Source organism: Pseudophaeobacter sp. 1A09344, assembly GCF_041008745.1.
Classification (GTDB): domain Bacteria; phylum Pseudomonadota; class Alphaproteobacteria; order Rhodobacterales; family Rhodobacteraceae; genus Phycobacter; species Phycobacter gallaeciensis_A.
The window spans coordinates 110,892-166,110 of sequence record NZ_JAXGFS010000010.1; the positions used below are offsets into that span (position 1 = coordinate 110,892).

The window sequence follows — 55,219 nt, forward strand, 5'->3', positions numbered from 1 at the left end:
TGATCAGGGCGGCTGCGTATCGGTCGCTGTCGGTCTCGGCCAGCGACCAGGCTTGTTTGGCTGTTTTTCGTGCGGTGGGATAGTCGCCCAGATCCCGCGCTGCCCGCGATTTGATGAGGAGCGCGGTGCGGTCCTCTGGGTCGCGTGAGATCAGCGCCTCGGCCAGGGCCATGGCCTGTTTCGGATTGCTGACTTTCAGGAGCTGCGTCGCCGCAGCGCGCATTTGATCCGGGGTCAGCACCGTTTCACCCGAAGGCGCAGCCGTGGTCACGGCCCCGAAAGAGGCCGGAACCGTCGCGCAGAGCAGGACCAGTGCAGCCCTGCCCAGACCTTGGCTGAGCGGCTGAACGCGAGGCATCACAGGCTCAGTTATTGTAGACGATGAAGCCACCCGTCTCGCGGACGGAATTTGCAGCTGGGTCAAGCGAGTTTTCCAGCACTACGACGCCGACGATTTCCTCGGCATTGTCGCCCGAGACCACCGCGTAGTAATTGCCGGTTTCATAGGTTTGGGCCGTGCCGTTGGCATCGACATAGGTGCTTTGCAGGGTGCCTATGATTTCGCCGTTGTCATCCAGATTGTTCGGGCCGACATCGAAGACGGCAACCGGAATACTGGACAGGGTCAGGTTATTGTCGACGTTGATCCGGTTGATCACGTCATTGGTGATGTCATTGCCGGCAGTGTCGTAGATGGTCCGGTTGGTCAGGCTGCCCCTCACCGCATCGCCGCGCCCGCCGGTCGCCGGGTTGAAGTCGTCAAAGTCGATAGCGATCTGCACGTCGGCGGTGGTGTACTCCAATCCCGCGGCGCCGTTGTAGTCCCGTAGGCCGGCCAGGGAACCGTTGTACTGGGCCTGTCCGCTGCTGGGCAGGGTGACGGAGTTATCGCGCTGATAGACGAAGCCGCCAAAGCCATAACCGGCATAGGCGCCTGTGCGGACAATGGCGAATTTGCTGTTGCCGGAGGTGCTGACGCCGTAGATCGCCCGGTGGGTGAACTGGTTGATTGGCTCGTTGTCGGTGATGTCGCTGTACTGGGCGTCGGCTTCGTAGACTGCAAAGGGACCAAGGCTGCTGACGGCGGTGCCGCGGGCATAGGTGCCGTCCCCGTCAAAGGCGAGGTTGTCCACCGAGAACGTATCGTTGTTGCTGTCATAGCTGATTTCGGTGGCGTAGCCATTGCCGATATAGGCGTCTTCGGTGCTGGTACCTTCGCGGCGGAAGATGGAGGTGTCGGGGGTCGGGGAGGATGTCCCCGGCGGGCGGCCGTCCCCGTCGATACCGGTATCCGTTCCGGTGTCGGTGCCTGTGTCGCCGCCGTTATCAGTCGTGTCTTCGGTGAACGGATTCCCGTTGCCGCACGCCGATAGCGCAAGCGCCGCAATAAATGCGCCAGTAATCTTATTCATGATGTGCCTGCCTCTGCTCGAACTTCTGGGCGGTTTTTTTCTCACAATTTGCCGCAGCTCCCAAAAAGTCAACGGATTTGCGGGCTGGGGAAAACTTTGTCGGCGGGGCTGGCCTGAATGCCATAGTTCGTCTTTGGGGTGTTGGCAGCAGGCGCTGGGGCGCAAGGCCTTGGCGCGAGCCGGTGCAACGGGTATGACCAAAGGCGAAACAGCCCGGCAACCGGGCGCGGCCGGGGAGGGGACGACCTTTGCAGCAATATCACGACGCCTTGCGCCACATTCTGGAGAATGGCACCCGCAGCAGTGACCGCACCGGGACCGGGACGCTGTCCTGTTTCGGCATGCAGGCGCGCTACTCTTTGGCCGATGGGTTCCCGCTGGTCACCACCAAGAAGCTACACCTGCGCTCGATCATTCACGAGTTGCTGTGGTTCCTCTCCGGGGATACCAACATCGGCTACCTGAAGGAGAACGGGGTGTCGATCTGGGATGAATGGGCGGATGAGAATGGCGATCTGGGACCGGTCTACGGCTATCAGTGGCGCCGGTTCCCGCGTCTGGATCTGGTGCCCGGAACCACGGGGGACGAAGCCCTCTATCGCGCGTGCAGTGTCGATCAGATCGCGGATCTGGTGAAGATGATCGAAACCTCGCCCGACAGCCGCCGCCTGATCGTGTCGGCCTGGAACCCGGGCGATGTGCCGGATATGGCGCTGCCGCCATGCCATACCCTGTGGCAGGTGCGGATCCTGGGCGGTAAGCTGCATCTGCAACTCTATCAGCGCTCGGCGGACATGTTCCTGGGGGTGCCGTTCAATATCGCCTCCTACGCGCTGTTGCAGGCGATGCTGGCGCATGTGACGGGCTATGAGGTGGGCGATTTCATTCACACCATGGGGGATGCGCATATCTATGCAAACCATATGGATCAGGTGCAGGAGCAGCTGTCGCGGACGCCGAAACCCCTGCCGCAGCTGCGGATCAAACGGGACGTGAAATCGATTTTCGACTTCCGCTACGAGGACTTTGAATTCCTGAACTACGATCCCGATCCGGCCATCAAGGCGCCGGTCGCGGTTTAACGGGGGCAGCAGAGATGATTACACTGATCGCGGCCCGCGCCCGAGATGGCGCCATTGGCAAGGACAACACGATACCCTGGCACGCGCCCGAGGATCTGAAGGCGTTTCAGCGTGAAACACTGGGCGGTGCCATCGTGATGGGGCGCCGGACCTGGGACAGCCTGCCGTTCAAGCCGCTGAAAAACCGCCTGAATATCGTGGTGTCATCAGATCCCGCCGCAGCGGATACCGTCTGCGCCTCGATCGGGGAGGCCATCGATATGGCCTATGCACAGGGATACCGGCGCGTCTATGGTATCGGCGGCGCCGGGATCTATGCTGCGATGATGGGGCTGGCTGATCGCCTGCTGATCACCGAAGTCGATGTTGCCGTCGAAGGCGCTGATACGTTCTTCCCCGATTTCAGCGAGGCGGATTGGAACCCCATCGGAACCACCGCCTTACGGGCGGCAGATCCGGCCTGCGCTTTGGTGGAGTACCTCAGACGATAAGATGGCCCGGTGAGGTGTCGCGTGGATCGGCGTGCCTGTGCGCGCCGCCTCACCCCCCGTCAGAGTTCGGTGATTTCGCCGGCCATCTGTCGGCCATCGCGACCTTCAGTCAACTCGTAACCGACTTTCATATTGTCAGAGAGTCCCTTTAATCCGGAACGTTCGACCTGAGAGATGTGAACAAAGACATCCTTGCCGCCTGTGTCGGGTTCGATAAATCCGTAACCCTTTGTGTTATTGAACCATTTCACGGTGCCACTTGGCATGTTCCGTGTCTCCTTCTACCTTATACGCGCCCCGGATATTGCCAAGGCGTTCACAATTGCCTTTCTTCGGCGCCGGACAATGCTGCGTGAGGAGCTATACGGCGTCCGAAAAATGTCTAGGTAAGTCCGACTGTTACATGCGTGAACAAAAAATCAAGACCAGACCTCAAAATCTTCCGTAAATTACGGGAAACGATCCAAAGCGAAAGAGAATGATACGATGCAGCTTTTTGGACTGAAGAACTGTGATACTTGCCGTAAGGCACTGAAACTCTTGCCAGAGGCTACACTGGTGGATGTCAGGGCCGATGGCGTGCCGGATGATGTTCTGGAGCGCGCCTATGCTGAATTTGAAGGCAAACTGGTCAATACGCGCTCAACCACATGGCGGGGGCTCAGCGACGCTGAACGGGAAACCCCGGCGCTTGATCTGCTGCGCGCGCATCCGGCGCTGATGAAACGGCCCCTGATCGAAGATGACGGCAAGCTGTACCTTGGCTGGGACAAGAGCGTTCAGCAGGCGCTTCTGCCCGAATAAGGTAACGAAAAACGCCATCCCCGTTTTTGGCGGGGATGGCGGGAATGACGCGTGACGATTTCGGTTGAGATCAGGCCGGATCGGTCGCAGCGAATTTGCGGCGCAGCACTGCATCAAGCGACAGGGCGCCGGCACCTTTGATCACCAGTACGCTGAGCAGGAATACCCACAGCAGACGTTGATCCAGGATGATGCCGTCCGGGAAGCGGTCGAACCAGGCGCCAAGTGTCTTCGGATCGGTGCCGTTGTGACCGTAGATATCGGTCAGGGACTGCACCACGACAAAGCCAATCATGCCAAGCGCGGCAAGACGGGTGAACAGGCCGAGGATCAGCAGCAGCGGCAGGATGAATTCAGCCCAGGTGCCTGCCATGACAACCAGCCAGTGGAATGCGCCGAGCTGCGACACGTCATAGCCGACGGCTTCGAATTGCTTCGGGAAGATCTGCGCATAGGCGCCCATAGATGGGCTGAACAGGCCCAAAATGCCATCACCCAGCTTGGTGACGCCGGAGACCCAAAAGTACATCAGAAGGGTTGCAGCAAAGACGAAACGGGTGAGGGCAGGCAACAGCCAGCTTCCCGCGGTTTCGATGAGGCCGAAGACCGCGTTGTGGAGCGAAACAACAGAACGCATTGGTTTTCCTTTATGTCATGAGATCATAAGATCGGTCAGCCCGCCGCCCTCTAAGAGCAGGGTCAGCGGTTGGGAGAGGTCAAAATCAGGGCTCGCTTGCAGGGCCGCCTCATAGGCTGCCCCGATGCTTTGACCCTGGATCAGGGCGTCGATCCAATCAGCGCCGCCGGGGTGCAGCGGCTGGGCGATGGGATCGAATTCGGGCCGGGTAATCAGCACGTCCTGCGCCTCGGCCCGGGGTTTGGGGGCGCCGGGCTGCGTGGCGAAACGCCAGATGTCATACAGCGGCCAGTCGGAGCGCAGCAGTTCCACCGCCGGGGCAATTCCCACCTTCAGTGACATCAGCACATCAGGGGACATCCCGGCCAGCGCATCCCGTGCGGCGGGCGTTGTGTCGGCTGCGTGGTAGGAGCGGCGCAGCGCAAGTTCGAGACGGGCCACATCGGGCAAGTAGCCCAGATGGTTCAGCTGCTGCATCCCGGCCAGAAAATCAGGGAAATCGCCGCCGAAATGCATCATCAGGGGCGAGGCGGGCGGGTGCTTGCGAAAGTAAAGCCCGGCCAGCCCGTCCATGTTCTCCTTGCCCAAAAGGCCCGAAATCGCCGGGAACCCTTCGTGCAGGGCTTCTGTCAGAGAGGCTGCCACATTGTTGCGGTAGACCGAAAACCGGCGACCCGCCGGACGGCCAACACCATCTGACAGCCCATCCGGAATCGGGGCATCTGGCGCCAACAAGGCGCTGACAAAACCTGTTTGCGACAGTTTCATCTCGCCACCTGTGTCGGGGCAACTTTCGACAGGGCCTGATCCGCGCGCATTGCTTCGTTCCGCAGAATGGGCCAGTCCGGCACATCTGTATCCCATTCGATCAGAACAGGTTTGGGACCGGATTTGGCCAAGGTGTAGTCGAGCAGAGACCAGACAGGGTCCACAACTTCGCGCCCGTGGCTGTCGATCAGCAGTGGAGCGCCGTGATCGTCTTCATCCTCGTCGTGCCCGCCCAGATGGATTTCGCCAACCTTATCGAGCGCGAAGGCGTCGATATATCCGGTGGGCGAGAACCCGAGATTGGTCGCCGAGACAAAGACGTTGTTGACGTCCAGCAGCAGACCGCAGCCAGTACGGCGGCTGATTTCGGCCAGAAATTCCGGCTCGGACCAGTCGCTTTCGTCAAAGGCGAGATAGCTGGAGGGATTTTCCAGCAGCATGCTGCGGCCGATGGTGGTTTGCAGCTGGTCGATGTGATCACAGATCCGCTCCAGCGTCTCTGTGGTATAGGGCAGAGGGAGCAGATCGTTCAGGAAATGGCTGTCATGGGTGGACCACGCCAGATGCTCAGAGAAGCTCGCCGGGTTCAGCCAGTTCACCAGCTTTTTCAACCGCGCAAGGTGGTCACGATCCAGCGGCGCTTCACCACCAATCGACAGGCCCACGCCGTGCACGGAAATGGCAAACCGTTCGGCCAGATGACGCAGCTGCGCGATAGGGCGTCCGCCGTCGCCCATGTAATTCTCGGCATGGATTTCCAGCCAGCGCACTGGTCCAGGGCCGTGTTCATCCGTCACAGACCGGATCAAGGCGTCAAAATGCTGCGGCTTGTACCCCACGCCGGGGGTCGTCGGCAGTTGGTTGGGAAGTACGGCGTCCAGCATGGCGTGTCCTGCTCGTCTGGTCGTGGCTTGGGGCGGGGCGAAAATGTGAAGGGCGGGCAGGCGCGCGCCCTTCACGAAATCAATTATTATGCGGGCAGGTCGCGTTCCAGCGGCTCAAGCGAGCCTTTGCGCGCGGTGCCGTCTGCCATTTCCGGCAGTTCGATTTCGGCGCAGGTGCCTGCGTCGACCAGGGTCCAGGCGTTGCCCTGATAGTCAACGACCGAGCTGCCCGCGCAGGTGGTGCCGGGGCCGGCGGCGCAATCGTTCTGGCCGGCCAGGGAGATGCCGTAGCACTTTTCCTTGCTCTGCGCAGCGGCAGGCATGGTGGTTGCAGCGGTCAGGGCAGCGGCAACCGCGCTGGCGACGGCGAGGGATTTTGCGTGGTTCGACATATGAAGTCCTCCTCAACGGGTTTTGCGGTATATCGAGTATACCCTTGGGGTACGTGAAAACCCTAACCCAGGTCCGGAGGTCTTTAAATTCACGAGGCTGTGTGTCACGCGGGCGTCAGGAAGTGTGACAGTCTGATAGTGTTTAACCATCTGATTGGGAACGTTAATCAACTATAAAATGAAAACCGGCCCCCGATTGGGAGCCGGTTTTTGATAGCGGTAGCCGCAATTGTTACAGCAGATCCGGCGGCGTGGCCTCAAGGCCCAACGATTTTGTTACATCGGCGAGGGTTTCGACCTTGGTCTGTTTTTCACCGAGGCGCCGCACGGAAACGGTGCGCTCTTCGACCTCGCGGTGGCCGACCGCCAGAATCACCGGCACCTTGCCCAGCGAGTGTTCGCGGACCTTGTAGTTGATCTTCTCGTTGCGGATGTCCGCCTCGGCGCGCACGCCTGCGGCTTTTAGCGTTTCCACGACTTCTGCAACGTAATCATCGGCTTCCGAGGTGATGGAAGCGACAACCACCTGACGCGGCGCCAGCCAGAACGGCAGCTTGCCCGCGTGTTCCTCGATCAGGATGCCGATGAAACGTTCGAAGGAGCCGAGCGTTGCGCGGTGCAGCATGAAGGGACGATGCTTGGCGCCGTCCTGACCCACATAGGTCGCTTCGAGGCGTTCAGGCAGGTTGGGGTCCACCTGAAGCGTACCGCACTGCCAGTTCCGGCCGATGGCATCGGTCAGGGTGAATTCCAACTTGGGACCATAAAAGGCGCCTTCGCCTTCGAGGATTTCGAAATCATAGCCGGCCGCCTTGCAGGCATCGCCAAGCGCCTTTTCCACGAAGTCCCAGCTTTCGTCGCTGCCGATGCGTTTCTCGGGGCGGGTCGACAGTTTGATGGTCCAGTCGTGGAAGCCAAGGTCGGCGTAGATCTTCGACAGGAAGTCGATGAAACGCGCAGTTTCGCTTTCGATCTGATCCTCAGTGCAGAAGATGTGGCCGTCGTCCTGTGTAAAGCCGCGCACCCGCATGATGCCGTGCAGCGCCCCAGAGGGTTCATAGCGCGCACAGGAGCCGAACTCGGCCATGCGCAGCGGCAGATCGCGATAGGATTTCAGACCCTGATTGAATACCTGCACGTGGCAGGGGCAGTTCATCGGCTTCAGCGCGTTTACCGCCTTTTCCCGGGCATGGTCTTCGTCCACTTCGACAATGAACATGTTTTCCTGGTACTTGTCCCAGTGGCCCGAGGCTTCCCACAGTTTGCGGTCGACGACCTGGGGCGTGTTCACCTCGACATAGCCGCCGCGTTCCTGCTGACGGCGCATGTAGTCCTGCAAGGTGGTGTAGACCTTCCAGCCATTGGGGTGCCAGAACACCTGACCGGGGGCCTCTTCCTGCATGTGGAACAGGTCCATTTCACGGCCCAGCTTGCGGTGGTCACGCTTGGCTGCTTCCTCAAGCATGGTGAGGTAGGCTTTCAGCTTTTCCTTGCCGGTGAAGGCAACGCCATAGATCCGCTGCAGCATGGCGCGGTCGCTGTCTCCGCGCCAGTAGGCGCCCGCGATGGACATCAACTTGAAGGCATCGCCCGGCACCTGTCCGGTGTGCTGAAGGTGCGGACCCCGGCACAGATCCTGCCAGTGGCCGTGCCAGTACATGCGCAGCGGCTCGTCGCCGGGAATGGCATCGATCAGCTCGACCTTGTAAGGCTCGTTGTTGGCTTCATAGAATTTCACCGCACGTTCGCGGTCCCAGACCTCGGTGGTCACGGGTTCGCGCTTGTTGATGATTTCCTTCATCTTCTTTTCGATGGCGCCAAGGTCTTCGGGGGTGAAGGGTTCGGCGCGGTCGAAGTCATAGTACCAGCCGTTTTCGATCACCGGGCCGATGGTGACCTTGGTCTCGGGCCAGATTTCCTGCACCGCGCGCGCCATGATATGCGCCAGATCGTGACGGATCAGTTCATTCGCCTGCTCTTCGTCCTTCATGGTGTGCAGGGCAATGGAGGCGTCGGCCTCGATGGGCCATTGCAGATCCCAATGCTTGCCATCGACAGTGGCCGAAATTGCTTTCTTGGCCAGCGAGGTCGAAATATCGGCAGCCACTTCGGCAGGGGTTACGCCTGCGTCAAAGGATCGTGAATTGCCATCGGGAAGGGTGAGAGAGATCTGGGCCATATCGGCTGCTCCTCGTCGGTTTGGCGCCCACTGAACGCCCGGTTGCGGGTTATGGTGTCTGTGCCCCTTTTTGACTGAGGCGCTGGCGCTGTCAACCACTGCGGACTGTCATTGTGCCACCTCTGACAACGGCGAGGAGGTCAGAGCATATTGGTTTTCTTTCCATTCTTGCCTTTTGACGGGCGCGGGGCCACGATCCCCGTGTGTTTTGTCCGATTGCCCGATTAGAAAGAGCACCATGCATAGTTTTGAAGAGATATTGGACTTGGCGGCGGATCGCCATGGCGGCCCCGAGGCAATTGCGGCCATGCTGCCGACGATCCGCCCCAAGGCGGAGGTGGCAGAGATCCCGGATGCAATCTGGCTGCAGGCCATGGCGATGCGGATCTTTTCGACCGGCATGAACACAAAGATGATCGAGGCCAAAGAGGACGATATCGTTGCCGCCTTCGAGGGGTTCGAGGTGGGGCGCGTGGCACTGATGTCCGATGAATGGTTTGATGCGCTGTTGCAGGACAAGCGGATCATTCGCAACGCCCCGAAACTGCGCGCCATTCAGGAAAACGCGGTTTTCATTCAAGAGGTCTCGGCAGAGGCGGGTGGTTTTGGCCGCAAGATCGCCGACTGGCCGGATGACCGGTTTGGGGAACTGCTATTGTGGCTCAAATCCGAAGGGTCCCGGTTGGGCGGCACCACCGGCGGCTATGTCCTGCGGCAGATGGGGCGCGATGGCTATGTCTTTACCAAAGACGTGGTCGCCCGTCTTGTCGCTGAAGGGGGGATATCGGGCCCGCCGGGATCAAGAAAGGCCATGCTGGCGGCGCAGGAGGCATTCAATACATGGCAGGCGCAGTCGGGGCGGCCGCTGGCAGAGATTTCCCGCATTCTCGCGCTTAGCATATAAGCCCGCCCGCCGGTGGATGGCGGGTTTTGCATATGGCGCCACGACATGGCAGAGGAATGGCGAAAGACATGACAGAAGGACACGCGAGATGACGGCCAACTATCTGGAGACGCCCCAAGGGCGGCGCATCGCCTATCACAAGACCGAGGGTGCGGGGCCGGTGATCGTCTTCCTTGGCGGGCTAAAGTCCGACATGGAGGGCACCAAGGCCATCCATCTGGAGGCCTGGGCGCAGGCGCAGGGGCGCGCCTTTTTGCGGTTTGACTATTCCGGCCACGGGGAAAGCTCGGAAACCTTCGAGGATGGCTGCATTGGCGATTGGCACGAAGACACGCTGGCGGCTGTTGCGGCACTGACCGACGGGCCCATCGTGCCGGTCGGCTCTTCCATGGGCGGCTGGCAGGCGCTGCTTCTGGCGCGCGCCGTACCCGAACGCATCGCCGGGATGGTCACCATCGCTGCCGCGCCGGATTTCACCGAGGATGGATACTGGGCGAGTTTCACCGATGCGCAGAAGGCTGAGCTGGATGCGCAGGGTTATGTGGAGCTGCCCAGCGATTACATGGAACCCTACCGCATTTCCAAGCGGATGATCGAGGATGGGCGCACCCGTCTGGTCCTGCGCAGCCCGCTGGCGCTGCCTTTTCCGGTGCGCTGCCTGCAAGGCACCGCCGATACAGCTGTCTCCACCGAGACCGCGCTGCGGCTGCTCGATCATGCGGAATGCGCCGATATGCGGCTGACATTGGTCAAGGACGCAGACCACCGGTTTTCCGATGAGGCCTGCCTGAAGCTGATCGAGGCGGCGCTGGAAGAGGTGCTTGGCGCTTCATGATCCGGCGGGGGGCAAAATGGCTGCTCCGCGCCGGAGTGGCCCTGTCGGCCGCCGGGGCGGCGCTCTGGGCCTTTGGGCCTTATGAGCCGGTGGACCTTTTAGCCTCCTTCGAGCCGCGCCGCTTTGGTGAAGGGGTGGGGGTCTATTTCGAGACCGTCGAAAGCGCCTATTCCGATATCACGCCCGGCGCCGAAAAACGGGTGATCTGGGCCGGGCAGCCAGAAGAGCGTACACCGTTTTCGGTGGTTTACATCCATGGCTTCTCGGCCACCTCCGAGGAAATCCGCCCGGTGCCGGATCGCGTCGCGGCGGCGCTGGGTGCGAACCTTGTCTATACCCGGCTGGCGGGCCACGGGCGCCCCGGCGCCGCGATGGCCGAACCAACGGTCAACGATTGGATGCAGGATGTGGCCGAGGCCCTGGCGGCGGCGCGCGCGGTCGGCGATCGGGTGGTGGTGATCGCCACCTCAACAGGGGCGACGTTGATGACCGCCGCAGCGCTTGATCCGGCGCTCTCGCAGGATCTGGTGGGGCTCGCAATGATTTCCCCGAACTACGGCGTCAATCATCCGGCAGCGCCGCTGCTAACCTGGCCCGCTGCGCGCTATTGGCTGCCGTTGCTGGTGGGGAAAGAGCGCAATTTTCCGGCGCGCAGCCCGGAACATGGTCGGTTCTGGACCACCTCTTACCCATCCGTGGCGGCGATGCCGATGGCGGCGCTGGTGCGCGCGGTGATGGCGCTGCCAGTGGAGAAGGCGCAGGTTCCGGCGCTGTTCTGGTATTCCCTGCAGGACCGCGTGGTCCGTCCGGATTTGACCACTGAAGTGGCGGCGCGCTGGGGCGGGACGGTCGAGGTAAAGAACCACACGCCCGGTCCTGGTGATGATCCCTATGCGCATGTCATGGCCGGGGATATCATGTCGCCGGGCCAAACCGAGGCCGCCGTAGAGGATATCCTGTCCTGGCTGGTCGATCTGGAGGTGAAGTGATGGAACAGAGGATCAGCCTGATCACACTGGGGGTGCCGGATATGGAGGTGGCGACGTCTTTTTACGAGGCGCTGGGCTGGCAAAGGGCGCAGAGCCCGGATGGGGTCGTTGCCTTCGATCTGATTTCGCAGACGCTGGGCCTTTATCCGATTGAAAAACTGGCCGAGGATATCGGTCTGCCGGTAGAGGCGCTGGGCACTGGGGCGATGACGCTCAGCCACAACACCCGCAGCGCCGAAGAGGTGGACGTGCTGATGGAGGCCGCCAGAACTGCGGGGGCAGAGGTGCTGCGCCCCGCGGGCGAGGTGTATTGGGGCGGATACATCGGGTACTTCCGCGCGCCGGATGGCCATATCTGGGAAATCGCCCATAATCCGTTTTCGCCCCTGTCTGAAGATGGCGCCTTTCGCTGGAATGGATTTCCCGAGGCAGATTGATCTCTAATTGACCTCTAACTTCTTGCAATTTCAGAAAACTCTCTACAAAGTTGCAGTATGAGACCTGTGTGACCTTGCGGCAGACTGCAGGGCGCAGAACAGCGAGGCACCGCAGATGCAATACACCACCTCCCCGGATGCTTCGGCCGAGCTTGGATCAGAGCCTCTGGTGCTGCTGCCCGGGATGATGTGCGATGCGCGCCTCTTTGCACCGCAGATCGCGGCGCTTTCGGCCTATCTGCCGGTCACGGTGGCGCCACTGCTGGGCGGTGACCGGATTGAGGCGATTGCCGCGCACATCCTGAACATGCTGCCCGAACGGTTTGCCTTGGCCGGGCTGTCCATGGGCGGGATTATCGCGCTTGAGATCCTGCGCCGTGCGCCGGATCGGGTCAGCCGCCTGTGCCTGATGGACACGACGCCTCTGGCGGAAACTCCGGCGCAGGCCGCCGAACGGGAACCGATGATCGTGGCGGCCCGCACCGGACGGCTGGAAGAGATGCTTGCCAAGGCCCTGCCTGCGGATTGCCTAGCGCCCGGACCGGGGCGGCTGGAGGTTCTGAACACGGTGCGGCAGATGGGGATGCATCTGGGCAGCGATCTGTTCGTCGCGCAAAGCCGGGCCTTGCAGCGCCGCATGGATCAGCAGGGCGTGGCCCGGCGCTGTCATGTCCCGACGCTGATACTGTGCGGCGAATATGATCGCCTGACGCCCGTCAAACGGCATGAATTTCTGGCCGACCTGATCCCACATGCAGAGCTGGAGGTGATCTCTGGTGCAGGGCATCTGCCGGTGCTGGAGCAGCCCGAGGCGGTGAATCGGGCGCTGCTGCACTGGTTGTCGCGCGCGCCGGAGGCGACCCATCAGGCCTGATCCGGCGTTCCCGGCAGAGTATCGATGTGGGGTGAGGGCGGCTTCATCCCTGTGTCAGGGCGTCTCGGTCTGCCTTGCTCAGCACGATTGGCTCGCTCACTGGGCGGCCTGTTTCGATGTCAAAGAAAGGAGTCTCTTTCCACTTGCCGGACAGGCGCGCGGTGATCATGCGGCGGAACAGGGCATAGACCATAGTCCCGGCGCCCTTGGTGCGGGGCGGTCTGCCCGGCTGGGGTTCAAAGGCGCGGGTGCGGATCTTGCCGAATATCTCGGGTTGGTCGAACAGATTGGTACGCATCCCGGCGAAGGGCAGGCCGGGTTTCGCAAGCGTGTTGGCGAAGGGCATGCCGCAGCAGCCTGCGTACCAGCGAAACAACCCCTTGGGGCTGAGCCGCATCAGGCGCAGCTCCTCCGCGCCTTGGGTGATGTGGATGCCATCCGGCGACATCTGGAAGAGCGCCACCGGACCCGGGGCAGGATCCGGCCTGTGGTGATAGAGCTCGTTGGCGCGGCAGTCGGCGCAGAAACAGGCGATATGAGTGCCCGACTTCAGCGCCTCTGGCGTGATGTATCCCTGCATTGTCCCGCAAGAACAGGAGAAGACGTGGCCTGAATGGTCCTGCTCCGGCGCCATCAGATCAGACCGCTGCGATCTTGGGTTTGCTCCGTTTAGCCTTACCCTTGGGACGGCTGTTGGCATTCATGAATTCAATCACCAATGGCCGGATGTTGTTGCGCCAGCTGCGGCCCGCAAAGATCCCGTAGTGACCGGCGCCCGGTTCCACGTGGCTGGCCTTTTTCGAATCCGGCAGGCCGGTGCACAGGTCCAGCGCTGCGATACATTGGCCGGGGGCAGAGATGTCATCATTGGCGCCTTCGACGGTCTTGACCGCCACATCGGTGATCTTGCCGATATCGACCTTGTGACCATCGACGACGAATTCGTTCTTGGCGATCTCGCCTTTCTTGAACACGCGGTCCACGGTCGACAGGTAGAATTCCGCAGTCATGTCCATCACCGCCAGATATTCGTCATAGAACCGGTTATGGGCGTCGTGATCAGAGGCTTCGCCGCTGCTGACCCGCTGGATCTGATCCATGAAGGCCTTGGAGTGGCGGTCCATGTTCATCGACATAAAGGACGAGAGTTGCAACAGGCCCGGATAGACCTTGCGGCCGACGCCTGCGTATTTGAAACCGACCCGCTGGATCATGGTCTCCTCAAGCTGGCCCATGGTGACGCGGCGACCGAAATCCGTGACTTCGGTCGGCGTTGCATCCGGGTCCACCGGGCCACCGATCAGTGTCAGGGAGGAGGGCTGCGCTTCGGGGTCCTGCTCGGCCAGATAGGCGGTGGCGGCGAGGGTCAGCGGGGCGGGCTGGCAGACGGCGATGACATGGGTTTCAGGACCCATCTCGCGCATGAAATCCACCAGATAAAGGGTGTAATCCTCGATGTCGAACTTGCCAGCGGAGACCGGGATGTCCCGGGCGTTGTGCCAGTCGGTGACATAGACCTCGCAGTTTTCCACCAGGCTTTTGACGGTCGAGCGCAGCAGGGTTGCGTAGTGTCCGGACATCGGCGCCACCAGCAGCACCTTGCGCGGCTGCACTTCGCGGCCGACGACACGGAAATGGATCAGATCGCCAAAGGGGCGTTCCAGAACCGTGTCGATTTCGACGGTATGGTCCTTGCCGTCTTCGCAGGTGAAGGTGCCGATGCCCCAGTCGGGCCGGGCAACCATGCGCTGAAAGGTGCGCTCCGTGACCTCACCCCATGCGGCCAGCCAGTTGAGCGCCGGATTGGGGATCGCGGAAAACGCCGGATAGGATGCCATCGACAATGCGGTCGCCCCCAGCCACTGGTTCATGTTCCGGGTCGTTTCCATCAGGTCGTAGGACATCATGTAGCGCATGGGTGTCTCCTTTAGGTGTCCGCCCTGCAACCCATTATCATAAATCATGGGCGGATTAAGTGCAGAGATTAGAACTTGCTGTCACTTTCTCGTAGACTACCTGAGCAAGTATTCTGCATAGCAGAAAGATTAGGGGGGATTCCTTAAGATGACAACAAGTGACGTGCAGGGTGCCGGAACTTCTCCAGAACACATTGATCGACTTAAGGAAAATTTAGAAAAGGTAGAACATCTGTCGAAGCGGCTGGTCGAGGTGATGGCAAGCAAGAAGCCGCATCATCCCGGACTGGACGGTCCGAATCAGGAATTGTTCGCACGTGCAGCAACGTCTTACTGGGCTTCTATGCTGCAAAACCCGGCAAAGCTGCTGGAACATCAGATCGAATACTGGGGCAAATCGGTGCTGAATTTCGCCGAGGCCCAGCAGGCGCTGGCCGGGCAACAGGACGGGGAAGGCGACGATGCACCCTCGGACCGCCGCTTCACCAACCCGATGTGGGACAAGAACCCCTATTTCCGCTTTATCAAACAGCAGTACATGACCAATGCCGCCGCCATCCGCGAGGCTGTTGACGAGGCGGGCGATCTGGATCGGGTTGACCGGCAGCGGTTGTCCTATTTCGCGGACCAGATCATTCACATGATGGCGCCGACCAATTTCCTGCCCACCAATCCGGATGCGCTGGAGCGGGCTTTGGAGACCGAGGGCCAGTCGCTGATCAAGGGGTTGGAAAATCTGGTCGCGGATCTCGAAGCCAATGATGGCGAGCTGGTGGTCCGGCTGGCGGATGATACCGCCTTTGAAATTGGCCGCAATCTGGCCACCACCCCGGGTGAAGTCGTCTATCGCAACCGCATGATGGAGCTGATCCAGTACCGCCCGACCACGGATACGGTGCATGAAACGCCGATCCTGCTGTTCCCGCCCTGGATCAACAAGTTCTACATTCTCGACCTCAAGGCGCAGAACAGCCTGATCAAATGGGTCACCGATCAGGGCTATACCTTGTTCGTGGTCTCTTGGGTCAATCCGGATGCCTCCTATTCTGATGTGGGGCTTGAGGATTATGTGCAGGACGGTTTCCTGACCGCGATCGAGCAGGTGAAGGAGATCTGCAAGGTCAAACAGATCAACGCCGTCGGATATTGCATCGCTGGCACAACGCTGGGTCTGACCCTGTCTCTGCTGAAACAGCGCGGCGACAAATCGGTGAAATCGGCGACCTTTTTTACCGCGTTGACCGATTTTGACGATCAGGGGGAATTCACGCCCTTCCTGCAAAACGATTTCGTGGATGCCATCGAGGAGCAGATCGGCGACGATGGCATGCTGCCCTCCTATATCATGGCGCGGACCTTCTCTTTCCTGCGCGCCAATGACCTGGTCTACGGGCCGGCGATCCGCAGTTATATGATGGGAGAGACGCCGCCTGCCTTTGATCTGCTCTACTGGAACGGCGATGGCGCCAACCTGCCGGGCAAGATGGCGATCCAATACCTGCGTGGGCTATGTCAGGGCAACCAGTTTGCCAAGGACGGTTTTGAGCTGCTGGGGCACAAGCTGCAGCTCAAGGATGTCGACATTCCGCTGATGGCCGTCACCTGCGAAACGGATCACATCGCCCGCTGGAAGGACTGCTACCGAGGCGTTCAGCAGATGGGATCGCGCAGCAAGAATTTCATCGTATCGCAGTCCGGCCATATCGCGGGCATCGTGAACCCGCCCACCCGCAACAAATATGGTCACTATACCAATGACGATCTGAAACTGGATGCCGCTGCCTGGATGGAAGGCGCAACCTTCCATGAAGGGTCCTGGTGGCCGCGCTGGGAGGCCTGGCTGAAGAAGCGTTCGGGCAAGCAGGTTCCAGCCCGCGAACCGGGTGATTCGACCCATCCGCCACTGGTGCAGGCCCCCGGCGACTATGTGCGCAAGATGGTAAAGTCCTGATATTGCTGCGGTTCCCATAATTTTTCTGCATTGCAGCAAAAAAATCTTGAAATGCTGCGATGCAGAAAGCATATTGTTGTCAGACACGGCGGGCGGGCATCTCCCTGCCACGGCAACGAGAGGAACTAGTACGATGGCTAAGACCCAAGATTTTACCGCGATGATGAAAGACATGATGGGCGCATTCCCCATGGACACCAAGACCATGGAAGATGCGTTCAAGAGCTCTGCTGCTCTGAATGAAAAGCTGGCCGCCGTTGCGATCGGTGCTGCCGAGCAGTCCGCCGAGATTTCGACCAAATGGACCAAAGACACCCTGTCCAAGATGGGCGCGATGTCCAAAGTTCAGGCCGAGCCTGCCGACTATGCCAAAGCCGCAACCGATTTCGCCAGCGCCTCTGCTGAAGTGGCTGCCGAAAACATGGCTGCCTTTGCCGAAGTCGCCAAGAAAGCACAGACCGACACCGTCGAGCTGCTGATGGCCGCAGGCAAGGATATGAGCGAAGAAGCGACTGCCGCCGTGAAAAAGGCCACCGAAGAGGTGACCACCGCAGCCAAGAAAGCTGCAACCAAATAAGAAAGTCCACAAGACGGCACCAGCTCTCCTCCCAATCAGTGCCGGATTGTGATGAAAGGGCAGGCCACGCGGGCCTGCCCTTTTTATATTGTGGAACGGTCTTTTCGGACTGTTGCTTTTGTGGCCGCCGATGCAGGCTGTCAGAAGGTGGCCATCGAATAACAACGGTATCGTGGTGTCCAGCCACACAGGCGCCGCAGCTTTTCCGCGCACATCTGCTGGTCCAGCGTCGGCCCCTCGGCCCAGGCCCCGTATTTACACAGAACGTGTTTGAGCGTGCGCACCATATACCCGCCCGCATGATCCGTCTGCTGCGCGATATGGGCGACGATGTCCGATGCCGCGACGCCGCTTTGGGCGCAGGCGTTGAATTCCCCCGTCAGATCGGGACGCTCCAACAGGATGCGATAGGCCACCGCCAGATCGTAACGATGCACCAGCGGCCAGCGGGTATTTAAACTGCCCCAGATTTCGATAGGCTGATCGCTGCGGGCTGCGGTCAGATAGCGTTCGAAGACGCCGCCATCCTCGTGATAGACCATACCGGGATGGATCACGGCGCCTGAAACCAACTTCGCCTGCAGTACTGTCCGGCTTTGTTCTGTCATCCAGGCGAAACTGGCAATCGGCCGTTTGGGCGAGGTTTCATCGGCAATACGGTTGCCGGTTGCGCCATAGAGCCAGCAACCGCCCGTATAGATCAATCTCAGCGGGGTGCCCCGATCCGCGGCATGATCAAGGATCGCCTCTATGGCGCGCTCGTCGGTCTCTCCCATGTCCTGATCAAAGGTCGCGGCGGCCTGCACAACGGCATCGACCTCTTTCACCACGGGCGCCCATGCCTCAGGCTGCCGCAGGTCACCGGGCAGTGGGCTACCGCCAAGGGCGGCGATCTTCTGCGCGCTGGCCTCTGATCTGACCAGACCGATTACCTGATGGCCCCGGCCGACCAGTTCACGCGTGATGGCGGTTCCGATTGATCCTGTCGCGCCAAGCAACAATACCCGCATGTTTCGTCCTTCGGTCTGAAACTGATTGTGAGGTCTGGGGTAAAATCTCAAGTATACTTTAGGTCAAGGTGGTTTTCTTGATGTGAAGACAGTTTTGACCGATGGTTCACAAAGGCGGATCAGAGGGACAGTGAGAACAATTGTTTTCCAAAGCGGCGCGAGGCTTTTCTTTTGTTCTGCGCTCGCATAGGGTTTCTGCAATGCATCATGTCTGGGGAGGTATGACCATGGCGGAACAGGAAAAACCCCTGCTTATCAAACGCTACGCCAGCCGTCGGCTGTATAACACGGAGACCAGCGACTACGTCACGCTGGAGGATATTGCTGGGTTTATCCGGGATGGACGCGAGGTCCAGATCGTCGACCTGAAAACGGGGGACGACCTGACACGCCAGTATCTGCTGCAGATCATTGCAGAACACGAAAGCCGCGGAGAAAACGTGCTGCCGGTGAATGTGCTGAATGATCTGGTCCGCAGCTATATGGTGCCAGGCGGCGGGGTAATGCCGCAGTTCCTGCAGACCTCATTCGATATGCTGCGCGACAGCCAGTCCAAGATGATGGAAAACATGTCGGCGATGAACCCGATGGCCACCATGCCGGGGTTCGAAGCGATGAAGGTTCAGCAGGAAGCTTTCCTCAAGGCAATGACCGGTGGCCTGTCCGGCGGCTGGAGCGGCGGCAGCGGCCCGGAACCGGAAGGCGCGAAATCGGATGCTGATGGCGAAGAAGATCTGGAATCGATCAAGCGCCAGCTGAGCGAATTGCAGGACAAGCTTTCGAAGATAAAGTGACGGACGCACGAGAAAGCGTCTGATCCGATGAAAGAGAAAAACCCGGGGCAAGCCCGGGTTTTTTCGTATCTAGGGTCAGGCTTTACTGCGCGATAAGTCTGCAAGGGGCGGTAGGCTCCCACCCGATCCCGGACACCCCATTGGGGGATCCGGATCCGTTGGGCTCGGCGCCGGGCGGTCGCCCGGCGGAGCAGACCGCCGGGCCGGTTCAGGCGGCGACCCGTTCCATGGTTTCGCTGGCGGCAGTGAGTAGGATGTCGACGATCACGTCCAGCTCATCCTTGGTGAGGCGGACCGGAAGGCGCACGTCGCAGGCTTTCATCAGCATTGCGCGGGTCTGCGGCAGCTCGGGCAGGTCCTTGAGGAACTGCCAGTTCCAGAAGGCGCGGGCGTTGTCCTCGGAGAGGCCGAAGACCTGCACCTTGACGCCTTTTTCCGCGGCGGATTTGGAGAAGGCCCTGATGTCGTCCTCGGTCATGCCAACCAGATTGAACTGGATCGAATCCGGGGCGCGCTGTTCGGGCGCCAGCGGGGCGGGCACATCGAAATAGGGCGCGGCGTTCAGACGGGCGGCGACGTAATCGTGATTCTTCAGACCATCGCGGACCCGGCGGGCCAGTTCCGGGATCTGCGGGCGGATGACGGCAGCCGACAGATTGCTCATCCGGAGGTTATAAAGCGGCAGCTGGTTCTGCCACTTGGCAAAGGCCTGCGCCAGATCCGGGGTGTTTTCGCCGCGGGGGCCTTTGTGCTTTTGCCAGTTGTGCTCATAAGCGCCGGACATGATGACCGCGCGGGCGACCAGTTCGGCATCATCGGTGATCAAGATGCCGCCTTCACCTGCGTTGAGCATCTTGTAGGACTGGAAGGAGAAGCAGCCGATCCGGCCGATGGTACCGATGTTCTGACCGTTCCAGGTGGTGCCAAGCGAATGCGCCGCATCTTCGATCACCGGAATGCCGCGCGCATCGCAAAGCGCCATGATCGCGTCCATATCCGAGGTGTGACCGCGCATGTGGCTGATGATGACAGCCGCGATATCCTGATCCAGACGGGCCTCAAAATCGGCCATGTCGATGCGGTAGTTCTCGCCAACTTCGCAGAGGACCGGAACGCAGTCGGCATGTACCACCGAAGAGGGCACCGCGGCGAAGGTGAAGCCGGGGATCAGGACGCGGGCATCGCGCGGCAGGTCCAGCGCCTTCAGCGACAGGAACAGCGCAGCCGAGCAGGAAGAGACGGCGAGGGCATATTTGCAGCCAATGAGTTCTGCGAATTCCTGTTCCAGCAGGGCAACAGGGGCATCCTGGGGCGCGGTATAGCGAAACAGATCGCCGGATTGCATCAGCGCATCAATGGCTTCGCGGGCTGCTGCGGGGATCGGTTCGGCGTCGTGAACATTCGGTGGCTGCGTCATATTTCAATTTCCCAAATGGATCATTTCATAAATCTAAAACAATGGGCGCGCAAAGCCAAGGCCGACGGTGCATTTCCCGGCGCAGGGGTGAAAATTTCACAGAACTGTTGCGAAGGCGCGCAGAGCGACAACGGCCAGAAGGCACGGGGTGCGTTCTGGCCGTCGGTCCCGGCAGGGGATGGCAAAAGAGGAGGGGATCAGAGCCGGATCAGATACCAAGCCGGTCGCGCAGCGCGTACCAGGTCATGGCGAGGGCCAGCAGCGGTGAGCGCATGCGCGGCCCACCGGGGAAGGCCGGGGCGGGAACCCGTGCCATGGTATCAAAGCCTTCGGTCTGCCCCTGAATGGCAAGCGCCATCAATTGCCCGGCGTGGGTGGCGGTGCCGACCCCATGGCCAGAATAGCCGGAGGCCGACAGGACATTTGGCGCCAGCCGTGCCAGATAGGGCATCCGTTTCATGGTGATGCCCAGCGTGCCGCCCCAGGCGTAATCGACGCGCACGTCGCTCAGATGCGGAAAGATCTGATGCATCGGCTTGCGTACCACGGCTTCGATATCGGCGGGGAAGCGATAGCCATAGCTTTCGCCGCCGCCGAACAGCAGCCGCTTGTCATGGCTGAGGCGGAAATAGTTGACCACGAATTTGCTGTCCGCCACCGCCACGTCGCGGGTCAGCACTTGATTAGCGCGATCCCCCAAAGGCTCGGTTGCGACGATGAAATTATTGATCGGCATGACCTTGGCCGCGACCTGACGGTTGAGACCGCCAAGATAGCCGTTGCAGGCCAGGATCAGGTGGTCTGCCGTGACCGTGCCTTCGGCGGTGCGCACAGTGACCTCGGCGCCTTCGGTGATCTCCAGTGCCTCACTCTGCTCGTATATCTTGGCGCCTGCGGCCTCGGCTGCGCGGGCGAGGCCAAGCGCATAGTTCAGCGGGTGCAGATGCCCGGCGCCATGATCCAGAAAGCCCCCCTTGTAATCGGGCGAAGGGCAAAGCTTGAGGCATGCATCGTCGTTCAGAACTTCGATCTGATCGTAGCCGTACCAATCCTGCAGGTGGCGTGCATAGTCGTGCAGATGCGACACCTCACTGCATGAGGAGCCGGTCCACGCCACGCCGGGTTTCAGGTGGCAGTCGATATCGTGCCGGGCGATCAGGGATTTGACCAGATCCTTGGCCTCTTCCCCCAGCCGCCAGAGCTTCAGGGCCTCGGCTTCGCCCATGAAGCTTTCCAGATCTTCCTGATCCATCCGCTGTCCGCTGCCGAGCTGCCCGCCATTGCGCCCGGAGGCGCCAAAGCCGACGCGGTGGGCGTCGAGAAGCACAACCTCCATGCCTGCCTCCGCCAGATGCAGCGCGGCGGACAGGCCGGTGTAGCCCGCGCCAACGATGCAGACATCGGCCCGTATGTCCCCGCGCAGGGCGTCATAGGGCTTTTGCTCTGTTGCCGTCGCATTGTACCAGCTGGCAGGGTACTTTCCCTTGCGGTCGTTGGAATAAAGCAGGTTCAAAGCCATAGATTACCTCATGCGGGCGGGCGCGCCGCAGCAGCGGCACGGTGGTCGGGAATTGGGCAGGAACGGTTGCTGCCTAGACGTTCAGCAGCAGGTGTTCACGCTCCCAGGGGGAGATCACCTGCAGGAATTCCTCGTATTCGCTGCGTTTGACGATGCCATAGACGCGCGCGAACTCGGGGCCGAGGATTTCGTGCAGTTCGGTGGCCGTATCGAACAGATCCAGGGCCTGGCCCATGACCTGCGGAATATCGCCTTCGCCCTCGTAGGCATCGCCCTTGAACTGGCGGCGCGGGCGCTCCTCCTGGATCAGGCCAAGATAGCCACAGGCCAGTGACACGGCGATCCCCAGATAGGGATTACAATCCATGCCAGCGAGTCGGTTTTCCACCCGGCGGGCCGAGGGGCTGGACAGCGGTACCCGGATGCCGGTGGTGCGGTTGTCGCGGCCCCATTCCAGATTGATCGGCGCGGCGTGATCCTTCACGTAGCGGCGGTATGAATTCACATAGGGTGCCATCACTGCGATCCCGGCGGGCAGGTGGTTCTGCAGACCGGCGATAAAGTGATAGAAGGCGTCGGTTTCACCGCCCTGGGGTCCGGAGAAGATGTTCTCTCCGGTGGCCTTGTCGATGATCGAATGGTGGATATGCATGGCCGATCCGGGCTCATTCTCGATCGGTTTGGCCATGAAAGTGGCGAAACAGTCGTGGCGCAGTGCGGCCTCACGGATCAGGCGTTTGAAGTAGAAGACCTCATCCGCCAGTTTCACTGGATCGCCGTGGCGCAGGTTGATTTCCAGCTGCCCGGCGCCGCCTTCCTGGGTGATGCCGTCAATCTCGAATCCCTGTGCCTCGGCGAAATCGTAAATATCGTCGATCACCGGGCCGAATTCGTCCACGGCCGTCATGGAATAGGCCTGTCGCGCCGCCGCGGGGCGACCCGAGCGGCCCATCATCGGTTTGATCTCATGGGCCGGGTCGACGTTGCGGGCAACCAGGAAGAACTCCATCTCGGGGGCCACCACCGGCTCCCAGCCTTTGTCGTGGTAGAGTTGCACAACGCGTTTCAGCACATTGCGGGGCGAGCAGGCAATCGGGTTGCCGTCGCGGTCAAAGGCATCGTGAATGACCTGAAGCGTCCAGTCCCCGGTCCAGGGCGCCGCCGTGGCGGTGGTCATGTCGGGATAAAGCGTCATGTCCTTTTCGATGAAGCCATCCTCGTCTGCGGCCTCACCCCAGTCCCCGGTAATGGTCTGGTAAAAGATGCTGTCGGGCAGGTGGAAATATTCCTGCTTGGCGAATTTGGTGGCCGGGACAGCCTTGCCGCGGGCGATGCCCGGCAGATCCGAGATAACGCATTCCACCTCGTCAAGACGACGGCCCTCCAGGTAGGATTTGGCGGCGTCGGGAAGCGTATCGAGCCAGGCGGACATCAGGTCCTCTCTTTCTTCAAAAACTCTGCGAGGAAGGTTGCGATCTTAAGGTTGTCTACGGGGGTGCTGAGGCCTGCGGCGGCGCGCTCCAGAATGGGGTCCGGCACTACGCCGCGGCCGCGTTTCTCGATCAGGCCCTGTACGAAACTGTTGGAGAATTCGGGGTGGGGCTGCACGGTCCAGATGTGGTCACCGTAGGCCAGAATTCCGTTTTCGCAGAAATCGTTGCCGGCCAGCACCCGGGCGCTTTTGGGGCGGGTCACAACCTGATCCTGATGCCAGGCGTTCAGGGTCACCGGCTGGCCGTCCTGTTCATAGGTCACATGACCCACCGCCCAGCCGCCATCGAATTTGGCGACCTTGCCGCCGAGGGCCTGTGCGATGATCTGATGTCCGAAACAGATCCCTGCCATGGGGCGTTTCGCGGCGTCGATCTTGCGGATCAACTCCTCTAGCGGCGGGATCCAGTCATGGTCTTCATAGGCGCCGTGTTTGGATCCGGTGATGATCCAGCCGTCCGCCGCATCGGGACCGTCCGGGAACGCCCCATCGACTACGGCCCAGGTTTGAAATTCAAAACCGTGCCCGGCCAGCAGGTCGCAGAACATCTGGTCGTAATCACCTGAGCTGTCGATCAGGTCGTCCGGGGCATGGCCGGTTTGCAGAATGCCGATTTTCATGGGTCACCAAATTTGATCAAATTTATTGTAGCCGAGCCATAAAGGCCAGGCAAGGGATCATACCGCTTCGAGCCAGGACAGCCAGTGGCTCTCTTTAGGGCGGCGGGCGAATTCCTCCAGTTCCTGCCGTTTTGTCATCACCAGATTGCGGATCGCGGTTTTTGGCAGGATGCGGGCGATGATGGGATCGCTCTCGAACAGGTCGATTGCTTCCTGCCATGTCGCGGCAAGCTGCGGCAGGCCCTTGATGTCATAGATATTCCCACTCGAGGGGGCAGGCGGCTGCATCGCGTCCTCGATCCCGACAAGGGCCGCGCCAAGTACAGTGGCCAGCATCAGGTAGGGGTTGATGTCCCCGCCTGCGGCGCGGTGTTCGATCCGGCGCGCCTTGGGGCTGCCGCCGGGAATACGGATTGCGGCGGTACGGTTTTCATAGGCCCAGGCCGCGCTGGTCGGTGCATGGGCGCCGGGGATCAGCCGGTCATAGGAATTGCCGTGGGGCGCAAAGATCAGGGTGCTGGCAGGCATGGCGGCCAGACAACCGGCCACCGCGTTCAGGAGCAGCTCGGACCCGGCGTCGGTGCCATTGTCGAAAATGTTGTTTCCAGCCTCATCGACCACCGAGAAATGCACGTGCATGCCATTGCCGGCTTCCTCGGCATAGGGTTTCGCCATGAAGGTCGCCGCAAACCCGTGTTTGCGTGCCAGACCTTTGATCAAGGCCTTGAACAGCCAGGCATCGTCGGCGCAGCGCATGGCATCCTGATGGTCGAGGTTGATCTCGAACTGGCCGAGGCCGGCCTCGGAGATGGCGTCCTTGGCGGGAATGCCCATCGCCTCGGCGCCCTCGTAGACATCGGAAAAGAAGGCGTCAAAGGCATCAAGCTCGGCCACCGACAGAACCGATTGCTGGTCCAGCTCGCGTCCGGTGAGCGGATCAATCGGCGGGCCGGGTTGGGCACCGCCATCATCCACAAGGTTGAATTCCATCTCGGTGGCGGCAACCACACTCCATCCCCGCGCCGCATAACGCTCCAGGACATGAGCCAGAACCTGACGGGGGTCGCCCATGAACGGCGTTCCATCCTCAAGCATCATGGTCATCGGAACCAGGGCGGACGGCGTGCTCAGCCAGGGCATGGGCACGGCGCCCCGGTCCGTGGGCAGCAGGATGCCATCGGCATCGCCGGTCTCGAACACAAGCGGGCTGTCTTCGATGTCGCGCCCCCAGATATCCACGTTGAGCACCGAGACCGGCATCCGCGCGGTGCCATCATCCAGCTTATGTGCTGCGCTTGCGGGCATGCGCTTGCCGCGCATCTGTCCGTTCATGTCACAGGCGGCAATGCGGACGGTTCTGAGGCCGGACAGGTCCATAGGGGGCTCCATTGTTTCTGACCATAGTTCTACCCGAGCCGCGTAAAGACGCAATCAAAATTTGATCAAAAATTGTCGCAGCCGCGCCTGCGCACAAAAAATGGCCCCCGAAGGAGCCATTTTCAAAGTGCTATTCCGTGGCGGCGTTCAGCGGATAAGGCTTGGCCTGAACCGCATTTTGACCCGTCTTTCCTTCGGTACGTGCCGGTTCAGTCTTTTGTTCACAAGGCCAAACAGACCTATGATCAAAAGCGTCAGCAGGATGAAATAGAAGGCCAGGATCGGATAGGGCACAAAGGGGTTGAAGGTCTTGTCCGCAAAGTAATTCGCGTAATAGAGCGCATCGCCCTTTTGCCGCCAGGCTGGGAAGCCGGAGAAGAAGACCAGCGTTGTGGCGTGGAACAGGAAGATTGCCTCATTGGTGTAGGACGGCCAGGCGAGACGCATCATCGTCGGCCACATGATGCGCCGGAACCGGTGCCAGCCCGACAGGCCATAGGCATCCGCCGCCTCGATATCGCCCTTGGGGATTGATCGCAGCGCACCATAGAAGATCTCGGCGCTATAGGCCGAGGTGTTAAAGAACAACACCACCAGCGCCCCCAACCAGGCCGAGGAGAAGGCATCAAGGATGGGCGAGAAGCCCTTCATTTCCAGGAACAGGAAATAGGCAAAGAAGAACTGGATGAAGAGTGGCGATCCCCGGAAGACGAAGATGAACCATTCTGCCGGTTTGCGCCAGACCGCGGACTGCGAGTTTTTTGCCACCGCCAGAAGGTTGGCAAAGAAGAAGCCGGTAATCACCGCAAGGGTGCCGAAATAGATGTTCCAGATCATCCCTGATCCGATCAGGGTGAAATGTTCGCACAGGGTGAAATCACTGCGCGGCAGCAGGCGTTCCCCGTAACCAAGTGAGCGGAAGGCGTAGGCCTGAATGGTCTCGATACAGCTCATTTGGCTTTCCTCTGCGCTTCACCGCCCAGGGTGGCTTGCCCATGCGACAGGCGGGTCGTGATCCGGGCCAGCACCACCTCTGACACCTTGGTAAAGGCGAGGTAGAAGACCAGCAGCGCCAGGAAATACCACATGCGCCAGTCGCCGTGCGGGTAATCGGTGAACTTGGCCGTCTTGGAGCCGCCCAGTTCACGCGCCCAGTAGACGATATCCTCGACGCCCAGAAGGAACAGCAGCGGCGTCGCCTTGATCAGCACCATCCAGAGGTTCGACAGGCCGGGCAGGGCATAGGTCCACATCTGCGGCACCTGAATGCGCCAGAAGGCCTGCCTGCGTGTCATGCCATAGGCCTCGGCGGTTTCGATCTGCGGTCGCGGCACCGCGTTCATCGCGCCATAGAGCACGTTGGCCGCAAAGGCGCCGAACACGATAGCGAAGGTCACCACCGCAAGGGAGAAGCCGTAGACTTCGTGGATCCACTGCGGCGAGGTGCCCAGCGGCATCTTGGCGATGTCGCAGACCAGAAAATCGCTGCCCTGGCGGATCGGTTGATCCCAGTCCGGGCATTTGACCTTGTGGCGCAGCCATTCAATTCCCTGATCCAGCGCGATGACGAAGAATAGGAAGAAGGCAATGTCGGGCACACCGCGCACGATGGCGATGTATCCCTTGCCCAGCCAGGACAGGGGCGGGAAGTGAGAGCGGGCTGCAATAGCGCCACCAAAGCCGAACAGGAGCGCCAGCGGCGCAGTGATGGCGAGCAGCAGCAGGACCGTCCCGAAAGCGAGATAAAATCCCATGTGCTTTCCGGTGGTCAGGTAACATGACAGCCACTGGAGGCCCTCCAGGGTGGCCGGGTCTGAGCAATAGGAGAAAATGGCTGACCTCGTCGTCTATGTCACCCGCATCCCTCCTGACGGAGCCGGATCATGCGCGCAACGGGGGGAATACAGCAAAGGGGAGCAGTGCCCCCCTTTGCCAGTCTCTTGGAAAGGGCAGGCGTGGCTTACCAGGTGCCGCCGACTTCCCATTTGGTGATCAGCTCGTTCAGGCTGCCGTCTTCCTTCATCGAGGTGATGGCGGCGTCGAACTTGCCGCGCAGCTCGTCATCGCTTTCGCGGAAGGCCATGCCGATGCCACCGCCCAGCGGTACATCGTCACCGACGAAGACCAGGTCAGAGGCTTCGACTTCCGGCTCCAGGTAATCCTTGTCGGCCAGAACGGCGTCAGCTTCGCCGGATTTCACGGCTGCGATGGTTTCATCCGGGGTCGGGTATTCCACCAGGGTCGCGCCGGTGTCGACCACGTGGTTGGCCTGGATGGTTGCGGTCTGGGCGGCGATGATGCCACCGGTCAGGTCCACATCGCTGGACATCGCGGCATAGGCCGAGGGCGACGGCGGTGTGTAGCCTTGGGTGAAGTCGACGACTTCTTCACGCTCTTCGGTGATCGACATGCCCGCGATGATCGCGTCGTAGTTTCCCGAGGTCAGGTTCGGGATGATCGAATCCCAGTCGTTGGTGACCCATTCGCAGGTCAGCTCGGCGCGTTTGCACAGCTCGTCACCCAGCTCGCGCTCGAACCCGTCCACTTCACCCTTGTCGTTGATGAAGTTGTAGGGAGGGTAGGCGCCCTCGGTGCCCAGACGCACGGTATCTGCCAGTGCCACGCCTGCGGTCAGGGCCAGGGCGGCGGTGCCGAGAAGAATGGATTTCATGAGTATACTCCCGTTTTGGTTGGTTATTGGTCGTTTTATTGGTTTTAGCGTTTGGTCGAAGACAGGAAAGCCTTCAGTCGTTCGGATTTGGTGTTGCCAAAGACCTCGGCCGGGGTGCCTTGCTCCTCGATCAATCCCTGATGCAGGAACACGACGTGATCGGAGACGTCCTCTGCCATCTTCATGTCGTGGGTCACGATCATCATGGTACGGCCTTCGGCGGCCAAATCCTTGATCACCTTGACGACTTCCTGCTCCAGTTCCGGGTCGAGCGCCGAGGTGGGTTCGTCGAACAGCAGGGCTTCGGGCTCCATGCACAGAGCGCGGGCGATGGCGGCGCGCTGCTGCTGGCCACCCGACAGTTGCGCCGGGTAAACGTCGCATTTGTCGCCGATGCCGACCTTGTCGAGATATTTGCGCGCAGAAGCTTCAACCTCGGCGCGGTCGCGTTTCAGCACCGTCAGCGGCGCCTCCATCACGTTTTGCAGGATGGTCATATGGGACCACAGGTTGAACTGCTGGAACACCATCGACAGGTTGGTACGGATGCGCAGAACCTGTTTTGCGTCGGCAGGGCGACGGCTCAGGCCGCTGCCGACCCATTTGATCGGCTCGCCCTTGAACAGGATTTCCCCCTGCTGACTGTCTTCCAGAAGGTTGCAGCACCGCAGCAGCGTCGATTTGCCAGACCCGGATGAGCCGATCAGCGACACCACGGCGCCGCGCGGGGCGGTGATGTCGACGCCCTTGATGACCTCCAGATCGCCATAGGATTTATGCAGACCGCGCATCTCCAGAACCGGAGTGGCGTCGGGTGCAGTTTTGCTCGCAGGCGTTGCTTTGGTCGTTGTTTCGGTCAAGGTGCGCGTCGTCCGGTTGGATAAAATTTTGTCTTATTGGACCCAAAAAAAGCCGAATTGCAATGTTCAAACCGCACAAAGATCCGTGGTTTCCTGCGAAACGGTCAGGCCTGCCGACAAAACGGACAATGCATCAGGCCTTGGCGCGGGCGCGGATCTTTTGTCCGGTCAGCACTGGGCCGGGCGGTGTCGGCACCGCCAGATAATCGGACATGGGAATTTGTACGATACCCTTGAGGTGCAGCGTCGCCAGCGTGTCCTCGTCGAGGTTGGAAATCGCGGTTTCAATCGCCTTGAACAGCACGTCCGGAGCGTTCCCGATGGCCGTGATAAAGGGCAGGCCGGGGGTCTCCGCGGTGCGCTCAAAGGCCTGAAGGTCGGCGGCGAAATCGTCGTATTGCTGCATCAATTCCCAAGATAGGATATCAAGGGCGGCAAAATCGGCGCGCCCCTCTGCCACGGCCAGAGCAGACTCCCGGTGGCCACCAGTCTCCAGCAATTCGCCGGGCAGCATGCCTTCATCCTGCATATGGATCAGCGGTCCGGCCCAGCCGGATTGCGACAGGCCGTCGTTATAGGCAAAGACCTTGCCATCAAGCTGGCTCAGGCGGGAGAGATCTGCATCTTTGCGGGCAACAAAGACGCTGTAGTAATGCCCCGGCGCGCAGCCTGCGTGGCCGTAATCGGCGGTCCCGATCAGCTGTACCTCGCCGTATAGGCGGGTGCGCAGCGGGCAGCCGCAGGTCTGGGCCAGCAGCAGGTTCTTTGCCGTCCAGGCGCTCCAGGGATCGCTTTTGCGGTCCAGCGTCTCCGGGACGTCCCATTCGCCGTCCAGCGCCTCACGTATTGCCGCCCAAAGACGGTCATTGGCCTCGGCGGTTTCCGGGCGGTCGTACATTCCAAGAAAAGCAATCACAGTGCAGCCTCCGCACGTTGTCTGGCCAGGGCGCTGTCCCGGTCGTTCACCCCAAGCAGGCTGGAGGAGAGCCGGAGCAACGTATCCTCGCTGTCATCTCTGTGGCCGTCAGCCAAGGCGACCATCCACAGCGCCTCGATCACCGCAGTACGGTCCTCATAGCGTACGGCATCCTTGATGGCGCGGGTGAAACGGACGGTGTCGGGGGCTTCGGCCTCCATCGCCTCTGCCTCTTCGCGCAGCAGGATCGCGCCTCCCATGTCCAGCCCGTAGCGGGATTGGTTGATGCGGTCGATCCGGTCCTTTTCCTCTTCGGAGTAGTTGTGATCCGATCGTGCGACGCGCACCAGAAGGGCGCAGAGGGCCAGTCGGGCGTCCTCATCCGCGAGGGTGACCTTCGCGGGGGACAGAAGGCGGTTCAGGAGGTCCTGGAACAAGTCTGAGTTTCCTCTGAGGCGTTGGCGAGTTTGCGGCGCGCCCGCTCCCGCGCGGTTTCGTTGTCGGCATAGGACAGGCCCATGGCCTTGCGGGCGTCTTCCACAATCTTGACTTCGCCCTCGTGTTCGTCGCCATCCGCCAGCACCACTTCCCACAGGGCGTCCAGCGCGGCGAGCCGTTCGTCAAGCCCGGTGGTTTCGCGGATCAGGCGGCCAAATGTATCGGTCTCGGGCGCTGCGGCGTGCAGTTTTTCGCAGCTGGCGCGCACCTTGGCCGCTTCAATGGCGTTATGCTGATATAACCGCGCCAGAATCCGGTCGATCAGGCTGATCTCTTCCAGCTGATATTCCCGGTCGGACTGCGCCACGCGCACCATCAGCGCCCCGAGGGCCAGTTCAGCGTCGGGATCCGGCAGCGCAGGGGGCTGCGGCGGGCGGAAGGCTTGAAAGAGCTTTTTGAGCATGAGATCAGGATACCCTGCAACGCCGGTGGGGCCAACAGTTTCTAACCGTCGTAGCCTTCGATGATTTCCATGTCGCCGGTCGAGACCGGATCGCGCAGCGCTTTGGCGTCTTGATAGGCGACCGAGTCGTAGCAGGCCTTTGCGGTGTCGAAATCCTTGAATTCGATCACGACCGTACGGGCGCGTGTTTGTCCTTCGCGGACTTCTTTCGCGCCGCCGCGCACCAGGAATTTCGCGCCGTATTCGGCAAAGGGCGCCGCGTTGGCCGCCACGTAGTCCTTGTAACGCTCCATATCGTCAACATCGACATGGGCAACCCAATATCCCTTTGGCATTCGGAATCCTTTTTGTCTTTTTGATAAGCTGAAACAGAAGCGACACAAAAACAATGGCCGCCTTGGCCTGAATTTCCCCGTTCGGTTCCGGAAAATCTAAAAAATTCGTTAAATAACGGGGTTGCGCCTAGTGAAAGCCGCCCGTTTTGCGCGGGCGGCTTCAAGGGGTATGTCAGCCGAGTTCAGAAAGGCGGGCAAGCGCCTCTTTGATCTTGGTTTCTTCCTCTTCGCGGGCGGCAAGGTTCTCGCGCGCTTCTTCCACCACCTCATCGGGGGCGGAGGCCACGAACTTCGGATTGTTCAACCGTCCGCGCAGGCCGCCAAGTTCCTTGGCCAGTTTGCCAAGGGTTTTCTCAAGGCGTGCCTTTTCCTCGTCGATGTCGATGATATCGGCGAGCGGCAGGCCGAAGGAAGCGCCGGGCGCCGAGATCGAGACACAGCCCTTCGGCAGGCTGTCGACCTTGGTCAGGCTGTCGATCCGCGCAAGGCGTTTGATCAGCGCCTCGTTGCGGTCCCATGCGGTTTGGGCGGCCTCGTCGATCTCGGTCACCAACATGGCGACCTTGAGGCCCGCAGGCACATGCATCTGGGCGCGGGCAGAGCGGGTGTTTTCGATCACCGAGATCACCCAGTTGATCTCCCGGTCGGCCTCGGCATTGACCAGGTCAGCGGCGGCGTAGGCGGGCCAATCAGCATGCACCAGCATCTTGGTGCGGGTTCCGGTCTGGCCCCACAGCTCTTCGGTGATGAAGGGCATGATCGGGTGCAGAAGGATCAGGCACTGATCCATGACCCAACGCATGGTCTCGCGGGTCTCGGCCTGGGCTGCGGCGTCTTCACCCTGCAACAATGGCTTGGACAGCTCCACATACCAGTCGCAGACCTTGCCCCAGACAAAGGCGTAAAGCGCCTGCGCCGCATCGTTGAAGCGATAGGCCTCTAGCGCTGCGTCCACTTCCTCACGCACGCGGGCGGTCTCGCCGATGATCCAGGCGTTGACGGCCTGCGCGGGCTTCAGATCGGCCACATCGGTCTGCGGCACCGCATCGGTGAAGACCCCGTTCATTTCGGCAAAGCGGATGGCGTTCCACAGCTTGGTGCCAAAGTTCCGGTAACCGGCGATCCGCTGCATATCGAGTTTCAGCACCCCGCCGAGGCTCGCCATCGCCGCATTGGTGAAACGCAGCGCATCAGCGCCGTATTCGTCAATGATATCCAGCGGGTCGATGACGTTGCCGGTGGATTTCGACATCTTCTTGCCCTTGGCGTCGCGCACAAGGCCATGCAGGTAAACAGTGTCGAACGGGATCTGATCCACGACGGCCAGCTGCATCATCATCATGCGGGCAACCCAGAAGAACAGGATGTCCTGCCCGGTGACCAGCGTCGAGGTCGGGAAGTATTTGCCCAGTTCCTCGGTTTGTTCAGGCCAGCCCAGCGTGCCGATTGGCCACAGACCGGAAGAGAACCAGGTGTCGAGCACATCGGGGTCACGCCAGACCGGGTAGACCAGTTTGGTCGGATCCTGCGTGGTTTCATACTCGGCCAGCGCGGCGGCAAAGGCCTTGACCGCATCGGCGCGGGTTTCGACTTCAACCACCTGCGCGTGGTTCAGCGGCGTCGGCAGGCCAACCAGAATGTCGTCGAATTGCGGTTTGACGCTGTCGAAATCAGCGGCGCAATGGCGCGGCTCTTCGCCGATCAGCAGCTTCTGCTCCCACATCAGGCGCAGGCTTTCGACCAGATCAAGCGCGCCATCGCCCTCGTCATCGGTGAACCCTTCACCGGAGAGGTCAAAGCCGTACCAAACCGGGATCTGGTGGCCCCACCACAGCTGGCGCGAAATGCACCAGGGTTCGATGTTTTCCAGCCAGTGGTAATAGGTCTTCTCACCCGACTCCGGCAAGATCCTGACGGTGCCGTCCTTCACGGCCTCCAGCGCCGGGCCGACGACCTTTTCAGCGTCCACGAACCACTGGTCGGTCAGCATCGGTTCGATCACCACCTTGGAACGGTCGCCGAAGGGCTGCATGATCGGCTTGTTCTCGACCAGCGGCACCATGGTTTCGACAAGGTTGCCCTCGTCGTCCGTCTTGGCCTCTTTCACCATCACGGCGAGACCTTCGTCGGTGATCTGCTGAACAACGGCCTTGCGGGCCTCGAAGCGGTCCAGACCGCGCAGGTCCTCAGGCACCAGGTTGATGGCGTCGGCTTCGGCCTCCGAAAGGGTCTGCTCGCCCTTGGCGACGGCCATGGCCGTGGTTGCGGCCTCTTCGTAAGGCGCACCATCGGCACGCATCGCGCCCTTGGTGTCCATCAGGCGGTACATCGGGATGCCGCCGCGCTTGGCCACCTGGTAGTCGTTGAAATCATGTGCGCCGGTGATCTTCACCGCACCCGAGCCGAAGTCGGGGTCGGGGTATTCATCGGTGATGATCGGGATTAGGCGGCGGTGTTCCTTGGGGCCGACCGGGATTTCCACCAGCTTGCCCACGATGGGGGCATAGCGCGCGTCATCGGGGTGCACCGCAACCGCGCCATCGCCCAGCATGGTTTCGGGGCGGGTGGTGGCGATGGAGATGTAGTCGCGCTCTTCCTCGAGCGTGACATTCCCGTCCTCGTCCTTTTCGACGTAGGTATAGGTCGCACCGCCCGCGAGCGGATACTTGAAGTGCCACATGTGGCCTGCGACCTCGATATTCTCCACCTCAAGGTCGGAAATCGCGGTCTCGAAATGCGGGTCCCAGTTCACCAGCCGCTTGCCGCGGTAGATCAGGCCCTTGTTGAACATCTCCACGAAGACCTTGATGACGGCATCGTGGAAGTTGCCCTCTTCGCCTTCCGGGGCACCGGGGGCGCCGGACATGGTGAAGGCGTTGCGCGACCAGTCACAGGAGGCGCCGAGGCGTTTCAGCTGATTGACGATGGTGCCGCCGGACTGGCTTTTCCAGTCCCAGACCTTTTCCAGGAACTTTTCCCGGCCGAGTTCGGCGCGGGAGGGCTGCTGGTTCTTCGCCAGTTCGCGTTCCACAACCATCTGGGTGGCGATGCCGGCGTGGTCCTGTCCAGGCTGCCACAGGGTGTCAAAGCCCTGCATGCGTTTCCAGCGGATCAGGATGTCCTGCAGCGTGTTGTTAAAAGCATGGCCCATGTGCAGGACGCCGGTGACATTGGGGGGCGGGATCATGATGCAATAGGTGGAAGCCTCGGGCTTCGCGTTTGCGCCTGCCTTGAAACAGCCCGCCTCTTCCCAGGCCGCGTAAAGACGGCTTTCGGCTTCGGCTGCGTTGAATGTCTTTTCCATCGCCATCGGTTTGGTCCTGCGTGCGTGTCATTTTTCGTCGCGTTCTCCCATATAGAACGGGGCGGCAAAGGGAAAGTGCCAAGGCGGGCAGGAAAATAAGGCAGGCGGGGGGAATAATGCGGGTTTTGGCGCCGTCAACGCGCGGGGCGGTAACGGTGGTTTAACTCTGAGCCGCTAGGGTGATTTATGAAGAGAACAGCGGGTCCTCCCCTCGGTCCGCCATTCACGAGACGCCCGGCCAGACTTTGATGCGGATGCCCGCAAAGTCGGCCGGGCGCACTATTTTGGGCACCCCGTAAATTCTGTAAATTCTGTTTTCACCGGTGTTGAAGGATGGGCGCGGCGCTTAGCCCCGGCTGCCGCTGCGGTCCAGTTTGGTCGATAGGTGGATCAGGCTTTCTGAAGAGCGGACGCCGCGCGCCTCGCCAATGCGGTCGATGGTTTCGTCCAGTTCATCCGTGGTTTGGGCCACGACCTGCGCCAACAGGTCGAACCGGCCCGAGGTCGTATGCACCACTTCGACCCCCGGAAGGCTGCGTAGACGGGCCAGAACCTCGGGGCCGCTGCGGGGTTCGATGGAGATCAGCACCGTCGCCTGCAGGGGAGGGCGCACTGCAGGGGAGATTTTCAGCGTGTATCCGGCGATAACGCCCAGCGTTTCCAGCCGTTCGATCCGGGTTTGAACGGTGGTGCGCGCAAGATTGAGGTGACGCGCCAGTTCGGCCACCGGGCGGCGGGCATTGTCGCGCAATAGCGCCAGAAGTTGTTGATCTGTTTCGTCTATCTGCATTTTTTTGTGCCATAATGACGGAAATTTTCGTCATAATATCAATATTGACGGGGGAAATCGACGCGCTACTGGGCGAAAATGCAAGAAAACCGTCAATCGGCACGCAGTCCGTCCAACAAGGCTTTGATCTTATGCAGCATATTCCCCCGCTCTGGCTTGACCCCGAAACGCATCTTGCGCGGCGGCAGCCGGATCATCCCATCCTCTATTTCTCGCCGCGGGTGCTGCACGCGGTGGCGGACCGGTTTCTGACCGGCTTTCCGGGGCTGGTGACCTATGCGGTCAAGGCGAACCCGCATCCGGCGGTTCTGTCCAATTTGGTGGCCGCCGGGGTGTCGGCCTTTGATGTGGCATCGCCTGCGGAAATGGAGGCGGTGCGCGCCGCCAGTGCGGATGCGGTGATGCATTACAACAATCCGGTGCGCTCGGATGTGGAAATCACCGCAGGTATTGCCCACGGCGTGGCCAGCTGGTCGGTGGACGAGGCAAGCGAGCTGGACAAGCTGGCCGATGTGTCGCGCGACTGCGAGATCGCGGTGCGCTTTGCCTTGCCGGTCGAGGGCGCAGCCTATGATTTCGGCAGCAAATTCGGTGCCGCCCCGGAAGAGGCGATCGCGCTGCTGCAACGGGTGGCGGCAGAAGGCTGGACACCGGCTCTGTGTTTTCATCCCGGCACCCAATGCGAGGATGCCTCGGCTTGGGTCGAATATATCCACGCCGCACGCCGGATCGTCGATGCCGCCGGGGTAAAGGTGGCGCGGCTGAACGTCGGCGGTGGCTTTGCCGCCAACCGCGATGGCGTGGCGCCGGATCTTGAGACGGTGTTTTCCGCTATTGGGACTGCGGTTCGCGATGCCTTTGGTGACGCCGCGCCAGAGCTGATCTGTGAGCCAGGCCGGGCGATGGTGTCTGAGGCCTTTACCCTGGCGGCCCGCATCAAGGGGCTGCGCCAGGGCGGCGGTGTGGTCTACCTCAACGATGGGATCTATGGCGGGCTGGTCGATATCCGCGACATGGGTTTGCCCGGGCGCGTGACCGTGGTCAGCGCCGAGGGGCAGCACCGGTCGGCGCCGCGCAAACCGCGCATCGTGTTCGGCCCGACCTGCGACAGCCTGGACCGTCTTCCGGATGGTCTGCCGTTGCCCGAAGACAGCGTCACAGGCGATTATGTGCTGTTCCCCGGGCTTGGTGCTTATTCTTCCGCCATGAGCACGCAATTCAATGGCTATGGCCTTTCGGATGTGGCCACCGTGATCGAGCTCTCTGGACAAGCTGGCACGCGAGGCTAATGTCGGCCCCAAAGCAGCACTGAGCGCGCGAAGGGGATGAGCATGGAAAAGTTCGGAAAAAGCCAGCCGGTGAAACGGGTCGAGGATGTCCGGTTCCTGACGGGACACGGCCGCTATATCGAGGATTCTGCGCCCCAGGGCGCCTTGCGCTGCTGGGTTCTGCGCAGTCCTGTGGCGCATGGCACGATCACCCGGCTGGACGTCGAAGACGCCCGCGCCGCCCAGGGCGTGCAGATGGTGGTGACCTATGCCGACTATCTTGAGGCGGGTTATGACACCGGAATCGATGGCATCCTGATTAAGAATCGCGACGGATCGGGCGCGGCGGCACCGCATCGGCCGATGCTGGCCCATGATCGCGTGCGTCATGTGGGCGAACCTGTGGCGGTTGTTGTGGCCGAAACCATGGATCAGGCCCGCGATGCCGGAGAATTGATCGAGCTGGAAATCGACGACCTGCCGGTGAAAATGGACATCGCGCCGGGCGGTGAGCCGCTGCACCCGGATGTGCCGGACAACCTCGGCTTTGACTGGGGCATGGGCGATGAGGCCGCAACCGAAGCCGCCTTTGCCGAGGCGGCTCATACCGTGGCGCTGCAAGTCGAGGACAACCGGGTCATCGTCAACTCGATGGAGCCGCGCGGCTGTTTTGCCGAATGGAAGGACGACCGTCTGCATTTCACCTTTGGCGGGCAGGGCGTCTGGGGCGTCAAATCCAACCTCGCCAATAAACTGCGCCTTGAAGAAGAGCAGGTACATGTGGTGACCCCGGATGTGGGCGGCGGCTTTGGCATGAAATCGCAGCCCTATCCGGAATATTATGCTGTCGCCCATGCGGCAAAGGTTCTGGGACGGCCGGTGCTTTGGGTTGGGGACCGAACGGAATCGATGCTGTCGGACAATGGTGGGCGCGATCTGACCTCGCTGGCGGAACTGGCCTTTGATGCGGATCTGAAGATCACCGCCTATCGGGTGAACACCCGTTGCAACCTTGGCGCTTATAACGCGCCTTTTGGCCAGATCATCCAGACCACCCTGTTCAGCCGTGTTCTGGCCGGGGTCTATGACATCCAGACCGCCTGGTTGCGTGTCGAAGGGATCTATACCAACACCACCCAGGTTGATGCCTATCGCGGCGCGGGCCGCCCCGAGGCGATCTATGTGCTGGAGCGGGTGATGGACCGGGCCGCGCGTGAACTTGGCGTTGATCCCTGGGAGCTGCGGCGCCGCAATTTCATCGCCCCGGCGGCCTTTCCTTATGCCACCGTCACTGGCGAAAGCTATGATGTCGGTGATTTCAACCGGGTGCTGAGCCGCGCCGCGGAAGAGGCTGATATGGCAGGCTATCCGGCCCGCAAGGCTGCAGATGCAGCATCGGGCAAGCTGCGGGGCGTCGGCCTGTGTTACTATATCGAAAGCATTTTGGGTGATCCTTCGGAAGGCGCGGAAGTGGAGTTTCTGGAGGACGGCCGGGTGAATATCTATGTCGGCACGCAAAGCAACGGACAGGGGCATGAAACCGTTTATGCGCAGTTCCTTGCGGATCAGACCGGCATTCCTGCAGACCAGATCCAAGTGGTGCAGGGCGACAGTGACCTGATCGCCAAGGGCGGCGGCACAGGCGGGTCGCGTTCGGTCACCACGCAGGCCAATGCCACCCTTGCCACCGTCGATGCGATGGTCGCGGCCTTTACGCCTTTCCTCGCCGATGAAATGGGTGTCGAGGAAGACGCAATCGAATTTGATGGTGAAACCTTCCGCGCGCCGGGATCCAACGTTACCCCCACCGTACTTGAAGCGGCCGAGATGGCCCGCGCGCAGGGCCGGACCGAGTTGCTGCGTCACTCGGCGCGGGCCACGCTGCCGGGGCGCTCGTTCCCGAACGGGGCTCATATCTGCGAAGTGGTGATCGATCCGGAAACCGGCGCGTCCGAGGTTGACCGCTATACTGTGGTGGATGACTTTGGTAACCTGATCAACCCGGCGCTGGCCGAAGGGCAGGTGCATGGCGGTGTTGCGCAGGGCCTGGGTCAGGCCATGCTGGAACATGTGGTCTATGACGAAGAGGGGCAGCTGCTCACGGCAACGTTCATGGACTATGCCATGCCACGGGCGTCAGATATGCCAATGATCGGCTTTGCGACCGAGGCCGTGCCCTCGACCCAGAACCCGATGGGGATGAAGGGCTGCGGCGAGGCCGGAACCGTGGGCGCCATGGCGGCGGTCGCCAATGCGGTGCAGGATGCGGTCTGGGCACGTGGTGTGCACCAGATGGACATGCCGTTCACGCCGTTGAAACTATGGGAAGTGCTAAGGGATGTCTCTGTCGCAGCTGAGTAAACGTGTCTTTGGATGGCTCGGGCGGCCTTTGCGGTCCGAGCATTCCGCCGAGACCGCGCTGCGCGGGCCGCAGGCCCATGTGATCATTCTGGACGGGACCATGACCTCGCTGCGGCCGGGCCATGAATCCCATGCCGGGCAGACTTACCTTCTGTGCAAGGAGGTCGGCCCGGAAGTTTCCGTATTCTACGAAACCGGCGTGCAGTGGACGGGCTGGTCCAGTGCGCGGGATGTCATGGTGGGCACTGGGATCAACCGGCAGATCCGTCGTGCCTATGGCTATCTCGCCTCGCGCTACCGGCCTGGCGACAGTATTTTCCTGATCGGATACAGCCGCGGGGCCTATGCGGTACGCTCATTGGCCGGGGTGATCGGCGAGGTGGGCCTGCTGCGGCCCGAACACGCCACCGAACGCAATATCCGCACCGCCTACCGCCATTACCAGCAGGGGCAGGACGCGGAGATCGCGCGCGCCTTTCACGATGCCTATTGCCACGCTGAAACCCAGATCGAAATGATCGGCGTCTGGGATACGGTCAAGGCACTGGGCTTTCGTCTGCCGGTGCTGTGGCGCTGGTCCAAGGACCCGCATGGCTTTCACAATGATGAATTGGGCCCGCATGTGAAGAATGGCTATCATGCGCTGGCGCTGGAGGAGACCCGCGACGTCTTTGCTCCGGTGCTGTGGTCCTGTCCCGACGGGTTCAACGGCCGGGTGGAGCAGATGTGGTTCCGCGGCGCCCATGGGGATGTGGGCGGGCAGCTTGGCGGTTTTGAGGCGGCGCGGCCGCTCGCGAACCTGTCGCTGGTCTGGATGCTGGAAAAGGCCGAGGATTGCGGATTGCCGCTGCCGCAGGATTGGCGCATGCGGTTCCCGGTGGATCCCGGCGCGCCATCGGTCGGCACCTGGCGCGGCTGGGGTAAGATCTTCTTGCTGCGCAGTCGCCGTCCGGTGGGCAAGGACCCGAGCGAGCGTCTGCACAGCAGTGCTAAGGGTTTTGTGATCAAGGAAAAGCGCTCGGCCTGGCGCCTGTTCTGGCCCTCGCGCGCAGCACGCTAAGCCTTCGTGTTGATCAAGGGGCGTGGAGGAATGCTTTCCTATGCGAATAGAACGCTTTGATTTAGCAGATAGCTACGAAGCCGAGTGTCAGATCAGTGAGGAACACCAAGTTGGGGATATCTACCATCGACGTGGAAACCGAGTAGGAAGTGGCGCCACACTGACACCGGTTGCCCGGTTTTTTGTCTGGCGTCCTGACTACTCGGAAGGGGTAAATCCGCACTGGCGCGTTGATTGTTACGTAAAGAGGCATCGCTTGTCTGGTGCCCCCGAAAAGCTAGCCAAGGCTCTTTCTGCCGCGCTGTTGGAGCGAGGCATCTGTGAGGCACCGATGTGGATCGGCTGGCACCGGAGCGAGGAACAGGGTGGGCAAGCGGTTGGAGATCTGTTCGAACTAGACTGAAGATCACAAGGTATCGATCAGCCTTTTGCGGGCGGCAGTTTCATCACGATGCAGGTGGTTGAACCTGTCGCATAGAGCTTGCCATCCTCGACGCCGCGGATTTCGCCATGGGCCACGCCGGTCGACCGTCCCACGTGATCGGTGACGCCGATGCAATCCACTGTGACGCCCAGTGGAATTGAGCGCAGGATGTTGATCTTGTATTCCAGCGTTGTGTAGGCGGATCCCTTGGGCACGCGAGTCATCACCGCGCAGGCCATGGCGCTGTCCAAGAGCGTACCGTACCAGCCGCCATGAACGGTGCCCATGGGGTTGGTCATGGAAAACTCCGGCGTGCCGCGGAAGACGATGCGGCCGTCGCCAACCTCGTGCAGAGCATAGCCCAGCTGCGCGCCGATGGGCGGGCCGGGCAGTTTGCCATCCAGAATACCTTGCATGAATTCAAGGCCCGACAGCTGGGTGATTTCCGACATCGGCAGCAGGTCCGCAGGCGATTTTGCAATGAACATGAAAGAGATGCCCCATCCAATTGAAGTGCCCGGCGCCAAGGCCGGGCAATCAGAGTTCCATTTTGGAATGAGGCTAGGTGCGGCTTACGGCGCCAGCAAGTCTTACGCCACGTTCTCGAGCGAGACCTTGGGCGTGATGCCAAGGGCGAAACAGACATCGCGGGTAAGCTCGGGACGGTTCAGCGTGTAGAAATGCAGCTTTTCGACGCCGCCTTCGAGCAGCTCGGTGCAGAGCTCGCTGCACATCGCGGTGGCCAGCAGATCAGCGCGGTCATCGCGCAGCGCCTTTTCAAAGGCATCTTCGACCCAGGCGGGGATCTTGGTCCCGCAGCGGCGGGCAAAATTGCGGGCGCCTTTCCAGTTCTCGATCGGCAGGATACCCGGCGTCAGTTTCGAGCCGTCGATGCCCGCCTTTTCGCAGGCATCGCGGAAGCGGAAGAAGGTTTCGGGTTCAAAGAAGAACTGGGTCAGCGCTTCGTCCGCGCCTGCGTCCAGCTTGCGCTTCAGCCAGTCGACATCGGCCTGAGCGGTTGCAGCATCGGGGTGCTGGTCAGGGTAGGCGCCGACACGCACGGTGAACTTTCCGGTGTCCGCCAGGGCCTCGATCAGTTCAACCGAATTGGCGAACCCGTCGGGGTGCGGGGTGAACTTGCCTTCGCCCTTGGGCGGGTCGCCGCGCAGGGCAACGATTTCAGACACGCCTGCCTCGGCAAAGCGGTCCGCGATCTCCATCGTTTCGGCCTTGGTCGCCTGCACGCAGGTCAGGTGCGCGGCCACATTAAGGCCCGAGGATTTATGCAGCGTCGCCACCGCATCGCGGGTTAGATCGCGGGTGGTGCCACCGGCGCCATAGGTGACAGATACAAAGCGCGGGTCCAGCGGTGCCAGAACCTGAACCGTGTCCCAAAGGCGGAAAGAAGCCTCAAGCGACTGCGGCGGAAAGAACTCGAACGAGATGTCAGGGGTCTTCATTAGGGGATCTCCGACTGATTTGACCTCTTGTTGCACACGCAGCATTGTGAGACAAACTCATAATTCTCAAGAACAACATGAGCGACGCGATAGAATGCACATCGAATTCCGCCATCTGCGCACGATCAAGGCCATCCACGAAGCCGGCGGTCTGGCCCGCGCGGCCGAGCAGTTGAACATCACGCAAAGCGCGCTCAGCCATCAGATCAAGGGGCTGGAGGAACAAGCGGGGGTGGAGTTGTTCCTGCGCCGCTCCAAGCCGATGAAACTGTCGCCTGCCGGGCTGCGGCTATTGCGTTTGGCCGAACAGGTCCTGCCGCAGGTCGAGGCCGCACAGGCCGAGTTTTCCAACCTGCGCGAGGGTCACGCCGGGCGGATGCATATCGCCATCGAATGCCACGCCTGTTTCGAATGGCTGTTCCCCGTGCTTGAGGCCTTTCGCAAAAGCTGGTCGGACGTGGATGTGGATATCCGACCGGGCCTCGCCTTTGACGCACTTCCCGCGCTGCAAAAGGAAGAGGTGGATCTGGTGGTCTCCTCCGACCCGGACACGCTGCCGGGCGTCGAATTCATCGAGTTGTTTGATTACCGACCGGTCTTTGTCGCCTCATCGCAGAACCCGCTGGCGGCAAAACCCTATATCGAGGCTGAGGATTTCCGGGATCAGACGCTGATCACCTATCCGGTGGAGAAATCCCGTCTGGATGTGTTCAGCCAGCTCCTGACACCGGCGGGGGTCGAGCCTGCGTCTATCCGTCAGGTCGAGTTGACCGCCGTGATCCTCTTGCTGGTGGCGTCGAACCGGGGGGTGTCTGTTCTGCCAGATTGGGTGGTGCGCGAGGTCAAGTATTCCTCGGACTATGTGACCCGGCCGCTGACCGCAGAGGGGATTACCCGCAGGCTCTATGCTGCGGTGCGCAGCGAGGACCGCGAAAAGCCCTACATGCAAGAGCTGATCCGCCTGGCCAAGGTCGAGGCGCGCAAGCTGCAGCAGCAATAACGCGTTTGGCAGTGCCCCCGCCGGGCTGATCTCGGCGGGGGCGGTTTCTTGGACGTAAACAGGCGGTCAGATAAGTTTGACGATCTGCTTGCCAGTATTGCCGCCCTTCAGCAGCGAGCGGAACGCCTCGGGGGCGTTTTCCAGACCAGTGGCGATGTCCTCAAGGAAGCGGATCTCACCCGAGGCCACCTTGGGCGCGACTTCTTTCAGGAACTCCGGGTAGCGGTCGAAGTGATTCGAGATGATGAAGCCGTTCACCGACAGGAATTTCACCAGGATATTGCGCCAGATGTTCGGCCCGGTCAGCGCCACATCCGATGCGCCTGCGCCCAGACCGCCGGCGTTGTACCAGGCGATCATACCGCAGATCGGGATACGCCCATGCGGGTTCATCAGCGGTAGCACCGCCTCCAGCACCTTGCCGCCGACGTTCTCGAAATAGATGTCGATGCCCTTGGGGCAGGCCTCGGCCAGATCCTTGCGCAGGGATTTTGCATCCGCATAGGCACGGTGATCCAGGCAGGCGTCAAAGCCGAAGGTCTCGGTCGCCAGTTTGCATTTGTCGGCGCCGCCCGCGATGCCGACAACGCGCAGGCCTGCCAGTTTGGCCAGTTGTCCGACCATTGAACCAACGGGACCGGTTGCGGCGGCCACTACCAGGGTTTCGCCCGCTTCAGGTCGGCCATAGGCGGTCAAGCCATGCCATCCAGTAAAACCGGGCATGCCCAGCACGCCAAGCGCTGCGGTGATCGGACCCTGCGCCGAATCCAGCTTGCGCAGTTCCTTGGCTGGCAGGCAGCCGTGGCTGGCCCAACCCAGCATGCCAAAGGCGAAATCGCCCGGTTTGAAGTGCGGGCTGTTCGACGCGATGACCTCACCCACGGCGCCGGCCTCCATGGTGCCGCCGATAGGCACCGGCGCGGCATAGGATTTGGCATCGTCCATGCGGCCACGCATATAGGGATCCAGCGACATATAGTGCGATTTAACAAGCACTTCGCCCTCGCCGGGCTGCGGCAGGTCAACGGTTTCAAGGCGGAAATTGTCATCCGTTGGCTCGCCGTCCGGGCGGCTGGCCAGCACGATACGCTGCATCTGTTCGGTCATTTGGATCTCCCTATCCATTGTGTCACTGTCCGTCTCACCTGTGTCTCACTGGGGCGATGCGGCTTATCTGAACTGTGTAGTTCAGTTTTCCGGAATGCAACCATCCTCGAAAATAACCCGACGGCAAAGAAGGCGAAGACGCTGTCCCGGAATTGCAGGGTATTGGCTCTTGGCAAGAAGGGGCAGGGCGCGTATAGGCACGGTTTGACCGGCATCTCCCCGACCGACACAGGAGTCTGCAGATATGATTGGCAGCGCGAACCTTAATGTGATGATCAAGGCCGCCCGCAAGGCAGGCCGCTCCCTCGTGAAAGACTTTCGCGAGGTTGAGAACCTTCAGGTCTCGATGAAAGGCGCGGGTGACTTTGTGTCCCGGGCGGATATCGCCGCGGAAAAGATCCTCAAGGATGAGCTGATGGGCGCGCGTCCGACCTATGGCTGGCTGGCCGAAGAGGGCGGAGAGACCCCCGGCGAGGATCCCACCCGCCGCTGGATCGTGGATCCGCTGGATGGCACCACCAACTTCCTGCACGGCCTGCCGCATTGGGCGATTTCGATAGCGCTTGAGCACAAGGGCAAGATCGTGGCCGGGGTGATCTATGATGCCGCCAAGGACGAGATGTTCTTTGCCGAAAAGGGCGCCGGTGCCTGGATGAACGACACCCGCATCCGGGTGTCGGGCCGTCACCGGATGATCGAATCCATTTTTGCAACCGGTTTGCCGTTTGGTGGCCGCTCGGATCTGCCTGCGACTCTGCAGGATCTGGCGCGGCTGATGCCCGCCTGCGCCGGTGTGCGCCGCTGGGGCGCTGCGGCGCTGGACATGGCCTATGTGGCGGCTGGCCGCTACGAAGGGTTCTGGGAACGTCGCCTGAACGCCTGGGACATGGCGGCTGGCATCATCATCGTCAAAGAGGCAGGCGGGTTGATCGAGGCGCTGGACCCCGAGGAGAGCATTCTCGAATCCGGCGAAGTCGTTTGCGCGAACGAGCCGATGTTCGAAGCCTTCGCCAAGGTGATCCGGGGCTGATCCCAAGACAGGGGTGCCGGGGTTATCCCCAGGAACTCCACAAGAATTCCACATGAAGAAGCGCGTGCAATCCCAGCGGTTGCGCGCGCTTCTTCATTTATCCACCTGGGCAGGATTTGGTTATTTGCCCCAGGGACCCGGCCTTGAATGCGGATGGCGGCTCTTGCGGTGCAGGCGGGGAATGCGGCTGGGGCTATAGGTGTAATGGGTATCAGGATGATCGGGGCGACCATGGGTACGGTTCCAGAACACAGGGCCGCCGCGTTTCATCCACAGGGGCAGGCAGAGCGCCATGCCAACGACGAAACCGCCCGTATGCGCCCAATAGGCGACCCCGCCGGTGTTGGGATCAGCGCCAAGCCCGCCGATGAATTGCAGCGCCAGCCAGACCCCCAGCATGATGAAGGCAGGGATCGAAAAGACCCGGAAATAGATGATGAGCACCAGAAGGATATCCACCCGCGCCTTTGGAAACATCAGAAGGTAGCCCCCCATGACCCCGGCAATCGCACCAGATGCCCCGACCGTGGGCACGTTGGACATTGGGCCTGCCATCACGTGGATCAGTCCGGCGCCAAGCCCTGCCAATAGGTAGAAACCCAGAAACGGCAGGTGGCCCATCTCGTCTTCGAGGTTGTCGCCGAAAATCCAAAGGAACAGCATATTCCCGGCCAGATGCATGAAACCCGCGTGCAGGAACATCGAGGTGAACAAGCTACTGAGATGGCGACCGTAGGAGAGTTCAGCCGGAACGATGCCGTAGGTATAGTAGAAGCCTGCCATCAGCCGGGGGCTGGTGTAGGTGGTCACGGCATATAGAAACACCGCGATATTCACTGCCATCAGCAGGTAGACGACATAGGGCGTGCGCCCGGATGGATTGTGATCACGCAGCGGAAACATGCGGGAACGCTGGGCCGGTTTCGGCCCAGCGTCAAGCAGTTATCGGGCGGAGCTGTTGCCGGATCTTGAGCGTCAGGCGTTGCCGCCCAGCAGCGCGGCGTTGCCGCCGGCGGCCGTCGTATCGACGCAGACGTGGCGCTCGGCCAGGACCCGGGCACGGTCGGGCTGTCCGGGGATCAGCGGTACGATGGGGCCGTCCCGTTTGGCGAGGGTCTCTTCGATCTGGCGACCGGCGTCCTCATCGCCCCACCACAGAACACCCGCGATGTCCTGAAGGTTCACAAGCTGCTGCAGGTCGAGCATGCCGTTCGCCTGAATGGCGGTGCCGCCAAGCTGCATGACCGCCTTAGCCTGTGCGGCGGCAGCCTTGGCCCCCGGCCCCATGCACAGAAGCGGCGGGCGGGCGGTGACGGTCAGCCGGTTGGATTCGCCGGTCGGCCCGGGCAGAGAGGTGGTGACGGGCGCCGTCGCCGTCCCGAGTGCGCCGGGCAGCTGGCCTGCAGCGCCTGACCAGGTCTCTGCGCTGTTTTGACGATCCGGCGCGCAGAAGCGCGACAGGTAGAAGGGGCCACCCGCCTTGGGGCCGGTGCCGGACAGGCCTTCGCCGCCAAAGGGCTGGCTGCCGACAATGGCGCCGATCTGGTTGCGGTTGACGTAGATATTGCCCGCGTGGATCCGATCGCAAACGTGTTGCACCCTGTCGTCGATCCGGGTGTGCAGGCCAAAGGTCAGACCATAACCGGTGCCGTTGATCTCGGCGATCACCCGGTCCAGATCCCGCGATTTGAAACGCGCCACATGCAGCACCGGACCAAAGATTTCCTGCTCCAGGGCCGCGATGCCGGGCACTTCGATCAGGGTCGGTGCCACAAAGGTGCCGCCCTGCGGTGTCTGCATCTCTTTCAGCACCCGACCTTCGGCGCGCGCGGCGTCGATATGGGCCAGAATGCCCGCCCGTGCGGTTGCGTCGATGACCGGGCCGCTGTCGGTGGACAGATGCCAGGGGTCGCCAAGGGTCAGCGTGTCCATCGCGCCTTTCAGCATCTTCAGGAAATCATCCGCGATGTCTTCCTGCACATAGAGGCAGCGCAGCGCACTGCAGCGCTGGCCTGCGGATTGAAAGGCGCTTTCGAGGATCGATTGCACGGCCTGTTCCGGCAGCGCAGTGGAATCCACGATCATCGCGTTCAGCCCGCCGGTTTCCGCAATCAGCGGCGCGCCGGGTTTCAGGTTTGCCGCCATGGCGCGGCGGATACGCAGGGCTGTTGCGGTTGAGCCGGTAAAGGCCACGCCGCCAACGCGCGGGTCCGAGGTCAGGGCCGCACCAACGCGCGAGCCGGGGCCGGGCACCAGTTGCAGGGCGGACCGCGGAACGCCTGCCTCATGCAGCAGCTGCACGGCGCGATGGGCGATCAGCGGCGTCTGCTCGGCTGGTTTGGCCAGAACGGCGTTGCCAGCAGCCAGCGCTGCTGAAACCTGCCCCGAGAAGATCGCGAGCGGGAAATTCCAGGGCGAAATGCAGGTGAAGATCCCGGCTGGCGCAGCATCCGGAATGCGGGCGGCGTAGTAGCGCAGGAAGTCCACTGCTTCGCGCAGTTCGGCGACGGCATCGGGGATAGATTTACCCGCCTCCCGTGCCAGCAGCGCGAAGAGTTCGCCGTAGTTTGCCTCGTACAGATCCGCCGCCTTGTTGAGGGCCGCCGCCCGATCCGCAGCAGAGGCGTTCCAGGGCTGGGCGGATGAGAGCGCCGTTTCGATATCCGCCGCGCTCGATGGGGTGAGCTGTCCCACTGGCGTCAGATCCGAGGGGTTGGTCACATCCTCGGCGGCATCCGGTGTGGCTGTGCCTGCCAGCAAGGGACCTGCCTGCCATTGGTGATCGCGCCAAGGCGCGCGGGCGGCTTCGATGGCAGCCAGCGTCGGCGCGTGGCCCAGATCAAACCCCATGGAGTTGCTGCGTTCGGGCGCAAACATCTCGGGGCCGGTGGGGATGCTGCGGCTGACATCGGCAACTGCATCGAAGGGATCGGCGGCCACCACCTCGGGCGGGACGTTCTCATCGACGATCTGGTTCACAAAAGAGCTGTTGGCACCGTTTTCCAGCAGACGCCGCACCAGATAGGCCAGCAGATCACGGTGCGCCCCAACGGGCGCGTAGATCCGGCAGTTGGTGCCGTTCTGCTCCTTGACCATCTGGTGCAGGGTTTCGCCCATGCCATGCAGGCGCTGGAATTCGTAGACACTGCTGTCGCTGGCCATATGCAGGATGGCGCTGACCGTATGGGCGTTGTGGGTGGCAAATTGCGGATAGATGCGGTCGGTCATGCCCAGGAGTTTGCGGGCATTGGCGATATAGGACACATCGGTCAGCGATTTGTTGGTGTAGACCGGGAAGCCGTCGATGCCTTCGACCTGTGCGCGCTTGATCTCGGTGTCCCAATAGGCGCCTTTGACCAGCCGCACCATAAACCGGCGGTCGTATTTTTCGGCCATCTGGTAAAGCGCATCAATCGCCAGCCCGGTGCGCGGCCCATAGGCCTGCACCACGACGCCAAAACCGTCCCAGCCTGCCAGCGCCGGATCCGACACCACCGCTTCGATCACCTCCAGCGACAGCGACAGGCGGTCGGCCTCTTCGGCATCGACGTTTAGCCCCATACCTGCGGCCTTGGCCAGCAGCGCCAGCGCCTTCAGCCGCGGCACCAGTTGCTGCATCACCCGGGTTTCCTGCGCCAGTTCATAACGCGGGTGCAGCGCCGAGAGTTTCACGGAAATGCCGGGGTTCTTGCGGATGTCATCGCTGCCACAGGCCGCGGCAATGGCGGAAATCGCCTTTGAATAGGACAGGTGATAGCGGGAGGCGTCCGCTTCGGTACGCGCGGCCTCGCCCAGCATGTCGTAGGAATAGGTGTAGCCCTTGGCCTCCATTCCGGCGGCGCGCTTCATCGCGCCTTCGATGCTTTCGCCCAGAACGAACTGGCGGCCCATTTCCTTCATCGCGCGGCCCACGGCGGTGCGGATCACCGGCTCACCCAGACGTTTGACGGCGCCGCGCAATGCGCGCACGGGGCTTGGCTTGGCCTCATCCAGAACCTTGCCGGTCAGCATCAGGGCCCAGGTCGAGGCATTGACCAGCGAGGAGGAGGAGTGACCGAGGTGTTTGCCCCAGTCAGACGGCGCGATCTTGTCCTCGATCAGGGCATCGATGGTATCGGCATCCGGCACCCGCAGCAGCGCCTCGGCCAGACACATCAGGGCGATCCCTTCATCGGTCGACAGACCGTACTCCGCCAGGAACACCTCCATCAGCCCCGGGGCCGAATGGCCACGAATATCCCGCACCAGGGCGGCCGCATTGGCGCAGATCGCCGCACGTTCGGCTGCGGGCAAGGCGGCGGTGGCAACCAACTGGTCGCGCATGGCGTCCTGATCGACGTAGGTGCCTGCATCAATGCGATAACGCAGTTGATCCTGCTGTGTGTCGGGGCTCTGGGGGGCGGGGGCGTGTGTCATGCAGAAGGCTCCACTATGTTCCGCAAAAAGTCTGATGCCCAGAATACAGCAAATATTGCGGGACATTCGCCTGATTGTAGGAGATACTCAGGTCAATTGCCGCAAATTTGCGCTGTAGGAGGGTCAATTGAACTATAGCGATCTTGATGGATATGACCGCGCGATTCTGCATGTGCTGGGCGAGGATGGCCGGATTTCGGTTGCGGATCTGGCCCGCCGCATCGGCCTGTCCAAATCGCCAACCCAGACCCGGCTGAAACGGCTGGAGGCCGAAGGCATTATCACCGGTTACCGGGCCTTGCTGGATCCGATCCGGCTGGGGCTTGATCACGTCGCCTTTGTCGAGGTCAAGCTGGAAGACACCCGCGAGGCGGCGCTGGCGAAATTCAACGCTGCCGTGGCGCGGATCCCGGAGATCGAGCAGGTGCACTTGATGGCCTCCCATTTCGACTACCTTTTGAAGGTGCGGACCCATTCGATGTCGGCTTACCGCGCGGTGCTGGGAGAGAAGATTTCCTCGCTGCCGCATGTGGCCTCGACCTCGACCTATGTGGCGATGCAGGCGGTCAAGGAAGACGGCGCCCTCGCTCAACTTTAGGTGGCGTTCAGGGGGTGCTGTTGCGCGCGTGGGATGGACAGCCCCCGGAAATTCCCCCATCGTGCCTTCAACAGCGGGCAGGCCGGGGCGCCTCGCTCGGTAAGAAAATGAGGCAGCATTACATGAGCGAGTATCCCAAAATCTGGCTATTGCGCCACGGGCAAACCGAATGGAACGCCGAGCGCCGCGTTCAGGGGCAGTTGGAGTCCCGTCTCAGCCCGCTGGGGCTGGAACATGCGCAGCGTCAGGCAGAATTGATGCAGCCCATCCTGAGTGCGGAAAACCCGCCGTGCTATGTCTCGCCTCTGGGCCGGGCGCAGCAGACCGCAGAGATCGCTCTGGCAGGTCGCGAATTCACCACGGACGCCCGTCTGGCCGAAGTTCACGCCGGTGATTTTCAGGGCCACCGGCTGGTGGATCTGGAGCAGGACTACCCGGATATCTTTGCGCGGAACACCACGCCGCTGGATATGTTCTGCGCGGCGCCCGGCGGTGAGGGGTACGAGCGCTTCCAAGCGCGGACACTGGATTTCCTGCAAACGCTCAGTGCGCCTTCGGTCGTGGTGGCGCATGGTCTTCTGGGGCAGGTGATGCGCGGAATCATATGCGGATTGGACAGATCGGAGCAGGCAAAATTGTCGAATGGACAGGGCTGCGTCTATGTTCTGGAGCAGGGCCGTGAAACGGTTTTACGCTGAGCGAATTTTTGTGACAAAAAACGCGAGGAAGCTCTTGCGCTGCCACGGGGATTTCTCTAAATCCCGCTTCATCGGGTGATTAGCTCAGTTGGTAGAGCGCTTCGTTTACACCGAAGATGTCGGGAGTTCGAGTCTCTCATCACCCACCATTCCCCCTTCGTTTGTATGCCAAAATCATATCTGCGCGGCAGAAAAGTTTTCAGGTCAGTTCTCGCATGGCGATGCGTCTGCGCATAGCGTCGCAATCTCGGAAATCTGCTGCGGAGATCTGGATAGGGTGAATTCTGACCGGCGGCTGGTCAACCATTGGCCATAGCGACCCAGTGACACAATTGCGGCCTTGCGCGATGTCTTTTCCCTAGTCGTCGCGATTGGCTGGGGCGTCAGGCCTGACGCCCCCTAGGTGGATTGTTGTGTTTTTTGCCGCTAGGCGATCAACCCCGTCCGCGATAGGGCGGCACGCCTTGGTCCGGGATCCACACGCTCTCAGGCAGTGGGCCGGTTTGCCAGAAGACATCAATCGGAATGCCGCCACGCGGATACCAGTAGCCGCCGATGCGCAGCCATCTGGGATCAAGAAAATCCGCCAGCCGACGTGCGATGGAGATTGTGCAGTCCTCGTGAAAGGCACCGTGATTGCGGAAGGAGGTCAGAAACAGCTTCAGCGATTTTGATTCCACCAGCCAGTCGCCGGGCACATAGTCGATCACCAGATGGGCAAAATCCGGCTGTCCGGTCATCGGGCAGAGCGAAGTGAATTCCGGCGCGGTGAAACGCACGTTGTAGTCCACATCTGCCTGCGGGTTGGGCACCCGCTCCAGTTCCGCCTCTTCGGGGCTAGTGGGAATACGGGTTTCGCCACCCAGCTGTTTGAGATTGCTGTAGATATCGTTTGTCATGAAAAGCTCCAATCGGTCAGACGCCGCGCTTGTTGCCCCAGATCAGGACATGCAGTTGCGGCAGGATACGGGGGGCGAACCAGCCATCTGTCATGGCGCGTTCGTTCAGCCATTCCAGCCGGTCTGCAAGATCCTGGGGATCCACAGGGGATTCCGGATCCACATCGGGATTGCCCGGTTGCAGGTAAATTGGCAGGTCGGGGTGGCGCGCATGGGCCTCTTTGGCCCAAGAATAATCAGCCTCGTCAAAGATAACGATCTTCATAACCACCTGCCGGGCGCTCTGCCCGGCCTTCACGCAGGCGGTAAAGGCTGCCCAGTCGACGCTCTCACCGCTTGAGGGCGGTTTCGGGGACAACACCAGCGTATCAAGGTCGCCGAACCAGGGCCGGGACACCGATCCTTGCGTTTCGCAGGCGAACCGGTAGCCCGCCGCCCGGCCGCGCGCGATCAGTGGGCCGAAATCCTGGATCGCGGGGTTGCCGCCGCTGAGCGAGACGGTCAGGGCCTGCCCGCCTGACAGGCGCAAAACCTCGCCCCAGATCTCCGCGTCACTCATCGGTGTCCAGGTGTGGCGATAGGCACTGTCCACCGCGTGCAGGCTGTCGCACCAGCTGCAGCGATAGTCGCAGCCCCCTGCGCGTACGAATACGGTCGGCTCACCGATCAGGGCGCCTTCACCCTGGATGGTGGGGCCGAAAATCTCGGCAATTCGTAGGGTCATGGCCGGTATTCAGCCCAGGTTTTTGGCGTCTCACTCACTAGAACCGCGCTGGTTTCAGGCCAGCGGGCCGCGCACCAGTCGTGGAAATGGCGGGCCATGTTTTCAGCCGTCGAGGGCACATCCAGCACATCGTTCAGGTGCCGGTGGTCGAAGGTCTCGTCGATATAGGTCTTGAGCGGTTTGAGATCGTGATAATCGCGCACGAACCCATCCGCGTTCAGTGCCTTGGCAGCCAGTTCCACCACAACGATGTAATTGTGCCCATGCAGGCGCGCGCATTGGTGGTTGTCCGGCAGATGGGAGAGCTGATGCGAGGCGGAGAAATGAAACTCCTTGCGGATGCGGAACATCAGTGCCCCTCCTTTCCGGCAATGGCGGAGAGCCAGTAGTCCGGGTCGGTATAGGCTGTCGGATCCGCGACCCCGGCGAGGTGGAAGGCCTCGCGGCGCTCAACACAGGTGCCGCAGCGCCCGCAATGCAGATCGCCGCCCTTGTAGCAGGACCAGGTCTCGGCAAAGGGGGTGCCATGACGGGCGCCATCGGCGACGATGTCGGCTTTGCTGCGTTCCACAAAGGGCGTGTAGAGTTCCACGTCGGCATAGCCGTCTAGCGCGGCTTTCTGCATGGTTTCGAACGCGCGGGTGAACCCGGGACGGCAATCGGGATAGATGAAGTGATCGCCGCCATGTACGGCGGTGGCGACGGCCTCATCCCCGTTTGCGGCCGCAACGCCGAACCCGATGGCGAGCATGATGGCGTTGCGGTTTGGCACGACGGTGATGCGCATCGTTTCTTCTGCGTAATGACCGTCGGGGACGTCGATGTCGTCGGTGAGCGCTGATCCGGTCAGCGCGGCGCCGATGGGGCGCATGTCGATCAGGTGGTGGGGGACATTAAGGCGCTGCGCGGCAGCGGCGGCAAAGTCCAGTTCCTTGCGGTGGCGCTGGCCATAGTCAAAGGAAACAAGCCGGGTGAGCTGACGCTCGGCGGCGACGATATGCGCAAGCGACACGGAATCGAGTCCGCCTGAGCAGATGACAAGTGTTTTCATGTTGGGCCCTTGTTTTGGTATCCGGGTAGGCTGCGACCGGATTTCGTGGCGCTGCCTATCAACGCGTCGCGGGGGAGGCAAGACACCTATTTGGGATCCGGCGTTCGCCGGTCACTGCCTTACGGCACTGGCGCAACGCGCGCTGCGTCGCCTTATCAATCGCGCAGCTTGGTCAGGATCAGCTTGAACGGAATATCAGGGGCTTCTGGGCTGTGTCCGGTGCCAGCGATCCGGCCGCCTTCGATCTGCTTGCCCGTGATGCACAGGGTGCAACAGTCCGTTTTGAAAATCGGCTGCATTTGTCCCAGATGCGAATGGCGGCAGACCTCCAGGTCAAGGGTCACATCACCGCCTGAGCAGTCGCAACTGCCAACGTAGGACATGATCGAGTCGCCCCCGCGGGCGGTTCCATTCGCGATGGCCAGAACACCGAACCCGTGGTGCTCTGGTGTCATGAATTCGGCCCTGTAAAACCCTTCGATCGCGGTCATCTTGTCTTCTCCCAACCAGCAACGGCTTTGGACCCGGTGGAGAGGTGAAATTCAAGGCATTTATGATGATCAATTTAGAGCAAATAGTCCCGGATGTCCTACAGAAACCGGGGGGTCCGTGGACGGATTGGGGCAAGTGGTGCCGAATTTTAACGTCGGAACAGACAGTTGGTCTGTCGTAGCGGGGGATTTCAACTTGTGAGACACCAGCTGCTGCGATGTGCTCTCTGTCGAGCTGCGCGCATTCGTCGCTCGTCGGCACGCGCCGCCGGGGAGGCATGCGGTCCAGGCGGAGCCGCCTGGACCATTAGCACCAAAGGACGGCTGAGATCAGCTGTCGGGGCGCACGCGGGCGGCGCTTTTGTCGGCAAAGGCCGCGAGACGGGCGCGGGCGTCGGGCTGGGTGTTCACCACGCCGGCCACCACGGCCTCGGCATAGGCTGCATCCAGCGCCGACATGTTCTGCATGTGGCTGACGGCCGAACAGATGGCAAAGTTCGACAGGGGTAGGTTTTCGGCAGCGCGGCGGGCCAGTTCCATTGCCTTGTCCAGGCTGGAGCCTTCGACGATATATTGTGCGAGGCCCAGATCGCTGGCTTCCTGGCCTTTATAGACCCGGCCGGTCAGCATCATGTCGATCATGCGGGATTTGCCGACCAGATCGGTGACCCGGATGGTGGCGCCGCCGCCGGTGAACAGGCCGCGCTGGCCTTCGGGCAGGGCGAAATAGGTGGTCTGGTCCATCACCCGGATATGGGCCGAGCTGGCCAGCTCCAGCCCGCCGCCGACAACCGCGCCCTGCAGGGCCGCGATGATCGGAACGCCGCCGTATTCCATCTTGTTGAAGGCTTCGTGCCAACGCAGACAGACGTGCATGAAATCGGCCGGGCTGCGGTCTTCGTCGTGGTGCTCAATGAGGTCGAGGCCGGCGCAGAAGTGATCGCCAGCCCCGGCCAGCACCACTGCCCTGACCCCGGCGCGCGGCGCCAGTGAGAAGAACTCAACCAGTTCTTCGATGGTGTCGATATCCAGTGCGTTGCGTTTGGTCGGCCGGTTCAGTGTCACCACCCAGACGCCATCCTCCTGCGCGTCAATGGCCAGGTTGGTGAAACGGGAGATGTCGATTTCGACGGTCATGGGGATGTCCTTTCGGAAAATGTGGGAAAAGGGCGGCGGCCCCTAGGGCCACCTGCCAGGGATTGGGGGAGGTCAGAGCACCGCGGCCAGCAGGCTGTCCGAGCCCTTGAGGATCCGGTCGGCTTGCGCACCGACATCGATCAGGATGTGATCGGCGTAGAAACGCGCCGTGGCGATCTTGGCCTGCATGAAGGCCGGGTCCTCGCCGACCTGCAATGCGGTTTCGGCAGCCATCAGGGAGCGCGCCAGCTGCCAGCCTGCCACCAGGTTGCCCGCCAGCATCAGATAGGGCACTCCGGCGCCAAAGGCCGCCTTGGGATCTTCCTTGCCGGTTGCGGCCATGTGGCGAACCACAGC

At 61.3% G+C, this 55,219-nt stretch carries 56 protein-coding genes and 1 tRNA gene (2 of these 57 only partly in view); 19 read left to right on the forward strand and 38 right to left on the reverse strand.

Annotation, left to right across the window (positions count from 1 at the left end; genetic code table 11):
* A protein-coding gene (locus SM765_RS17145) for a surface lipoprotein assembly modifier (RefSeq protein WP_274838494.1) crosses the window boundary here: on the reverse strand, window positions 1-358 show its start. The gene continues 1,067 nt to the left of window position 1, outside the view; 358 of the gene's 1,425 nt are visible here — the first part of the coding sequence; it begins with the start codon at window positions 356-358; the stop codon falls past the left edge of the window.
* A 7-nt stretch (window positions 359-365) separates the two neighbouring features.
* Window positions 366-1,412 (reverse strand): hypothetical protein, encoded by a 1,047-nt coding sequence (locus SM765_RS17150; RefSeq protein WP_274828396.1) that lies wholly within the window; start codon window positions 1,410-1,412, stop codon window positions 366-368.
* A 248-nt stretch (window positions 1,413-1,660) separates the two neighbouring features.
* Here SM765_RS17150 and SM765_RS17155 point away from each other — a divergent pair, with 248 nt between their 5' ends.
* Entirely contained in the window at window positions 1,661-2,494 is an 834-nt protein-coding gene (locus SM765_RS17155; protein WP_274838495.1) for a thymidylate synthase, read from the forward strand.
* Window positions 2,495-2,508: 14 nt separating this feature from the next.
* Window positions 2,509-2,985, forward strand: coding sequence for a dihydrofolate reductase (locus SM765_RS17160; protein ID WP_274838496.1), 477 nt, complete (start codon window positions 2,509-2,511; stop codon window positions 2,983-2,985).
* Window positions 2,986-3,044: 59 nt separating this feature from the next.
* Here SM765_RS17160 and SM765_RS17165 read toward each other — a convergent pair whose 3' ends face one another.
* Window positions 3,045-3,251, reverse strand: a complete 207-nt coding sequence (locus SM765_RS17165) for a cold-shock protein (RefSeq protein WP_065270715.1) — start codon at window positions 3,249-3,251, stop codon at window positions 3,045-3,047.
* 220 nt (window positions 3,252-3,471) lie between these two features.
* Between SM765_RS17165 and SM765_RS17170 the strand changes: the two genes are divergently transcribed.
* A complete protein-coding gene (locus tag SM765_RS17170; RefSeq protein WP_274828399.1) occupies window positions 3,472-3,789 on the forward strand; it encodes an arsenate reductase family protein in 318 nt (105 codons plus the stop codon).
* Window positions 3,790-3,859: 70 nt separating this feature from the next.
* Here SM765_RS17170 and SM765_RS17175 read toward each other — a convergent pair whose 3' ends face one another.
* The 5 genes from SM765_RS17175 to thrS all read right to left on the reverse strand — a co-directional run bounded on the left by SM765_RS17175 (window position 3,860) and on the right by thrS (window position 8,649).
* Window positions 3,860-4,426, reverse strand: a complete 567-nt coding sequence (locus SM765_RS17175) for a DoxX family membrane protein (RefSeq protein ID WP_274838497.1) — start codon at window positions 4,424-4,426, stop codon at window positions 3,860-3,862.
* Window positions 4,427-4,441: 15 nt separating this feature from the next.
* Complete coding sequence (locus tag SM765_RS17180; RefSeq protein ID WP_274838498.1) at window positions 4,442-5,194, reverse strand: HvfC/BufC N-terminal domain-containing protein; 753 nt, start codon at window positions 5,192-5,194, stop codon at window positions 4,442-4,444.
* Window positions 5,191-6,078: an MNIO family bufferin maturase gene (gene bufB, locus SM765_RS17185; RefSeq protein ID WP_274838499.1), complete on the reverse strand. Its 888-nt coding sequence runs from the start codon at window positions 6,076-6,078 to the stop codon at window positions 5,191-5,193. Before bufB ends, SM765_RS17180 begins: the two co-directional genes overlap by 4 nt.
* An 86-nt stretch (window positions 6,079-6,164) precedes the next feature.
* Window positions 6,165-6,470, reverse strand: a complete 306-nt coding sequence (locus SM765_RS17190; RefSeq protein WP_065270710.1) for a BufA1 family periplasmic bufferin-type metallophore — start codon at window positions 6,468-6,470, stop codon at window positions 6,165-6,167.
* Window positions 6,471-6,702: 232 nt separating this feature from the next.
* The gene (thrS, locus tag SM765_RS17195; protein WP_274838500.1) at window positions 6,703-8,649 is read right to left on the reverse strand and encodes a threonine--tRNA ligase; all 1,947 of its coding nucleotides are present in this window, start codon (window positions 8,647-8,649) and stop codon (window positions 6,703-6,705) included.
* Window positions 8,650-8,887: 238 nt separating this feature from the next.
* Here thrS and SM765_RS17200 point away from each other — a divergent pair, with 238 nt between their 5' ends.
* The 5 genes from SM765_RS17200 to SM765_RS17220 all read left to right on the forward strand — a co-directional run bounded on the left by SM765_RS17200 (window position 8,888) and on the right by SM765_RS17220 (window position 12,688).
* Complete coding sequence (locus SM765_RS17200) at window positions 8,888-9,553, forward strand: DNA-3-methyladenine glycosylase I (RefSeq protein WP_274838501.1); 666 nt, start codon at window positions 8,888-8,890, stop codon at window positions 9,551-9,553.
* Window positions 9,554-9,641: 88 nt separating this feature from the next.
* Window positions 9,642-10,388, forward strand: coding sequence for an alpha/beta fold hydrolase (locus SM765_RS17205; RefSeq protein WP_274838502.1), 747 nt, complete (start codon window positions 9,642-9,644; stop codon window positions 10,386-10,388).
* Window positions 10,385-11,377 carry an alpha/beta hydrolase gene (locus SM765_RS17210; protein WP_274838503.1) on the forward strand — a complete coding sequence of 331 codons (993 nt, stop codon included), beginning with the start codon at window positions 10,385-10,387 and terminating at the stop codon, window positions 11,375-11,377. Before SM765_RS17205 ends, SM765_RS17210 begins: the two co-directional genes overlap by 4 nt.
* Window positions 11,377-11,814 (forward strand): VOC family protein, encoded by a 438-nt coding sequence (locus SM765_RS17215; protein ID WP_274838504.1) that lies wholly within the window; start codon window positions 11,377-11,379, stop codon window positions 11,812-11,814. Before SM765_RS17210 ends, SM765_RS17215 begins: the two co-directional genes overlap by 1 nt.
* A gap of 115 nt (window positions 11,815-11,929) precedes the next feature.
* The gene (locus SM765_RS17220) at window positions 11,930-12,688 is read left to right on the forward strand and encodes an alpha/beta fold hydrolase (protein WP_274838505.1); all 759 of its coding nucleotides are present in this window, start codon (window positions 11,930-11,932) and stop codon (window positions 12,686-12,688) included.
* Window positions 12,689-12,731: 43 nt separating this feature from the next.
* On the opposite strand, the gene SM765_RS17225 is transcribed toward SM765_RS17220, so the two are convergent.
* Window positions 12,732-13,322, reverse strand: coding sequence for a DUF6151 family protein (locus SM765_RS17225; RefSeq protein ID WP_274838506.1), 591 nt, complete (start codon window positions 13,320-13,322; stop codon window positions 12,732-12,734).
* Window positions 13,323-13,326: 4 nt separating this feature from the next.
* Complete coding sequence (gene phaZ, locus SM765_RS17230; protein ID WP_065270700.1) at window positions 13,327-14,604, reverse strand: polyhydroxyalkanoate depolymerase; 1,278 nt, start codon at window positions 14,602-14,604, stop codon at window positions 13,327-13,329.
* Window positions 14,605-14,752: 148 nt separating this feature from the next.
* Here phaZ and SM765_RS17235 point away from each other — a divergent pair, with 148 nt between their 5' ends.
* On the forward strand, window positions 14,753-16,555 hold the full coding sequence (locus SM765_RS17235; RefSeq protein WP_065270699.1) for a PHA/PHB synthase family protein: 1,803 nt from the start codon (window positions 14,753-14,755) through the stop codon (window positions 16,553-16,555).
* Window positions 16,556-16,688: 133 nt separating this feature from the next.
* Complete coding sequence (locus SM765_RS17240; protein WP_274835683.1) at window positions 16,689-17,132, forward strand: phasin, PhaP; 444 nt, start codon at window positions 16,689-16,691, stop codon at window positions 17,130-17,132.
* A 140-nt stretch (window positions 17,133-17,272) separates the two neighbouring features.
* Here the strand turns inward: SM765_RS17240 and SM765_RS17245 are convergent, their stop codons facing one another.
* Window positions 17,273-18,142, reverse strand: a complete 870-nt coding sequence (locus SM765_RS17245) for an NAD-dependent epimerase/dehydratase family protein (RefSeq protein ID WP_274838507.1) — start codon at window positions 18,140-18,142, stop codon at window positions 17,273-17,275.
* A 227-nt stretch (window positions 18,143-18,369) separates the two neighbouring features.
* Between SM765_RS17245 and phaR the strand changes: the two genes are divergently transcribed.
* Window positions 18,370-18,936 (forward strand): polyhydroxyalkanoate synthesis repressor PhaR, encoded by a 567-nt coding sequence (gene phaR, locus SM765_RS17250; RefSeq protein WP_065273509.1) that lies wholly within the window; start codon window positions 18,370-18,372, stop codon window positions 18,934-18,936.
* A gap of 208 nt (window positions 18,937-19,144) precedes the next feature.
* Here phaR and SM765_RS17255 read toward each other — a convergent pair whose 3' ends face one another.
* The 15 genes from SM765_RS17255 to SM765_RS17325 all read right to left on the reverse strand — a co-directional run bounded on the left by SM765_RS17255 (window position 19,145) and on the right by SM765_RS17325 (window position 35,138).
* The gene (locus SM765_RS17255) at window positions 19,145-20,353 is read right to left on the reverse strand and encodes a DegT/DnrJ/EryC1/StrS family aminotransferase (RefSeq protein WP_274838508.1); all 1,209 of its coding nucleotides are present in this window, start codon (window positions 20,351-20,353) and stop codon (window positions 19,145-19,147) included.
* Window positions 20,354-20,561: 208 nt separating this feature from the next.
* Window positions 20,562-21,872, reverse strand: a complete 1,311-nt coding sequence (locus tag SM765_RS17260; RefSeq protein WP_274838509.1) for an NAD(P)/FAD-dependent oxidoreductase — start codon at window positions 21,870-21,872, stop codon at window positions 20,562-20,564.
* 73 nt (window positions 21,873-21,945) lie between these two features.
* The gene (locus tag SM765_RS17265; protein ID WP_065270694.1) at window positions 21,946-23,304 is read right to left on the reverse strand and encodes a glutamine synthetase family protein; all 1,359 of its coding nucleotides are present in this window, start codon (window positions 23,302-23,304) and stop codon (window positions 21,946-21,948) included.
* Window positions 23,304-23,984 carry a type 1 glutamine amidotransferase gene (locus SM765_RS17270; RefSeq protein WP_065270693.1) on the reverse strand — a complete coding sequence of 227 codons (681 nt, stop codon included), beginning with the start codon at window positions 23,982-23,984 and terminating at the stop codon, window positions 23,304-23,306. The genes SM765_RS17265 and SM765_RS17270 overlap by 1 nt, the downstream gene beginning before the upstream one ends.
* Window positions 23,985-24,041: 57 nt before the next feature.
* Window positions 24,042-25,361: a glutamine synthetase family protein gene (locus SM765_RS17275; RefSeq protein WP_274832548.1), complete on the reverse strand. Its 1,320-nt coding sequence runs from the start codon at window positions 25,359-25,361 to the stop codon at window positions 24,042-24,044.
* 147 nt (window positions 25,362-25,508) lie between these two features.
* Window positions 25,509-26,315 carry an ABC transporter permease gene (locus SM765_RS17280; protein WP_274838510.1) on the reverse strand — a complete coding sequence of 269 codons (807 nt, stop codon included), beginning with the start codon at window positions 26,313-26,315 and terminating at the stop codon, window positions 25,509-25,511.
* Entirely contained in the window at window positions 26,312-27,193 is an 882-nt protein-coding gene (locus tag SM765_RS17285) for an ABC transporter permease (RefSeq protein WP_082995986.1), read from the reverse strand. Before SM765_RS17285 ends, SM765_RS17280 begins: the two co-directional genes overlap by 4 nt.
* Before the next feature lie 128 nt (window positions 27,194-27,321).
* Window positions 27,322-28,032: a transporter substrate-binding domain-containing protein gene (locus SM765_RS17290; protein ID WP_065270690.1), complete on the reverse strand. Its 711-nt coding sequence runs from the start codon at window positions 28,030-28,032 to the stop codon at window positions 27,322-27,324.
* Window positions 28,033-28,076: 44 nt separating this feature from the next.
* On the reverse strand, window positions 28,077-28,823 hold the full coding sequence (locus SM765_RS17295) for an ABC transporter ATP-binding protein (RefSeq protein ID WP_065273507.1): 747 nt from the start codon (window positions 28,821-28,823) through the stop codon (window positions 28,077-28,079).
* A gap of 202 nt (window positions 28,824-29,025) precedes the next feature.
* Window positions 29,026-29,808 carry a phosphate/phosphite/phosphonate ABC transporter substrate-binding protein gene (locus tag SM765_RS17300; protein WP_274838511.1) on the reverse strand — a complete coding sequence of 261 codons (783 nt, stop codon included), beginning with the start codon at window positions 29,806-29,808 and terminating at the stop codon, window positions 29,026-29,028.
* The gene (locus tag SM765_RS17305; RefSeq protein WP_065270688.1) at window positions 29,805-30,245 is read right to left on the reverse strand and encodes a tellurite resistance TerB family protein; all 441 of its coding nucleotides are present in this window, start codon (window positions 30,243-30,245) and stop codon (window positions 29,805-29,807) included. The genes SM765_RS17300 and SM765_RS17305 overlap by 4 nt, the downstream gene beginning before the upstream one ends.
* Window positions 30,227-30,709 (reverse strand): tellurite resistance TerB family protein, encoded by a 483-nt coding sequence (locus SM765_RS17310; RefSeq protein WP_065270687.1) that lies wholly within the window; start codon window positions 30,707-30,709, stop codon window positions 30,227-30,229. The genes SM765_RS17305 and SM765_RS17310 overlap by 19 nt, the downstream gene beginning before the upstream one ends.
* Window positions 30,710-30,750: 41 nt before the next feature.
* Window positions 30,751-31,044 carry a DUF1330 domain-containing protein gene (locus SM765_RS17315; protein WP_065270686.1) on the reverse strand — a complete coding sequence of 98 codons (294 nt, stop codon included), beginning with the start codon at window positions 31,042-31,044 and terminating at the stop codon, window positions 30,751-30,753.
* A gap of 172 nt (window positions 31,045-31,216) precedes the next feature.
* A complete protein-coding gene (locus SM765_RS17320; RefSeq protein WP_274838512.1) occupies window positions 31,217-34,354 on the reverse strand; it encodes a valine--tRNA ligase in 3,138 nt (1,045 codons plus the stop codon).
* Window positions 34,355-34,694: 340 nt separating this feature from the next.
* A complete protein-coding gene (locus SM765_RS17325; protein WP_274835675.1) occupies window positions 34,695-35,138 on the reverse strand; it encodes an Lrp/AsnC family transcriptional regulator in 444 nt (147 codons plus the stop codon).
* 131 nt (window positions 35,139-35,269) lie between these two features.
* Here SM765_RS17325 and SM765_RS17330 point away from each other — a divergent pair, with 131 nt between their 5' ends.
* From SM765_RS17330 to SM765_RS17340, 3 genes are read left to right on the forward strand one after another with little or no spacing between them, the layout of a single operon-like run.
* A complete protein-coding gene (locus SM765_RS17330) occupies window positions 35,270-36,427 on the forward strand; it encodes a type III PLP-dependent enzyme (protein ID WP_274838513.1) in 1,158 nt (385 codons plus the stop codon).
* 42 nt (window positions 36,428-36,469) lie between these two features.
* The gene (locus tag SM765_RS17335) at window positions 36,470-38,767 is read left to right on the forward strand and encodes a xanthine dehydrogenase family protein molybdopterin-binding subunit (RefSeq protein WP_274838514.1); all 2,298 of its coding nucleotides are present in this window, start codon (window positions 36,470-36,472) and stop codon (window positions 38,765-38,767) included.
* Entirely contained in the window at window positions 38,745-39,827 is a 1,083-nt protein-coding gene (locus SM765_RS17340) for a T6SS phospholipase effector Tle1-like catalytic domain-containing protein (RefSeq protein ID WP_065270682.1), read from the forward strand. Before SM765_RS17335 ends, SM765_RS17340 begins: the two co-directional genes overlap by 23 nt.
* A 420-nt stretch (window positions 39,828-40,247) precedes the next feature.
* Here SM765_RS17340 and SM765_RS17345 read toward each other — a convergent pair whose 3' ends face one another.
* Both SM765_RS17345 and metF read right to left on the reverse strand, forming a co-directional pair.
* Window positions 40,248-40,739 carry a PaaI family thioesterase gene (locus SM765_RS17345; protein ID WP_274838515.1) on the reverse strand — a complete coding sequence of 164 codons (492 nt, stop codon included), beginning with the start codon at window positions 40,737-40,739 and terminating at the stop codon, window positions 40,248-40,250.
* 102 nt (window positions 40,740-40,841) lie between these two features.
* Window positions 40,842-41,711, reverse strand: a complete 870-nt coding sequence (gene metF / locus SM765_RS17350) for a methylenetetrahydrofolate reductase [NAD(P)H] (protein WP_065270680.1) — start codon at window positions 41,709-41,711, stop codon at window positions 40,842-40,844.
* A 94-nt stretch (window positions 41,712-41,805) separates the two neighbouring features.
* Here metF and SM765_RS17355 point away from each other — a divergent pair, with 94 nt between their 5' ends.
* Window positions 41,806-42,711: a LysR family transcriptional regulator gene (locus tag SM765_RS17355; protein ID WP_274828422.1), complete on the forward strand. Its 906-nt coding sequence runs from the start codon at window positions 41,806-41,808 to the stop codon at window positions 42,709-42,711.
* Between the two features lie 66 nt (window positions 42,712-42,777).
* On the opposite strand, the gene SM765_RS17360 is transcribed toward SM765_RS17355, so the two are convergent.
* Complete coding sequence (locus SM765_RS17360) at window positions 42,778-43,818, reverse strand: NADPH-dependent curcumin/dihydrocurcumin reductase (RefSeq protein WP_274838516.1); 1,041 nt, start codon at window positions 43,816-43,818, stop codon at window positions 42,778-42,780.
* Between the two features lie 244 nt (window positions 43,819-44,062).
* On the opposite strand from SM765_RS17360, the gene SM765_RS17365 reads away from it, so the two are divergent.
* A complete protein-coding gene (locus SM765_RS17365) occupies window positions 44,063-44,848 on the forward strand; it encodes an inositol monophosphatase family protein (protein WP_065270677.1) in 786 nt (261 codons plus the stop codon).
* A gap of 120 nt (window positions 44,849-44,968) precedes the next feature.
* Here the strand turns inward: SM765_RS17365 and SM765_RS17370 are convergent, their stop codons facing one another.
* Both SM765_RS17370 and putA read right to left on the reverse strand, forming a co-directional pair.
* Complete coding sequence (locus SM765_RS17370) at window positions 44,969-45,751, reverse strand: rhomboid family intramembrane serine protease (protein ID WP_274838517.1); 783 nt, start codon at window positions 45,749-45,751, stop codon at window positions 44,969-44,971.
* Between the two features lie 72 nt (window positions 45,752-45,823).
* Window positions 45,824-49,264: a bifunctional proline dehydrogenase/L-glutamate gamma-semialdehyde dehydrogenase PutA gene (putA, locus tag SM765_RS17375; RefSeq protein ID WP_274838518.1), complete on the reverse strand. Its 3,441-nt coding sequence runs from the start codon at window positions 49,262-49,264 to the stop codon at window positions 45,824-45,826.
* A 127-nt stretch (window positions 49,265-49,391) separates the two neighbouring features.
* On the opposite strand from putA, the gene SM765_RS17380 reads away from it, so the two are divergent.
* The 3 genes from SM765_RS17380 (at window position 49,392) to SM765_RS17390 (ending at window position 50,709) form a co-directional block, all read left to right on the forward strand.
* Window positions 49,392-49,862: an Lrp/AsnC family transcriptional regulator gene (locus SM765_RS17380; RefSeq protein WP_274828426.1), complete on the forward strand. Its 471-nt coding sequence runs from the start codon at window positions 49,392-49,394 to the stop codon at window positions 49,860-49,862.
* Between the two features lie 122 nt (window positions 49,863-49,984).
* Complete coding sequence (locus SM765_RS17385) at window positions 49,985-50,560, forward strand: histidine phosphatase family protein (RefSeq protein ID WP_274835669.1); 576 nt, start codon at window positions 49,985-49,987, stop codon at window positions 50,558-50,560.
* Between the two features lie 73 nt (window positions 50,561-50,633).
* Window positions 50,634-50,709: transfer RNA gene (locus tag SM765_RS17390), tRNA-Val, on the forward strand.
* Window positions 50,710-50,994: 285 nt separating this feature from the next.
* On the opposite strand, the gene queF is transcribed toward SM765_RS17390, so the two are convergent.
* The 7 genes from queF to SM765_RS17425 all read right to left on the reverse strand — a co-directional run.
* Window positions 50,995-51,459 carry a preQ(1) synthase gene (gene queF / locus SM765_RS17395; protein ID WP_274835668.1) on the reverse strand — a complete coding sequence of 155 codons (465 nt, stop codon included), beginning with the start codon at window positions 51,457-51,459 and terminating at the stop codon, window positions 50,995-50,997.
* Window positions 51,460-51,475: 16 nt separating this feature from the next.
* Window positions 51,476-52,183: a 7-carboxy-7-deazaguanine synthase QueE gene (gene queE, locus SM765_RS17400; RefSeq protein ID WP_274835667.1), complete on the reverse strand. Its 708-nt coding sequence runs from the start codon at window positions 52,181-52,183 to the stop codon at window positions 51,476-51,478.
* The gene (gene queD / locus SM765_RS17405; protein WP_274835666.1) at window positions 52,180-52,533 is read right to left on the reverse strand and encodes a 6-carboxytetrahydropterin synthase QueD; all 354 of its coding nucleotides are present in this window, start codon (window positions 52,531-52,533) and stop codon (window positions 52,180-52,182) included. Before queD ends, queE begins: the two co-directional genes overlap by 4 nt.
* A complete protein-coding gene (gene queC, locus SM765_RS17410; RefSeq protein WP_065270659.1) occupies window positions 52,533-53,234 on the reverse strand; it encodes a 7-cyano-7-deazaguanine synthase QueC in 702 nt (233 codons plus the stop codon). Before queC ends, queD begins: the two co-directional genes overlap by 1 nt.
* Before the next feature lie 155 nt (window positions 53,235-53,389).
* Complete coding sequence (locus tag SM765_RS17415; RefSeq protein ID WP_274834222.1) at window positions 53,390-53,725, reverse strand: hypothetical protein; 336 nt, start codon at window positions 53,723-53,725, stop codon at window positions 53,390-53,392.
* A gap of 330 nt (window positions 53,726-54,055) precedes the next feature.
* Window positions 54,056-54,862 (reverse strand): crotonase/enoyl-CoA hydratase family protein, encoded by an 807-nt coding sequence (locus tag SM765_RS17420; RefSeq protein ID WP_065270658.1) that lies wholly within the window; start codon window positions 54,860-54,862, stop codon window positions 54,056-54,058.
* A 72-nt stretch (window positions 54,863-54,934) separates the two neighbouring features.
* A protein-coding gene (locus tag SM765_RS17425) for an acyl-CoA dehydrogenase family protein (protein ID WP_274838777.1) crosses the window boundary here: on the reverse strand, window positions 54,935-55,219 show its end. The gene runs 1,485 nt beyond the window's last position; the window shows 285 of its 1,770 coding nt (coding positions 1,486-1,770); its start codon lies beyond the right edge, outside the window; its stop codon occupies window positions 54,935-54,937.

Excerpts from the sequence above, each read along its gene's own strand:
- SM765_RS17220 (WP_274838505.1), top strand. The coding sequence starts at position 11,930 with ATGCAATACACCACCTCCCCGGATGCTTCGGCCGAGCTTGGATCAGAG.
- SM765_RS17215 (WP_274838504.1), top strand. The coding sequence starts at position 11,377 with ATGGAACAGAGGATCAGCCTGATCACACTGGGGGTGCCGGATATGGAG.
- SM765_RS17205 (WP_274838502.1), top strand. The coding sequence starts at position 9,642 with ATGACGGCCAACTATCTGGAGACGCCCCAAGGGCGGCGCATCGCCTAT.
- SM765_RS17255 (WP_274838508.1), bottom strand. The coding sequence starts at position 20,353 with ATGACGCAGCCACCGAATGTTCACGACGCCGAACCGATCCCCGCAGCA.
- SM765_RS17265 (WP_065270694.1), bottom strand. The coding sequence starts at position 23,304 with ATGTCCGCCTGGCTCGATACGCTTCCCGACGCCGCCAAATCCTACCTG.
- queE (WP_274835667.1), bottom strand. The coding sequence starts at position 52,183 with ATGACCCTACGAATTGCCGAGATTTTCGGCCCCACCATCCAGGGTGAA.
- SM765_RS17355 (WP_274828422.1), top strand. The coding sequence starts at position 41,806 with ATGCACATCGAATTCCGCCATCTGCGCACGATCAAGGCCATCCACGAA.
- SM765_RS17315 (WP_065270686.1), bottom strand. The coding sequence starts at position 31,044 with ATGCCAAAGGGATATTGGGTTGCCCATGTCGATGTTGACGATATGGAG.
- SM765_RS17165 (WP_065270715.1), bottom strand. The coding sequence starts at position 3,251 with ATGCCAAGTGGCACCGTGAAATGGTTCAATAACACAAAGGGTTACGGA.
- SM765_RS17345 (WP_274838515.1), bottom strand. The coding sequence starts at position 40,739 with ATGTTCATTGCAAAATCGCCTGCGGACCTGCTGCCGATGTCGGAAATC.
- SM765_RS17240 (WP_274835683.1), top strand. The coding sequence starts at position 16,689 with ATGGCTAAGACCCAAGATTTTACCGCGATGATGAAAGACATGATGGGC.
- SM765_RS17415 (WP_274834222.1), bottom strand. The coding sequence starts at position 53,725 with ATGACCGCGATCGAAGGGTTTTACAGGGCCGAATTCATGACACCAGAG.
- SM765_RS17370 (WP_274838517.1), bottom strand. The coding sequence starts at position 45,751 with ATGTTTCCGCTGCGTGATCACAATCCATCCGGGCGCACGCCCTATGTC.
- phaZ (WP_065270700.1), bottom strand. The coding sequence starts at position 14,604 with ATGCGCTACATGATGTCCTACGACCTGATGGAAACGACCCGGAACATG.
- SM765_RS17365 (WP_065270677.1), top strand. The coding sequence starts at position 44,063 with ATGATTGGCAGCGCGAACCTTAATGTGATGATCAAGGCCGCCCGCAAG.
- SM765_RS17175 (WP_274838497.1), bottom strand. The coding sequence starts at position 4,426 with ATGCGTTCTGTTGTTTCGCTCCACAACGCGGTCTTCGGCCTCATCGAA.
- thrS (WP_274838500.1), bottom strand. The coding sequence starts at position 8,649 with ATGGCCCAGATCTCTCTCACCCTTCCCGATGGCAATTCACGATCCTTT.
- SM765_RS17225 (WP_274838506.1), bottom strand. The coding sequence starts at position 13,322 with ATGGCGCCGGAGCAGGACCATTCAGGCCACGTCTTCTCCTGTTCTTGC.
- bufB (WP_274838499.1), bottom strand. The coding sequence starts at position 6,078 with ATGCTGGACGCCGTACTTCCCAACCAACTGCCGACGACCCCCGGCGTG.
- SM765_RS17295 (WP_065273507.1), bottom strand. The coding sequence starts at position 28,823 with ATGCGCGGTCTGCATAAATCCTATGGCGATCTGGAGGTCATCAAGGGC.
- SM765_RS17170 (WP_274828399.1), top strand. The coding sequence starts at position 3,472 with ATGCAGCTTTTTGGACTGAAGAACTGTGATACTTGCCGTAAGGCACTG.
- SM765_RS17310 (WP_065270687.1), bottom strand. The coding sequence starts at position 30,709 with ATGCTCAAAAAGCTCTTTCAAGCCTTCCGCCCGCCGCAGCCCCCTGCG.
- queC (WP_065270659.1), bottom strand. The coding sequence starts at position 53,234 with ATGAAAACACTTGTCATCTGCTCAGGCGGACTCGATTCCGTGTCGCTT.
- queF (WP_274835668.1), bottom strand. The coding sequence starts at position 51,459 with ATGACAAACGATATCTACAGCAATCTCAAACAGCTGGGTGGCGAAACC.
- SM765_RS17270 (WP_065270693.1), bottom strand. The coding sequence starts at position 23,984 with ATGAAAATCGGCATTCTGCAAACCGGCCATGCCCCGGACGACCTGATC.
- SM765_RS17245 (WP_274838507.1), bottom strand. The coding sequence starts at position 18,142 with ATGCGGGTATTGTTGCTTGGCGCGACAGGATCAATCGGAACCGCCATC.
- SM765_RS17160 (WP_274838496.1), top strand. The coding sequence starts at position 2,509 with ATGATTACACTGATCGCGGCCCGCGCCCGAGATGGCGCCATTGGCAAG.
- SM765_RS17360 (WP_274838516.1), bottom strand. The coding sequence starts at position 43,818 with ATGACCGAACAGATGCAGCGTATCGTGCTGGCCAGCCGCCCGGACGGC.
- SM765_RS17335 (WP_274838514.1), top strand. The coding sequence starts at position 36,470 with ATGGAAAAGTTCGGAAAAAGCCAGCCGGTGAAACGGGTCGAGGATGTC.
- SM765_RS17210 (WP_274838503.1), top strand. The coding sequence starts at position 10,385 with ATGATCCGGCGGGGGGCAAAATGGCTGCTCCGCGCCGGAGTGGCCCTG.
- SM765_RS17340 (WP_065270682.1), top strand. The coding sequence starts at position 38,745 with ATGTCTCTGTCGCAGCTGAGTAAACGTGTCTTTGGATGGCTCGGGCGG.
- SM765_RS17325 (WP_274835675.1), bottom strand. The coding sequence starts at position 35,138 with ATGCAGATAGACGAAACAGATCAACAACTTCTGGCGCTATTGCGCGAC.
- SM765_RS17280 (WP_274838510.1), bottom strand. The coding sequence starts at position 26,315 with ATGAGCTGTATCGAGACCATTCAGGCCTACGCCTTCCGCTCACTTGGT.
- SM765_RS17385 (WP_274835669.1), top strand. The coding sequence starts at position 49,985 with ATGAGCGAGTATCCCAAAATCTGGCTATTGCGCCACGGGCAAACCGAA.
- SM765_RS17150 (WP_274828396.1), bottom strand. The coding sequence starts at position 1,412 with ATGAATAAGATTACTGGCGCATTTATTGCGGCGCTTGCGCTATCGGCG.
- phaR (WP_065273509.1), top strand. The coding sequence starts at position 18,370 with ATGGCGGAACAGGAAAAACCCCTGCTTATCAAACGCTACGCCAGCCGT.
- SM765_RS17235 (WP_065270699.1), top strand. The coding sequence starts at position 14,753 with ATGACAACAAGTGACGTGCAGGGTGCCGGAACTTCTCCAGAACACATT.
- SM765_RS17330 (WP_274838513.1), top strand. The coding sequence starts at position 35,270 with ATGCAGCATATTCCCCCGCTCTGGCTTGACCCCGAAACGCATCTTGCG.
- SM765_RS17180 (WP_274838498.1), bottom strand. The coding sequence starts at position 5,194 with ATGAAACTGTCGCAAACAGGTTTTGTCAGCGCCTTGTTGGCGCCAGAT.
- SM765_RS17275 (WP_274832548.1), bottom strand. The coding sequence starts at position 25,361 with ATGGACCTGTCCGGCCTCAGAACCGTCCGCATTGCCGCCTGTGACATG.
- SM765_RS17290 (WP_065270690.1), bottom strand. The coding sequence starts at position 28,032 with ATGAAATCCATTCTTCTCGGCACCGCCGCCCTGGCCCTGACCGCAGGC.
- SM765_RS17190 (WP_065270710.1), bottom strand. The coding sequence starts at position 6,470 with ATGTCGAACCACGCAAAATCCCTCGCCGTCGCCAGCGCGGTTGCCGCT.
- SM765_RS17260 (WP_274838509.1), bottom strand. The coding sequence starts at position 21,872 with ATGGCTTTGAACCTGCTTTATTCCAACGACCGCAAGGGAAAGTACCCT.
- SM765_RS17320 (WP_274838512.1), bottom strand. The coding sequence starts at position 34,354 with ATGGCGATGGAAAAGACATTCAACGCAGCCGAAGCCGAAAGCCGTCTT.
- SM765_RS17200 (WP_274838501.1), top strand. The coding sequence starts at position 8,888 with ATGCATAGTTTTGAAGAGATATTGGACTTGGCGGCGGATCGCCATGGC.
- metF (WP_065270680.1), bottom strand. The coding sequence starts at position 41,711 with ATGAAGACCCCTGACATCTCGTTCGAGTTCTTTCCGCCGCAGTCGCTT.
- queD (WP_274835666.1), bottom strand. The coding sequence starts at position 52,533 with ATGTTCCGCATCCGCAAGGAGTTTCATTTCTCCGCCTCGCATCAGCTC.
- putA (WP_274838518.1), bottom strand. The coding sequence starts at position 49,264 with ATGACACACGCCCCCGCCCCCCAGAGCCCCGACACACAGCAGGATCAA.
- SM765_RS17420 (WP_065270658.1), bottom strand. The coding sequence starts at position 54,862 with ATGACCGTCGAAATCGACATCTCCCGTTTCACCAACCTGGCCATTGAC.